This window comes from Staphylococcus sp. HMSC055A09, assembly GCF_001809655.1.
GTDB classification, from domain to species: Bacteria; Bacillota; Bacilli; order Staphylococcales; family Staphylococcaceae; genus Staphylococcus; species Staphylococcus capitis.
The window spans coordinates 57,672-115,342 of sequence record NZ_KV798360.1; the positions used below are offsets into that span (position 1 = coordinate 57,672).

Here is a 57,671-nt window from a genome sequence, read left to right on the forward strand (position 1 = left end):
TTTTACTTGCATCAGGGATTTTATTAGCAAGTTGCGGTGGTAGTGAGGGATTAGAAAAGAAAAAAGAACAAAAGACATTATCTTATACAACTGTTAAGGACATCGGAGATATGAATCCTCATGTCTACGGTGGTTCAATGTCAGCAGAAAGTATGATTTATGAACCTCTGGTACGTCATACGAAAGAGGGGATTAAACCATTATTAGCAAAGAAATGGGATATTTCTGAGGATGGTAAAACATACACTTTTCATCTTAGAGAAGATGTAACTTTTCATGATGGTACAAAATTTGATGCTGAGGCAGTAAAGAAAAATATCGATGCTGTACAACAAAATAAAAAGTTACATTCTTGGTTAAAAATTTCCACACTTATCGACAATGTGAAAGTTAAAGATAAATACACAGTGCAGCTTCACTTAAAAGAAGCATATCAACCAGCCTTAGCAGAGCTTGCTATGCCTCGTCCATATGTATTTGTGTCTCCTAAAGACTTTAAAAACGGCACAACAAAAGATGGCGTGAAATCATTTGATGGTACAGGTCCGTTTAAAATGGGTCAACATCACAAAGATGAGTCAGCAGAATTTAATAAAAATAATCAATATTGGGGCGAAAAAGCTAAATTAGATAAAGTCGAAGCGAAAGTTAAACCCGCTGGAGAAACAGCATTCTTATCTATGAAAAAAGGTGAAACTAACTTTGCGTTTACCGATGATAGAGGAACTGACAGCTTAGATAAAGATAGTTTGAATCAACTCAAGGACACAGGACAATACCAAATAAAACGAAGTCAGCCAATGAATACGAAAATGCTTGTGGTGAACTCAGGTAATAAAGATAGCGCCGTTAGTGATAAGACAGTAAGGGAAGCACTAGGATATATGGTAAATCGAGATAAAATATCTAAAGACATTCTAGATGGTCAAGAAAAACCGGCAACTCAGTTATTTGCGAAAAATGTGACGGACATTAACTTCAACATGCCAACACGTCAATTTAATACTAAAAAAGCAGAAGCGCTATTAGATGAAGCTGGTTGGAAATTGTTCAAAAACAAAAACCTTCGTCAAAAGAATGGTAAAGTTTTAACCTTATCAATGTATTACGATAAAGGATCCTCTAATCAAAAGGAGCAAGCGGAATACTTACAAGCAGAATTTAAAAAATTAGGAGTTAAATTAGATATTAACGGAGAAACGTCAGATAAAGTTGCTGAAAGACGTACATCTGGAGATTATGATTTAATGTTCAATCAAACTTGGGGATTATTATATGATCCACAAAGTACGCTTGCAGCACTTAAAACCAAAACAGGATATGAAAGTGCAACCTCTGGCATTAAGAATAAATCAAAATTATATAAAGATATCGATGAGGCATTCAAAATACAGAATTCAAAGGATCGTTCTAAAGCATATCAACACATTTTAAAACAAGTAGATGAAGAAGGTATCTTCATTCCGATATCTTACGGCAGGATGACTGTGGTAGCACCTAAGGACTTAGACAAAGTGTCGTTTACACAATCACAATATGAATTACCATTTAACGAAATGCAATATAAGTAAAGGAGCATCTCGATGGTCAAATTTATAATAAAACGTATTGCACTCATGTTCCCTTTATTGATTGTAGTGAGTTTTATGACATTCATGATGACATACCTGACTAAAGGTGATCCAGCTGTTACGATTTTACATGCTCAAGGCACACCAAACATTACACCTCAGTTAATTGCAGAGACGAGAGAGAAGTATGGATTCAATGAACCCATATTGATTCAATATATGAATTGGCTTATTGAAGCTATACAGTTTAAGTTTGGTTCGAGTTACATTACTAGAGAATCAGTTTCAGAGCGCATTGGGCCTGCCTTCTTCAATACTTTCAAATTAACGTTGATTTCAAGTATTTCAGTTATTATCACATCTATTTTACTAGGGGTTATAAGTGCTCTAACTAAAGGGAAACTGACAGATCGCATTATTCGCTCAATCGCATTTTTCTTAACAGCACTACCATCATATTGGATTGCGTCGATGTTAATTATTTATATATCTGTAAAATTAAATGTATTACCAACTTCAGGTTTAACAGGTCCAGAAAGCTATATTTTACCTGTTCTTGTCGTCACTATTACTTACGCAGGTATTTATTTCAGAAATGTGAGACGTGCAATGATTGAGCAACTGAACGAAGATTACGTGTTGTATTTAAGAGCAAGCGGCGTGCATACGTTGACGTTATTGTCACATGTTTTACGTAATGCTTTACAAGTTGCAGTGTCCATCTTCTGTATGTCAGTGCCAATGATTATGGGCGGTCTTGTTGTTATTGAAAATGTCTTTGCCTGGCCAGGTCTTGGACAATTAAGTATTAAAGCGATTGTCGAACATGACTTCCCAGTTATACAAGCGTATGTATTAATTGTCGCTGTTTTATTTATCATATTTAACACATTGGCAGACATTATCAATGCATACTTAAATCCCAAATTAAGGGAGGCAATATGATGATACTTAAAAGATTATTGCAAGATAAAGGTGCAGTAATAGCAATGACCATTATCTGTGTATATGTGGCATTAGGTTTACTAGCACCTATCGTCACATTTTATGAACCTAATCAAATTGATACGGTGAATAAATTCGCAAGTATAAGTTGGTCACATTGGTTAGGGACTGATCATTTAGGACGAGATGTACTTACACGAATAATTTATGCTATTAGACCGAGTTTATTATATGTTTTCATTGCCTTAATTATTTCCGTTGCGATAGGAGCAATATTAGGATTTATTTCTGGTTATTTCCCAGGTTATATAGATGGCATCATCATGCGGTTATGTGATGTCATGTTAGCTTTTCCAAGTTATGTGGTGACATTAGCATTAATTACATTGTGTGGTATGGGTGTAGAAAATATTATTTTAGCATTCATACTTACGCGGTGGGCATGGTTCTGTCGAGTCATTCGCACAAGCGTCATGCAATATACTGAATCAGATCATGTAAAGTTTGCTAAAACAATTGGTATGAATCATATGACGATCATTTGGAAACATATTTTGCCACTCACGCTAGCGGATATCGCTATTATTTCAAGTAGTTCAATGTGTTCAATGATATTGCAGATGTCGGGGTTTTCATTTTTAGGGTTAGGTGTCAAAGCGCCCACTGCTGAGTGGGGAATGATGTTAAATGAGGCACGTAAAGTGATGTTCACGCACCCTGAAATGATGATCACTACAGGAATCGTGATCGTTATTATCGTAATGGCATTTAACTTCTTATCGGATGCGTTACAAGTTGCAATCGACCCGCGCATTACTTCTAAAGAGAAACAACGTGCTTTAAAGAAAGGTGTGATGTCGTCATGACACTTTTATCGGTTGAACATCTTCAAATCATAGATAGTTGGACGAACATTAAATTGGTAGAAGATGTGCACTTTAGTGTAGCTCATGGTGAAACATTAGGGATGATTGGGGAAAGCGGTAGTGGCAAATCCATTTCATGTAAAGCTTTGACAGGTTTAAACCCTGAACGTCTTCATGTGACAGGTGATATTTATTTTGAAAATCAAAACCTCATGCACTTATCCAAAAGGGATTTACGTCATAAACGAGGAAAGGATATTGCGATGGTGATGCAACAGGGTACACGTGCATTTGACCCTTCCACTCCAGTTGGTAAACAAATGTTTGAAACGATGCGTATACATACAATGTTATCTCAATTGCAGATTAAACAAACACTAGTAGAATATATGACATTTATGAAGCTGAAAGAGCCAGAAAAGATTTTAACGTCATATCCGCATATGTTGTCAGTTGGTATGTTGCAGCGTTTGATGATCATTTTAGCATTAGCGTTAAAACCTAAATTGATTATTGCAGATGAACCAACTACAGCTTTAGACACGATTACGCAATACGATGTGCTCAAAGCATTTCAAGATATTAAACATCACTTTAATTGTGCAATGATTTTTATTTCACATGACTTATCAGTGATTCATCATATTGCAGATCGAGTCATAGTGATGAAAGATGGGCGCGTGATTGAATCAGGAGCTACAGACGCTATACTGAACCAACCTAAGGATGCATATACACAATATTTGATATCCGCTAAAAAGAAAATAAATGAGCATTTTGAACGTGTGATGAGAGGTGAAATACATGCTAAAAGTAACCAATGTTGAGAAGTCATATGGTAAGAAACCTTTATTTCGTTCTGATTCCCAATTAATTATTAAAGGTATCTCATTTGAATGCTCAGTGGGTGAGAGTATTGGTATTATTGGAGAAAGTGGAAGCGGTAAGTCTACCCTCAGTCGGATGATTTTAGGTATTGAAAAACCGGACAAAGGACTAGTTACGCTAAATGAGCAGCCTATATTCCGAAAGAAAGTAAGACGACATCAAATAAGTGCAGTATTTCAAAATTATACGTCTTCGTTGCATCCTTTCCAAAATGTACAAGAAATCATGTTTGAAGTGATGTGTCGTTGTCACCATAAGCGAAAAGATGAGTTAGAAGTAGAAGTGATTCGACTATTAGAAGAAGTAGGGCTATCAGCAGAATACTTAGATAAATATCCGCATATGTTATCTGGTGGAGAAGCTCAACGTGTGGCGATTGCACGTGCTATTAGTATAAATCCTCAATATATTTTATTTGATGAGGCCATTAGTTCATTAGACATGTCTATTCAAACTCAGATTTTAGACTTATTGAGACGATTAAGACGTACACGTCATTTGAGTTATATCTTTATCACACATGATATTCAAGCAGCAACTTATGTGTGTGATCGGTTAATCATTTTTAAGGGCGGTCAAATCGAAGAATGTATAGCGACGCACGATTTACATTTAAGTCGTCATCCTTATACGACAGCATTGATTCATAAACAATTGATATTCTAAGGAGTGAGACAATGAAAGGAGCCATGGCTTGGCCATTTCTAAGATTATACATACTGACATTAATGTTTTTCAGTGCAAATGCAATATTAAATGTATTTATTCCATTACGCGGGCATCATTGGGGTGCTTCTAATTCAGTTATCGGTATTGTGATGGGGGCTTATATGTTAACAGCAATGGTATTCCGTCCATGGGCAGGACAGATTATTGCGCGTGTAGGTCCCATTAAAGTATTGCGGATGATCTTATTAATTAATGCGTGTGCGTTAATATTATACGGTTTCACAGAGATAGAAGGATACTTTATAGCAAGAGTGATGCAAGGTGTATGTACAGCATTCTTCTCTATGTCCTTACAACTTGGTATTATCGATGCACTACCGGAAGAGCATCGTTCAGAAGGAGTATCCTTATATTCGTTATTCTCAACAATTCCTAATTTAATAGGACCGTTAATTGCTGTTGGTATATGGAATTATGGACATATGTCTATTTTTGCAATAGTGATGATAGGGATTGCAGCGATGACGACATTCTTCGGTTACCGAGTGACCTTTGTTGAATCAGAGCCCGACACAAGTGATAAGATTGAACCATTACAATTTAACGCTTTTACAGTATTTGCCCATTTCTTTAAAAATAAAGAACTTTTTAATAGTGGGTTAATTATGATGATTGTATCTATTGTCTTTGGGGCAGTAAGTACATTTGTGCCACTGTATACAATACAATACGAATTTGCAAATGCAGGAATATTTTTAACGATTCAAGCCATAGCAGTGGTACTAGCGCGGATGTATTTACGTAAATATATACCATCAGATGGACGCTGGCACCCATTATATATGGTGAGTGTACTGTTGTTACTCGCCATTGCGTCATTGATTGTGGCAATAGGACCTCATGTACATGTAGTTATCTTTTACCTAAGCGCTATATTCATTGGTGTTACACAAGCACTTGTTTATCCAACACTTACATCGTATTTAAGCTTTGTGTTGCCTAAATCTGGACGAAATATGTTACTTGGATTGTTTATTGCCTGTGCAGATTTAGGAGTTTCACTAGGTGGAAGTATAATGGGACCCATATCGGACTTAGTTGGATTAAGTTGGATGTATGTGATTTGTGGAATATTAGTCATGTGCATGATGTTGATGAGTATCATGAAAAGAGGTAATGTCATTTAACTAAGATGAAGTGAAATAATTTGAAATAATATATGAAAAGAACAACAATATATTAAATTTGATACATTCTTTTCTCTAAAGTAATGAGAAGATAAATTAAATCACAATTTACCGAAGAATAATTATCAAGCGCAAATTTGAAATGGGTGGATTTCAGGTTTGCGCTTTTTTAGGTCTATAAATAAAGTCATTATATTAAGTCTACCTATTAAAAAACATCTACCTTGGTTGCGTTAAAATCTCACAACGGGTAGATGTTTCTTATATATTACGATTGACTTTTACCTTTATTTCCATGGCATTGGAATATGTAAGTGTAATAAGTCGAATTTTTAATTAATGAGCCAATAATAGATGCTAAGATCAATCCAGTTACTGCAACTGCAGCAATCGTGATAATTGATTTAATAGGAGTATTGAATCCGAATAATACAATCGTACCAATTGCCATTAACAAACTTATTAGTCCTAGAATATTTGTAATTACCGTGCGTGGAGTGCTAGCCATATGCATAATGTTAATGAGTATGATGAAACACCGAAGTGTGAGTTGAAAATTCATAAATTCTAAATATTAATTTTTATCGTACTAAAGCATGCAGACCTCTGAATTTTGGTAATTAAATTTTCAAAGTTGGACTTTTATGAGTAAAAGTATTTATAATGAAACATACTATCTTAGTCATATTAATTGTTAAACGTGTATGAAAACATTGATTATAACAATTTTCAAAATAAAGGAATGAGGCGTAATGGCTAGAGTATCGAAAAAACAATACATTCTTGAATCCGCGGCCAGTATTATTAATGAGCAAGGTGCAGACTATTTAACTTTAGATGCTGTAGCAAAAAAAGCTGGTGTTAGTAAAGGTGGTTTACTTTATCATTTCAAAAGTAAAGAGGGACTCATTCAAGAGCTTGTGAATTATGCAAATAATCTTTACCAAGAAAAAGTTAATAAATATGTCAATTCTGATTCTGATGAGTCTGGACAATGGTTAAATGCATTTATAGAAGCGACACGTGAACATAGAACGGAAAATGCGCCTATTACATCAGGAATGCTTGCTGCCCAAGGTTCTAATAAACTATTATTATCACCTTTACGTGAGTCTTATCAAGATTGGCAAAATCATATTGAGAGTGATGGTTTAGACGAAGTGGATGCGACAATCATTAGGCTAGCTGTAGATGGTTTATGGTTGTCAGAAATATTTGGTATTAGTGCAATAGATGAAAAAATGAGAGAACAAGTCATTCAAAGATTAAAAGAACAAGTTCAAAAAAATAAAAAAATTTAAAATTTCTATAAGCATAGAGCTGAGTGGTGTTAGACGCATTACTCGGCTCTATTTTTTTATAGAGCTGTTGAAACTAAACCGACTGGTTGGTATAGTAACTACTGTCTTAAAACTAAAAATATAGAGGTGTTAAAGATGAATAAAGTTCTATTAACAGCAGCCATCACAGGTGCTGGCGATACAATTCAAAAAAATGAAAATGTTCCAGTTACACCACAAGAACTCGCTGATTCAGCAATTAAATGTGCCAGAGCAGGAGCTACAGTTGCTCATATTCATGTTAGAGATCCAGAAACTGGAGGCGTAAGCCATAATCCAGAACTTTACGCAGAAACAGTAAGACTTATAAGAGAAGCAGAAGAAGATATTATTATCAATATTACTTCTGGAGGTGGGGGTGACTTTATTCCAAGTCTAGAACATCCAGAAACAGGTGGAGAAGGCACTTGGATTCAAACCCCAGAAGAACGTCATAAACCCGTTGGAGATTTATTACCAGAGATGTGTACATTAGATTGTGGCAGTGTCAATATGGGTGATTCTGTTTATTTAAGCCCCGCATCTTGGTTACGTAAACAAGCTGAAATGGTTAAAAATGCTGGGGTTAAACCTGAACTAGAATGTTTTGATACAGGCCATGTCAGTTTCGCTAAACAAATGATTGAGGAAGGCCTTATCGATGGCGATCCAATGTTTCAATTCTGCTTAGGCATACCTTGGGGCGCTGAAAATGATCCAGAAACAATTGATTATTTAAAATCACGTATCCCTGATAATGCACATTGGTCAGCATTTGGTATTGGGAAAATGCAATTACCGACAGTGAGAGAAGTTGCTCAACGTGGCGGAAACATACGTGTGGGCTTAGAGGATAATATTTACATTTCTAAAGGTGTTAAAGCAACAAACGAAGCACTTGTCGAAGAAGCTAAAAAGATCTTAAAAGAACTAGATATCGAACCATTAACACCAGCAGAAGCTAGAGAAAAATTCAATCTCAGAACTCCTAAAGGAGGCCAATCATGAAAGTAGCAGTTGTAGGAACAGGTGTTATAGGAGGTGGTTGGATTACTCGAATGCTTGCCCACGGACATGAGGTCATCGCTACAGATCCAAGTGAAGGCGCATATGAGAGAATGTTGGCGCAAGTGAAACAGAATTGGCCATATGCTGAACAAATGGGGCTTGCCGACAACGCATCTCTAGAGAATTTGACATTTACCACAGATTTAAAAGAAGCTGTTAAAGAAGTTGAACACATACAAGAAAATGTACCTGAAGTTGAGGTAATTAAAGATACAGTTTTAAGAGAGATTGATTTTTATGCATCACCTTATGCAACAATTGGCTCAAGTACTTCAGGAATTATGCCTTCAGAATTACAGAAAAATTTATCACACCCAGAGCGCTTAGTCGTTGCACATCCATTCCATCCTGTGTATATCTTGCCACTTGTAGAAATTGTACCTGGTAAACAAACTTCAGAGGAAAATACTATAAAAGCTAAACAATTCTATGAAGGTATTGGAATGGACGTGTTACATGTACGCCATGAAATTGAAGGTCACATTGCCGACCGTCTAATGGAAGCATTATGGAGAGAAGCATTACACATTGTTAACGACGGTATAGCAACAACTGAAGAGGTAGATAAAGCTTTCACTCACGCAGCCGGTTTACGTTATGCACAATATGGCCCATTTATGACTTTCCACTTAGCTGGAGGCGAAGGTGGTATGCGTCATATGCTTAAACAGTTTGGTCCGGCGCTCAAAAAGCCATGGACGAAACTTGTTGCACCTGAGTTAACAGAAGATTTATACGACAAGGTAGTTACAGGAAGTGAAGCATCTTCACAAGGTTATACAATGTCAGAATTAGACCAAAAACGTAATGAATTCCTAATAAAAGTCAAAGCGTTGGCAGAACAATATTGGCCTGAAGGTTCAGATATACTTAAAAATTCGAGTCAGGAGGTACGTTAAACGTAATGAAGCAGTATCAATATGACACGAAAGTGATTCAAGAATGGGTGGATCATAATGGACATATGAATGATGCAGAATACAATCGCGTATTAAGTGATGCAACAGATGATTGGTTAGCACATCTAGGTTTAACTCTAGAGACCATTAAAACGTTGCATTATACTGTCTTCACTTTAGAGAATCATTTGACCTTTTTAAAAGAAATGAAACTTGATGAAGATATTAGTGTTAAAGTCCACCTTTACGATTATGACAGTAAACGACTCCATGTATTTATGGAAATGTTGAATTCTGAACAAGCGCTTACATCGACTTATGAAGTGATGTTAATGGGGATAGATACTGAAAACGGAAGACCTTCGCCATTCCCTGATTCAATAGCTCATAATATTGAGGCATATTACAAGAAAGATGAGATGACAACTCGACCTAAACAATTAGGTCATCAAATTGGTATTACAAGAAAATAGCATGCTTAGTGTTAAGCACGACGCACTTGATTAGTGCGGTGAGATTACAAGTTGAACTTGATACATTTAAGGACTTACTGTGCCTTGTTTTTACTTAGTTACCTTTGTATAACATCCACATTAAGTCCTTAATTTTTAAGCAAAATCATTAAAATAAACAGAAAGGAATGGACGTATGTTAAGTATTAAAAACTTATCAAAAGTCTATGCAGGTAAAAAAAGAGCTGTAGACAACATGAATATCGATATTGAAGAAGGAGATTTCGTTGCGTTTATAGGTACAAGCGGTAGTGGTAAGACAACGGCATTAAGAATGATTAACCGCATGATTGAATCAACAGAAGGTGAAATTACTATCAATGGCAAGAACATTCGTCAGATGAACGCAGTGGAATTACGTCGCAGTATTGGTTATGTCATTCAACAAATTGGACTCATGCCACATATGACTGTCAAAGACAATATTGTATTGGTACCCAAATTATTAAAATGGTCGCAAGAGAAAAAAGATCAAAAAGCGAAAGAACTAATTCGTTTAGTAGACTTACCTGAAGATTACTTAAATCGCTATCCTTCAGAATTATCAGGCGGACAACAACAACGTATCGGTGTAGTTAGAGCACTTGCTGCCGAACAGGATATCATTTTGATGGATGAGCCTTTCGGAGCACTTGATCCTATTACAAGAGATACATTACAAGATTTAGTAAAGAAACTTCAGAAACAGTTAGGTAAAACCTTTATAATTGTCACACATGATATGGATGAAGCGATTAAGCTTGCTGACAAAATTTGTATTATGTCTGAAGGTAAAGTCATTCAATATGATACACCTGATAACATCTTACGTCAGCCAGCGAATGATTTCGTCCGTGATTTCATAGGACAGAACCGTCTTATTCAAGATAGACCCAATATTCGTACAGTCGAAGATGCCATGATTAAACCAATTACTGTTCATGTGGATCGTTCTTTAGATGAGGCAGTTAATATCATGAGACAACGTCGTGTTGATACGATATTTGTTGTAGGTAATGATGAGCATCTATTGGGTTACTTAGATATTGAAGATATTAATCAAGGTCTACGTAAGAAAAATGAATTAATAGACACAATGCAAAGAGATATTTATAGCGTTCGAATTGATAGTAAGTTGCAAGATTCTGTTCGTACAATTTTAAAACGAAATGTAAGAAATGTTCCTGTAGTTAGTGATGACAATAAGACACTTGTAGGTTTAGTAACAAGAGCGAATCTTGTTGATATTGTCTATGACAGCATTTGGGGAGAAGACGGTAACGTGAGTTCCCAGGAGAATGATGGAATCATTGAACCTCATACATCAGGGGTTGATGAACGATGATTAAATACTTAACCGACAATGCAAGTGCACTATTTGAGAAAACGCTAGAGCATCTTTATATTTCAGTATTTGCTTTGTTAATAGCAATTATTATAGCTATTCCTTTAGGTATTTTACTGTCTAAAACTGATAAACTCTCGAAAATTTCGTTAACAATTGCTGGTATATTACAAACGATTCCAACTTTAGCAATCTTGGCACTTATGATTCCTTTATTTGGTGTCGGTAAAACACCAGCAATTATAGCTTTATTTCTATATGTTTTACTACCGATATTAAATAATACGATTATTGGCGTTCAAAATATCGATAGTAATGTTAAAGAAGCGGGACGTAGTATGGGGATGACAGGTATTCAACTAATGAAAGATGTTCAATTACCACTTGCATTACCAATGATATTGAGTGGTATTCGTTTATCTTCAGTATATGTAATTAGTTGGGCAACACTTGCAAGTTATGTTGGTGCTGGAGGACTAGGTGACTTTATTTTTAATGGTTTAAACTTATTTGAACCAGCGATGATTATAACTGCAACAATTCTCGTTACATTATTGGCACTTATCGTAGACTTCTGTTTATCAATGATTGAGAAATGGTTGGTCCCTTAAGGTTTAAGAATTACCGGATAATTAGAGAAGGAGGACACTATGAACAAGTATAAAAAGTATATAGTAGTTTTAGTATTATGTTTAACCGTGTTATCTGGATGTAATTTACCCGGTTTGAAAAATAGTAATTCAGATGACGACGTTAAAATTACAAGTTTAGGTACTAGTGAATCACAAATTATTTCACATATGATGAGATTACTTATTGAACATGACACACATGGTAAAATCAAACCTACTTTAATTAATAATTTAGGATCTAGCGTCATACAACATAATGCAGTGGCAAGTGGTCAAGCAAATATGTCAGGTACTCGTTATACCGGTACAGATTTAACAGGTGCACTTAATGAAAAGCCAATTAAAGATCCTAAAAAAGCAATGAAAGCTACACAAAAAGGCTTTGAAGAGAAATATCATCAAAAGTTCTTTAATTCATATGGGTTTGCTAATTCGTATTCTCTTATAGTGACAAAAGAGACAGCTAAAAAATACCATTTAAACACGGTCTCAGATTTGAAAAAACATGCCAAAGATCTACGTGTAGGTATGGACAGCTCTTGGAAAGATAGAAAAGGAGATGGCTACCCTGCATTCAAGAAGGAGTATGGCTTCGACTTTGGTACAGTAAGACCAATGCAAATTGGTTTAGTTTATGATGCATTGAATTCAGGAAAATTGGACGTTGCGGTGGGGTACTCAACAGATGGACGTATCGCAGCTTATGACTTAAAGGTATTAAAAGACGACAAAAAATTCTTCCCTCCATACGATGCAAGTCCACTCGCAACTGATCAACTATTGAAAGAACACCCAGAACTAAAACCGATATTAAAGAAAATGGAAGGCAAAATTTCAACTAAACAAATGCAAAAATTAAACTATCAAGCTGATGGTAAAGGTGAAGAGCCCGCTACAGTAGCTGAAAAATTCTTAAAGAAACATAATTATTTTGAAGATGATAATTCTAAGAAGAAAGGTGGTCAAAATAATGAAAGGTAATTTACTTCAACAGTTGGGACATTATTATCAAACGAACTTTGGCTACCTTTGGGAATTATTTGTTAATCACTTACTTATGTCAGTTTATGGTGTGATATTTGCTTCAATTGTTGGTATACCACTTGGAATACTTATTGCGCGTTTCGGTAAATTATCAACGCCAATAATGACACTTGCTAATATTATTCAAACGGTACCAGTAATCGCGATGTTAGCCATCTTAATGTTAAGTATGGGACTCGGTATGAATACAGTTATATTTACTGTGTTTTTATACGCACTTTTACCTATTATCAAGAATACTTATACCGGCATAAATGGTGTAGACGCGAACATTAAAGATGCTGGTAAAGGAATGGGAATGACACGTAATCAGGTACTTCGAATGATAGAATTGCCATTATCATTGTCTGTAATCATAGGTGGTATACGCATTGCACTTGTGGTTGCTATTGGTGTAGTGGCTATTGGTTCATTTATTGGTGCGCCTACATTAGGTGATATAGTTATTCGTGGTACAAACGCAACTGATGGTACATTATATATTCTTGCTGGTGCAATTCCGATTGTAATTATTGTCGTACTTATTGATGTAATTTTACGTTTGCTTGAGAAGAAGTTGGACCCTGCAAATTAATATTTCGGGAGGAACAAGATTATGGCACTTTTACAACTTAATTATTTATCTAAAACGATTGGAGCACACCATTCTCTAAATGTGATACTTCCAGAAGATGAGAGCTTTTTTGATACAAATCGAGAAGCCAAACCTTTAAAATCTATGCTAGTGCTACATGGACTATCAAGCGACGCCAACTCTTATATTAGATATACAAGTATTGAGCGATATGCAAATGATCATCAACTTGCAATTATCATGCCTAATGCAGATCATAGTTTCTATACTAATATGGTTTATGGCCATAGTTATTACGACTATATTTTGGAAGTGCATGACTATGTCCATCAAATTCTACCATTATCTAAGAAGAGAGAAGATAATTTTATAGCTGGTCATTCAATGGGAGGCTACGGTACGTCTAAATATGCTTTAACACAAAGCCAACGATTCTCTAAAGCAGCAATGTTATCTGCTGCATTCAATGTTTCATTACTTAGAGAGTATGAGTATTATGACTTTTGTCCAGAAGCCATTGTTGGTGAAAATGAGGACATCAAAGGTACACCTTTCGATCCTTATTACTTAGTTGATAAAGCTGTTACTAATAATGTAGACTTACCTGAATTATTAATCATGTGTGGCACTGAAGATGCATTATATCAAGATAACTTAGACTTTATTAGATATTTAAATGAAAAGGGTGTGAACTACCACTTTGAGAAAAGTTCAGGTGATCATGATTATGCCTATTGGGATAAGGCAATTAAACAAGTCATCGAGACCTTTACACGTGGATAGTACGTTTAGTGTGAAAAGTTAGATTGTAATCTTTAATGAAGAAAGTTCTAAGACATTTCAAAGTGAAGTGATCTTAGAGCTTTTATTATGAGAGTAATTATTCAATATTGAAGTGACCTGAAATGTTTAGTTTAGTATTTTAAATAGTTTACTTATATATCTATGTAATTTGCATAATAAAATAAAAAACATCTACCTTGGTTGCGTTAAAATCTCACAACGGGTAGATGTTTCTTATATATTACGATTGACTTTTACCTTTATTTCCATGGCATTGGAATATGTAAGTGTAATAAGTCGAATTTTTAATTAATGAGCCAATAATAGATGCTAAGATCAATCCAGTTACTGCAACTGCAGCAATCGTGATAATTGATTTAATTGGACTATTGAATCCGAATAGTACAATTGCACCTGCCATAGGTGTTGCCATACCAGTGACACCTATTTTTAATCCGCTGAATGCGATGATACAAGCGTTCACCATACCGATAATTGCATTCGTTCCGTATAAGACGGGAGCGTATTTTACGATTAAATCAATTTGTGTCAATGGTTCGATAAATACTGCAAATCGATTTGGTTTGTCGCCAATTTTTAGGATATTAAATAACGTAAAGTTAACAAATGATGCGCCAGTACATACAATTGCGCCAATTGCCATTGGTAAACCTGTTAGTCCTAAAATACTTGCAAGTACCATTGAACTTAATGGTGTCATACTTGTAACTGGGATGATGAGTCCTAAGATAATAGCTAAGGCATATGGACTGCTATCACCAACTGAGTTTACAGCTTTCGCAATTTGATTTAATACTGCAGTTACGCTAGGATTAATCAATGATGCTAAACCGTATACGAGCGCTGGAGCTATAAATATAACGACGATTAAGTCTAAGCCTTCTGGAACTTTCTTTTCAATAAATTTAATCACAAATGCTGTGAGGTATGCTGCGATAAATGCAGGTAGTAAGCTAAAGTCCTTTAATACTAACCCTACGATAACTGAGAATACAGGTGAAACACCTAAATTAATACATGCAAGGATACCCACTGCAATCCCGCCAAGACTTCCTGCAAGGTCACCAATCTCCTGTAGGAATTTAATATGGAAAATGCCTCCAATAGCGTAACTTAAGAAAGCCTGTGGTAGAAATGTTGCACAAGCAGCCCCTGACAGTGCTTGTAGACCTTCCTTACCATAAGGTGCAAACTTTAAGAACAATGTCATAATGATTAAAACTACGACTAATGTTCCTACTCCTAATAATATATTCATTTTTCTGACCCCTTTAGTATAAATCTAAATATGTTTCCCAAAACATTTCATAATTGTAACACAGTTAATAGAATTAAAATTAAATTACATTTAAGTATTAATACGAATTTAATATTTTTGAAAATTCGAAAGTGCAACAATAATGTAAAATTAGTTGTGCAGCATTTTAGAAAAATAAAAATTAACAGTATCTCAGGGAGAAAGATGTCATACTTTTTTCTGAAAATTGGCATTAATTTATAGAGAATTTCATGTATAATGGCTAATAACATAGACATAGGAGATATACATATTATGATGAAAAACAAACTCACGATTAAAGAAAATATTTTTATTGGATCGATGTTATTTGGCTTATTCTTTGGTGCCGGTAACTTAATCTTCCCAATTCATTTAGGGCAGACTGCCGGCGCTCATGTGTTTACTGCTAATTTAGGATTTTTAATCACAGCGATAGGATTACCATTTCTAGGTATTATTGCCATTGGTGTGTCTAAAACGAACGGGATTTTCGAAATTTCCTCAAGAGTAAGTAAAATATATGCGTATTTATTTACGATTGGTTTATATCTTGTGATTGGGCCATTTTTCGCATTACCAAGGTTAGCGACAACGTCATATGAAATTGCATTCTCGCCTTTTATTTCGCCAGTCCAAGCTAAATTTGTGCTACCAATATTTAGTATTTTATTCTTCTTGGTTGCATGGTTCTTTGCTAGAAAGCCTTCAAAAATTTTAGATTATATAGGTAAATTCTTAAATCCTGTATTTTTAGTTTTACTTGGTATTGTAGTGTTACTTGCGTTTATTCATCCTATGGGAGGCGTGAGTCATGCGCCAGTGAGTGCGCAGTATAAAGAAGGTGCTCTACTTAAAGGATTTATTGATGGTTACAATACTTTAGACGCTTTAGCATCTCTAGCATTCGGTATTATTATCGTTACAACAATTAAGAAACTAGGAGTCACTCATCCTAACACAATAGCTAAAGAGACATTTAAGTCAGGTACGATTAGTATCGTAGGTATGGGACTTATTTATAGCTTGCTAGCCATTATGGGTACGATGAGTTTAGGTAATTTTAAAGTTAGTGAAAATGGAGGCATCGCACTCGCACAAATCGCTCAACATTATCTAGGTGACTACGGTATCATAGTGCTTTCACTTATTATTGTTGTGGCATGTTTGAAAACAGCTATTGGTTTAATTACAGCATTTTCAGAAACATTTACTGAGCTCTTTCCTAAACAGAAATACATTATGTTCGCGACAGTAGTCAGTGTATTAGCATGTATATTTGCGAATGTTGGTTTAACCAAGACTATTATGTATTCAACACCAGTACTGATGTTTATCTATCCACTCGCAATTACATTAATTCTGCTGACTTTAGCAAGTCCATTATTCAATCATTCTAAAATTGTGTATCGATTTACAACATTCTTTACAATGATTGCTGCATTTATCGATGGCGTAAAAGCGAGTCCTGAATTCTTCGTGAAGACAAGTTTCGCTCGTTTTATTATTTCTTTAGGTGAAAAGTATTTACCATTCTTTACGATAGGAATGGGTTGGATTATTCCAGCATTGATTGGGTTCATTATCGGATTGATAGTGTTTAAAGTTCGAGGAAGTAAGCAACCACAATCATAATAAAGTTAATTAAATTGAAAAGCTATGTTCATCACACGAATGAAAGATGAACATAGCTTTTTTTCTACCATAATACAATATGGTGCTATTATGGAACTTCATTTTCCGAAATGAAATCTTTCTAAGAATAAATTAATACTTGTGCGATGAGTAGACCTCCACCGAAGACAAGCACGAAAGCGACCACAGGCCAGACGAACTTCAACCAATGGGAGTAGCGCATGTTAAGCATCTGCAAGGTTGCCATGACGAGCCCTGTTGGTGCAAGGAATAACATCGCATATTGTCCAAATTGATAAGTGGTAACAATAACGAATCTAGGTATGCCAACTGTATCGGCAAGTGGTGCGAATATTGGCATAGATAGTACGGCTAAACCAGATGATGACGGTACGATAAAACCTAGGAAGAAGAAAATGACTAATAGTACGATAATAAATAATGGGCCACTCATATGTTGCACGATGGAAGATGAGAAGTGCAAAATCGTGTCTGAGATTAACCCTTTATTTAACACTAAGTTGATACCGCGTGCTAGACCGATGATGAGTGACACTCCGACAAGACTTGATGCGCCATTAACAAATGCATCTACAGTACCTTTCTCTCCTAGACCATATCTGCCCATGCCTGCAATAAACATAATAATAATAGTAAATATTAGGAATGCAGATGCCATAACTGGGAACCACCAGCCTTGAGTCATAACGCCCCATACCATGATAGGGAAGGGTATAACGAACAAGGTGAGGATGATTTTCTTACGTAATGTAAATTCTGATGAACTGTTTTGATCCATCACTGACCATTGTTTCTCAAATTCAGCTTTGTCTTCATATGCGTATGACGCTTTAGGTTCTTGCTTAATTTTTTTGCAATACCAATAGAGATAACAAACAACGAATATCGTTCCGACGACACATGCACCTATTCTCCAGTACAACCCGTCTGTAAATGTGGTTCCTGCTGCGTTAGACGCGATGACTACTGAGAAAGGATTAATCGTTGAAAATGTACTACCAATAGAACTTGCTAAAAAGATGGCTCCCACAGACACGATGGAGTCATATCCTAGTGCGATGAAAATGGGAACGAGTACAGGATAAAAGGCGACAGCTTCTTCCTCGATGCCACAAAGCGTACCTCCAAGAACCATTAAAATAGCGACGAAAGCAATTAACATGAATTCATGACCTTTGGTCTTTTGAGTTAAAGCAAGTAAACCGGATTCGAACGAACCACTTGCCTGGACTACGCCGATAAGTCCACCTAATACAAGTATGAATACCATAATATCTACAGCTTCTATGGTACCTTTAACCATACTACTCGTTATTTGATCGAGCCCTGCAGGATGTTGTTTTAAACGCTCGTACGTATTTGGAATTGAAACAGGTTTATTAATCGCGCCAGATTTAAATTGTTCAATTTTAATTTTTACGCCCATCTTATCAAGCTCTTTTTGAGTTCCTGGGACTTTTTTAACATGATGATGTGGATTGACGATTTTTAATTCCTGTGAAGCGGGTTCGTACGATAATTTTGAATAGGCTCCTGCAGGAATAAGCCATGTTGCTATTACAGCAACAACAGTTAATAAGAATAGAATCATAAATGCCCCGGGCATCCGCAACTTGAATCGCTTTTTCTTTTTATCTGGTTTGATAGCATCTTCCAATTGAGTCATCTCCTTTATAATCTAATAACCGAGAATCATGAAGATTATGTTTATTTATCAAGAATAATTGATTAAACTTTCATTAAATAAGTGCACCCTGTTTCATTTGGGGAGTGGAGGGATGCAGGGTGCACCATTTTGTCAGTATTCATCATGAAAATTGCATATATAATAGTTAAATGATGTTAGTTTCTAGTACAACTTAAGATATTATTTTTTGATAAGTGTACCAATTTTACCTTCAAGTGCGTTGTCTAATTGATCTAGTGAAGTAATTAAAACGCTACCTTTAGGATTATTCTTAATAAATGAAATGGCCGATTCTATTTTGGGAAGCATGCTACCTTTAGCAAATTGATCCTCTTTAATATAAGCTTCCAATTCTTCAGGTGTTACCGTTTTGAGGGCTTTTTGATTGTCAGTGTTATAGTTAACGTAAACATAGTCAATAGCTGTCAAAATAATTAATTGATCACAGTTAATATCTGCGCCAAGGAGAGCACTTGTTTTGTCCTTGTCTATGACCGCATCAACGCCTTTAAAGCTATCGTGTTGTTCACGAATGACTGGTACGCCACCGCCTCCTGCTGCAATAACAAGTGTGCCATTCTCGATTAAAGTTTTGATACTTTCTAATTCAACAATGGACTTAGGTTGAGGTGAAGGGACCACACGTCTGTAGCCACGACCGGCGTCTTCAATGAAGCTATAATGTTTTTCTTTTTCAATACGTTCAGCAGTCTCTTTATCATAAAAGAGACCAATGGGTTTTGTAGGATGACTAAAGGCTTTATCATCTGGATCAACTTCAACTTGCGTCACTAGTGTAACCACTTGTTTGTCTATGCCCAACACATGTAATTCATTTTGCAAACTTTCTTGGAGTTGATAGCCTATATACGCTTGACTCATTGCACCACATTCTGCGAAAGGGAAGGCAGGACCTTGATCATGTTCAGCCGCGTAGTTTAATCCTAAATTGATGCTACCGACTTGAGGACCATTACCATGACTAATAACAATTTCATGCCCTTTAGTTATGAGTCCGACGAGTGATTTAGCAGTGTTTTTTACTAATTCGAGTTGTTCTTTTGGCGATTGACCTAACGCATTACCGCCTAATGCTACAACAATTTTTGCCACTTGAATAACCTCCTGTCTGTCTTAGAATTCACCTAAAGTAGCAACCATAACTGCTTTTATTGTGTGCATTCTATTTTCAGCTTCTTGGAATACTACAGACGCTTTACTTTCAAATACCTCATCTGTAACTTCCATTTCACTTATGCCGTATTGTTCATAAATCTGTTTGCCGATTTTAGTGTCAGTATTGTGGAATGAAGGTAGACAATGTTCAAAAATCACATTTGGATTGCCTGTTTTATCCATTAATTCTTTGTTTACACGGTATGGTTCTAATAATTTAAGACGCTCTTGCCATACCTCGTCCGGTTCACCCATAGATACCCATACATCTGTATAGATAACGTCAGAGTCTTTAACCCCTTTATCGATATCATCTGTAATAAGGATGTTGCCTCCATTCTCATCGGCGATACGTTTGCAACGGTTAAGTAATTCATCAGTAGGATTTAATTCTTGCGGACAAACAAGGTGGAAATTCATGCCCATGATAGCAGCGCCTTGCATTAATGCGTTTGCAACATTATTACGGCCATCACCGACATAAGTGAAGTTGATTTCGGAGTAGTCTTTCTTCAATACTTCTTTAGCAGTTAAGAAATCTGCAAGGACTTGCGTTGGGTGGTCTTCATCAGTTAAGCCATTCCATACTGGCACTCCTGAAAATTCAGCCAACGTTTCAACTGTACGTTGTGAGAAGCCTCGGTACTCAATACCATCGTACATGCCTCCTAGAACTCTTGCGGTATCTTTAGCAGTTTCTTTTTTACCCATTTGAGAGCCTGTAGGGCCTAAATACGTAACATTAGCTCCTTGATCATGAGCTGCGACTTCAAATGAACAACGTGTTCTTGTAGAGTCTTTTTCAAAAAGAAGAGCAATATTTTTATTTTTAAGCATAGGTTTTTCATTACCTATGTATTTGGCATGTTTCAAATCTTCAGCAAGATTTAATAGAAACTCCACCTCTTTCTGTGAAAAATCTAATAAAGTAAGAAAACTTCTGTTGCGTAAATTTTGCATTCTTTACAACTCCTTAAATTTGATTTCAAGGTCATTGTAAGCGTTAACTAATTAATATCAATAAAATTAAAAAGTTGTCATTTTTTATTAATAAATAATTGAAAAGTTTTTTAAAATTTTATGTAATTTATGAAAAATTTGAATAAAAGGAGTATGTTTGTGGTATATCTGTTTTTAGATTGACGAATTTTTAAAGAATATCATAATTATTTAAATATGATTTTCTTAATTTTAAAAAGTAAAAAAATCGTAGATAATAACATGAATTGTTAGCTTTTAAGTCATTAAAATTTAAGATAGACGTCAGTCTATTTAATAAGATTGTGACGCAAAATATTAATAAACTTTTAAAAACGTTTGGCACGTTTGGTTTTCTAGAAAAAGGGCATATGACACTATTGATAGAAAAAATACTTTAGAAAGATTCGGGCATATTAAATTTGAGGGGGAATTTCTCATGAAGATTTATAGGTTAGATTATCAACATCATAAAGATATTGTAGATGACAATGTGTTAACTGTATTTGTAGCGGCTAAAAATAAGAGTGAAGTAGAGGCATTTGCTAAAAAGTTAAGTTATTCTATTGAAACAATTACTAAATTAACGCATAAAGAATTTGAGGAACAAAAAGCTGAAATCGAGCATTATAAACTTGAACATGCTGATCAATATTTAGATTAAATTGTTTATGGGGGAGAAACGTTATGGCTAATAAGCAATTCGAAACATTAACGGAAATCGCAAATGGTTTATATGTAACACCTACATCAGAATTGCCATTTGATAAACGTTTCCGTTTTAAATCATTTTTACTTCAACGTTCAGAAGGTAATGTAATGATTTATCATTCTGGTAGAATTGATGAGGCTGCAAAGGATATACAAGAATTAGGTGGCGTTGATAAAGTATTAATGAATCATCAACATGAATCGTTAGGTGGAGAGACAAATTTTGATGCACCTTACTATATTCACGAAGATGATAAACAGGACGTTACCGATACCCTTCAAGTTACTGGTACATTTAAAGAACGGCAACATTTACATGAAGATTTAGAGGTGATACCTGTCCCTGGACACACACCTGGAACGACATTATATTTGTGGGATAATGGCGAGCATCGCTATTTATTCACTGGTGACTTCTTATGCTACGAAGGTGATGAATGGCGAACTGTAATACTTCCTTCAAGTGACAGAGAGGCTTCGATTAAGAGTCTTGAATTGATTCGGGATCTGGACTTTGACGCACTTGTACCATGGGTGTCAATTGAAGGTGATTCACCTGTGTTCTTTGTTGAAGATGACGAGGATAAAAAACAACGTGTACAAAAAATTATCGACCGTGTAAGTGACGGGGAAAATACTTAAAACATGATAGTAAATTGAAAGGTATATCTGGCTGAATGTTGGATGTACCTTTTTAAAATTAAAAATTTATAATGTTTCATTTCACTGCGATAGAGATATACAAATGTTGAGGTGAAGCAACTTGCAAAATTCTAAACATCAAAATCATAAAGTAAACTGGGGATTAATCAGTGCAGCCTATGCATTTCTTATTGTGATGATGGGGACGACATTACCTACACCACTCTATCCAATTTATAGTAAAGTATATGATTTATCACCATTAATGATTACAATCATTTACGCTGTCTATGCTGCTGGTGTGATTGGAGGATTACTCGTATTTGGTCAATTGTCAGACCGCATAGGACGCCGTTATGTACTTATTCCAGGAGTGATTTTATCTGCAATCAGTGCGCTAGTGTTCTTATTTGCTACCAATGTAGGTTTATTACTTGCTGGACGAGTGATTTCCGGACTGTCAGCGGGACTTTTTACAAGTACAGCAACGACAACGATTGTTAATTTAGCTGCTGATGATAAAAAGGGCAGAGCCTCTACAATTGCAAGTAGCGTGAATATGCTTGGTTTAGGCTTTGGTCCATTGCTATGTGGCATACTCGCACAATATCTTCCATATGCGATGCGTTTAATCTTTATCGTTGATTTTATTCTTATCATTCCGGCATTTATTGGAATATGGTTTATGCCAGAGCCTGTTAAGAATAAACAAAAATTTAAAATTGAAGTTCAAAAGTTGAGTGTACCGTCAGACATTCGCTCTACATTTATTTATGCTGTTATTCCTGTATTCGTAGGATTTTCAATGCTTGGTTTATTTACTGCGATTTCACCAAACTTTTTAGGAGACATATTGAACATTACAAATAAAGCAGTCATAGGTGTCATGGTATTCTTGATATTCTGTGCATCTACGCTAGGCCAATTATTGTTTAAAAGTAAATCTGATTATCACATATTGATGTTAGGTAGTGGCACATTAATTGTAGGCGTAATATTAGTAGGTTTATCTATTCAATTTGAATCATTCTTAATTTTATTTATTGGAGCTATCATTTCTGGATTTGGACAAGCATTCAGTTTCCGAGCTGGATTGTCCACAGTGAATGCCGTAGCACCTGAAGACAAACAAGCCGAAATTACATCCACTTTCTTTACCATTGCCTATATAGCTATTTCAATACCAGTTGTAGGTGTAGGGTTATTAGAACTAGGATTAGGCATCAAACTTGCAGGTATTGTGTTTAGTATCATAATCGTGATACTTGCGATACTTTCTTTAATTCTTCTACTAGCTAATAAGAAAAAATCAAATTCTTAAAGTAATTAGAATGGAAATCTCTATTTATTTAAGTAGAGATTTCCATTTTTATTTTTGACATTAAAGTATGGTTTAATGATAAGTTTCAAGTATCAAATTGGTAGGGGGGACTAAAAATGAAAATTAGTGAAGTTTCATCTATGTTGAAAATACCAAAGTCCATGATTAGATACTATGAAGAAAAAGAAATAATTAATATTCCTAGAGATGAAAATAATTATAGATATTTTGATGAGGAAACTATATCGTACTTGAAACTAATTATTGATTTAAAGCGATTGAATTTACAATTAAAAGATATAGCATATGTAATAAATCTTTTTAAAAAACCTGTTTCTAAGGACTGTAATAACAAAACGCTGAATTACCTAGATGATCTTATAAAACAAATCAAAATAGATATTAATCGTCAAAACACAATTTTAAATCGATTGGAATCAGTTAAAGATTTATCAAAAGATATGAATTATGAAAAAAATAAGAGTTTGATTTTAAATAAACTTTCAGGGGTGGAAGAAATTGATTAGTCTAATATATGGTGGAAATCAAAAAGGTGTTGGCTTTGATATCTATAATAAGTTAAAAGAGGAGCTTTGTAATAAAAAATTAGAAATTTTCAATTTACAGGAGATGGTTGGCGACATTCCTATTTTATCCGAAGGCTATAATTCAGAAATAAGCGAAGCTCAGTTTCGAAATACTGAAATAATAGATAATAGTAATATGTTGATTTTTATTTACCCTATCTATTGGTTGAATGTGCCTATGCTATTGAAAGGTTTTATTGATAGTACCTTTTGGCCTAATAAAGCATTTAGTTTTAATAATAAACAATACTTTAAAAGAGGATTATGGAAAGATAAAGATGCAATAGTTATATATACTATTGGAGGTTCAGAGTGGTTTCATAAGTTTAAAGGACATCTAGGTTATAAAGTTATTAAATATCCATTAAATCTCGTTGGAATTTACAATATTAAAAGATTTTATATAGATAATTTAAATAAATCGAATGCTCAAAGTATAAGTAATAAAGTTGAAAAAATCGTAAATCAAGTAACGAAGTTAGTTGATTAAAATTATTTTTCTTAGTAATAAATTGGGTGGTGTAGTTATGAATATTCAAGGTATTAATCATATATGTTTTTCAGTTAGTAATTTAGTTGAATCAATTAAATTTTATAGAGATGTTTTAAAAGGGGAATTATTAGTTAGTGGCAAAACTACTGCGTATTTTGATATTGGTGGTCTATGGGTTGCTTTAAATGAAGAGGTTAATGTACCTAGAACAGAAATTAAATATTCTTATACACATATTGCATTTTCAATTAATGAAAATGAGTTTGAAGAATGGTACAAATGGCTTCAAAAACATAATGTAAATATATTAGAAGGACGAAAGAGAAGTCATCAAGATAAAAAGTCAATTTACTTTACTGATCCAGATGGTCACAAATTAGAATTACACACTGGTACTTTAAACGATAGATTAGATTATTATAAAAAAGAAAAAACACATATGACTTTTTATTACTAGTCTCTAAAATACTATTTAACTTCATAATAAAAGGTTGAAAACATCGAGAGTTAAATAAAATTTAAATCGAATAAACAAATTGATTTTTAATATATGGGAAATTAGACGGTTCATAAAATGTAAATATATGCTAGATAGCTATGCCTATACACGTACGTATTGGCATGGCTTTTTTTATTTTAGTAAGCAAGGTTTCATTCATCAAAGTATTAATGTAAACTTATAAATATATAAAGTTTACATTAATAAGGGCATCACTTGCTGAACTTTAATTTTCAAAAATGAGGGGTTAATTATCATGAATTTAAACTTAGCTGAACGTGTTCTTTATCACGAAGGATTATCACAAGATGAATGTTTGAAGATATATGAAGATCCAAATATCGATACGTTTGAACTCTTGAATGAAGCGTACATCGTAAGAAAACATTACTATGGTAAAAAAGTGAAATTAAATATGATTCTTAATGCGAAAAGTGGAATTTGTTCTGAAGATTGTGGTTACTGCGGTCAATCGGTAAAGATGAAGGAAAAACAACGCTATGCATTGGTAGATCAAGATCAAATTAAAGCGGGAGCACAGGTTGCTACAGACAATCAAATTGGCACATATTGTATTGTCATGAGTGGACGAGGACCCACGAATCGAGAAGTAGATCATATTTGTGAAACGGTTGAAGATATTAAGAAAGTGCACCCACAATTAAAAATTTGTGCATGTCTAGGACTTACAAAAGAAGAACAAGCTGAAAAACTTAAAGGAGCGGGCGTAGATAGATATAACCATAATTTAAATACAAGTGAGCGATATCACGATGAAGTGGTGACTACGCATACATATGAAGATCGAGTGAATACAGTTGAAATGATGAAAGCTAATAACATTTCTCCATGTTCTGGTGTTATTTGTGGCATGGGTGAAACGAATGAGGATGTAATCAATATGGCATTTGCATTGAAAGAAATTGATGCAGACAGCATTCCGATTAATTTCTTACATCCGATTAAGGGAACAAAATTTGGAGGTCTAGACTTATTGTCGCCAATGAAATGTTTAAGAATCATAGCAATGTTCCGTTTAATCAATCCCACGAAAGAAATTAGAATTGCTGGTGGACGAGAAGTTAATCTGCGCTCACTACAAGCAATAGCCTTAAAAGCAGCTAATTCTATTTTTGTTGGAGACTACCTTATTACGGGTGGTCAACCTAACGAAGAGGATTACCACATGATTAAAGATTTAGGGTTTGAAATAGATAGTTAAAGCAGATATTTAGAATTGTATTATAGCTATAGACGGAGTGCATAAACGCTGTCTATGGCTTTTTTAAACAGTGGTTAGTAAATTTATTGAGGTGTAATATACGTTATTAGGGATATTGAACATGTGGGAGGGAGAACGATGGAGGATTATATACTATCTTTAAATCTATTAGATAATCGTTTAAATAAATTAGTTCATATTCATAATGATTTACATGATGAAGTAGACCAAACTTTAGATGAAAAAGAACCAAATAATATAACATACATTAAAAACGCGACTTTGATTTTAATAAAGCTTTATTTATATAAACTCTCTAAAAACAAAGCACGTTATGGTAAAGCAACATCTAAAAACAGCTTAATACATATGTTAAAGGATGAAGAAGCTTATTATGCATTTTATGAGTTTAATAGTGATTTAGAAATTGAAGAGCTTGCACTTACACCAAATTTAGAAAAAAAGGATGAAGAAGATGCATTGAGTTTGTTAAATATTAGAGGCAAACTAACACCTTTTATGAATGTAAGTGAAGATGTTTGGGAATTTGAGAAATTTAACGAAGATATAACTCTAGTTATAAGAAACATTATAAAAAATAATGATGGCATCCTGACAGAAATTCTAGAAGATAACTATAGAAAAGAAAAATTAGACGAGGTTATTAAACTTACATTTATAGACACATACCAAACAAGAAATATGAATAATAAAGCTAGCAATGTAGCTGAAAAATTAATATCTGATTCATAAAAATTTTGAAGAAGGCGAGTTTTTATATTTATAAAGACACGTTTCTAGATAAATTTTTAAGATGTTGGGACAAAGCTGTTAATAACTGCACTTCGAATTAATGTATTTTACATACAAATGTTTTACGTGAAACATGTTTAACTTTTATGAGGCGTAATGAGCGTTAATTATAAGTGATAGTTTTGGCAACTTTAGACCATTTAAATTTGTATTTGTAGCTATACTTGATAAAGCTAAATATAAAGAGGAGGCGACAAGAGAATTCAAAAATTATCTAAAAAAGCAATGAATAAATATCTAAATTACGTTATTATGAAAAATGATAATACATAAAATATAATAGTTTTAAATATTGGAGGATACTTAAGTTTATGGAATATTTACATAAATTTTTACCGATAATCATTTATGTTCTTATTATGGCAATTCATTATGCTTTATCTAGAACAGGTATAAAACTTTTAGGATTTGTAGTACCTGTGATTGTTACGGCTGGATTAATCTATACTTATAAGACCGGAGATTTACAATTAAATTTAGTTGGAACGATTATAATGATAGTTATTTCACTACTAATTTTATCTGTAGAATGGGAAGATGCTCAAAAACGTAATTAAGAGAAATAAATTTTGTGGTTTTTGATAAAAATAAGTTAGCTTTACATAAATAATTTTATTATAATAAAAAATAATTATACAAAATAAAAGTAACCCACCACACCATGACTAAACACCGAGAGGATTTACATTTTATGAAGAAAATAATAATACTCATCACAGTATTTTCACTATTTTTAGGCGCATGTAACACCGACAATTCTACAGAACATAAAAATGATAAAGCAGAAAATCCGACTAAAAAAGATAAAGACAACAAAACATCCCACAAAGAAGCTTCATCAAAAAATACTAATACTGATATCAAAGCTAAAGATAAAGTGGAGAATTTATCAGAAAAGATGAAATTAGCACTTATCTTTTGCGCTGATGATAAAGGGAAATACACATTAACTAAAAATAATATTTTGATAGGCTCTTTTAGAAATGATAAAGATGAATATCGAAAGATAGGACAATTTGTATTAGTTAACTATCCAAAATTCACCAACGCGCCTAAAGGTATGAAGTTTTATTCAATATACCCTAGTAATCATGAAGCCCAAGCAATAGTTGGTATTAGTGACAAAAAGATTATCCTAAGTGGATCTCAAATTCGTATCAAAGATTATCAACAGTTATTAGAGCATGGCAAAGAGTATAGTACCCAAAAGGTCTATGACAAAGTTAAAAATAATAGGGCGCTTCCAGAACTTGCGAATAAGATGCACGTGAGCAATCAATTACCTATCTCAAACGATGAATGGAAATACAATGGATTATCACCAAGAGAATTGTATGAACGTGGTGGAGTCATGGCTCATGGAAGTAGCCAAGTATATAAATTTATTTCTGAACTTGAAGGCGGTTCATTAGATAATGATAAATATCTATGGGATGTTGTTCATTGGCTAAAAGATGGAAACTGGAAAGTTAATTGTCGTAATAAAGATGGTGAAATTGTAGCTACTTATACAACTGTTAATGGCAAAGTAGCTAAGTTTGATGAAAATGGTAAAAGAATTAAATAATACAAGCTAAACTGGTTCTCAATATTAATAGAGAACCATTTTTTATATGTTGACCAAATAACAGTTAGGTATTTTAACTCAACTTTTAAGAATAATGATTCACTGTCGTATTTATTTTTGTTACATTATTCAATGGATATTTTTAGCATTCAACATTAAAAAGTTTGTTCACTTCATACACCATGCTCACTTCATAAGCTTCTTAGCAACGATGTTAACTCAATTTACAAATCTAAAAGCTATCAAGAAAATACTTTTTTTAAAATCAAATTAAACTGAAAATCAAATTATAAACTTAAATAGTTTGCTAGGCTAACCAAAAGTGATACAGTTTTTAATGGACTTATTTTTGAAAGGGGTAAGATGTCATGGCGAGTAATGAAATGACAACCGCCAAACGTAACACCATTGTGTTAGTGATGCTTATTAGCGCATTTGTGGCAATGTTAAACCAAACGATCTTAAATACTGCATTGCCCGCAATTATAAAAGGATTGAACATTACAGAAACAACTGCACAATGGTTGATCACAGGCTTTATGCTAGTGAACGGAATCATGATACCACTCACAGCATTTTTAATGGATAAATATACGACACGTAAACTTTATATCTTTTCTATGGCAGCGTTCCTCATTGGTTCAATTATAGCTGCTTTATCTCCAGGATTTGAAATCCTAATGGTTGCTCGTATTATACAAGCAATCGGTGCTGGAATATTACTTCCACTAATGCAATTTACAGTGTTTACACTATTCCCTGTAGAAAAACGCGGATTCGCAATGGGTCTCACAGGTATAGTGGCGCAAACAGCACCAGCGATTGGGCCAACACTTACAGGATTACTTATCGATTTCTTTAGTTGGAGAATGCCATTCTACATCGTTGCAGCAATCGCACTTATCGCATTCGCAATTGGGTTCTTCTTTGTTGAGAATAACGGTCAAACTAAAGAAACAGTACTCGATAAAATATCAGTCGTTTATTCAACATTTGGTTTCGGCTTAATTCTATTCGCATTTAGTAGTGTAAGTACATTTGGAATCGCATCGATCCCAGTCATCACTACATTTATTCTAGGTTTAATCGTGATTGCAATTTTTACATTCCGTCAATTAAAAATCGACCATCCATTATTAAACTTAAGCGTATTTAAAAGCAAAGTATTTACATTATCTGCTATAGCTTCAATGCTTGTCTTTATAGGTATTGTTGGACCTGCTCTACTTATTCCTATGTACGTTCAAACTGGATTAGGTCTCTCAGCATTACTTTCAGGTTTAGTGATACTACCAGGTGCAGTGTTCAATGCATTTATTTCAGTTTATACTGGTAAGATTTTTGATAAATATGGCATCAAGGTACTTGTTATTCCTGGATTTACAGTATTAATCATAATGACGATATTACATGCATTCTTAACTACAGAAACGCCATTCTGGTATGTTGTAGTGATTTACGCAATACGTATGATTTCTGTAGGTTTACTTATTATGCCACTTAATACAGTAGGTCTTAATGCGCTTAAACCAGAAGAAATTTCACACGGCACAGCAATTATGAACTCTCTACGTATCATTGCAGGTGCGATGGGAACTGCTATCAGTATTACAATATTATCAATTGTAGCTAAGAATTATACGGCTACGCATCATACGATGTCTAAAGTGAAATTAGCACGAGAATCAACAGTTCAAGGTGTCGATGCAGCATTTATCTTCACCACAGTATTAATTGTGATTGGCTTTATACTTGCGTTATTTATTAAAGAGAATCGCAACGCCAAAGATACAGATTCTTCCTCTGAAAAATAAAACTCACAATTAAATAGCACAAAGAAAGATGGTCATTTCCTAGGTAATAGGAAATGACCATCTTTCTTTTTATATATGTAATTAAGCATCTTTTTGTCGTGCGCGTTCTTCTCTATGTCTTTGACGTCTTTGTTCTTCTTTCGAAAGGTGATTTGGGTATTTCTCAGGGTGTTTATAACCATCGATTGCACCTAAAAACATGCCTTTAACAAAACTTGTAATCCCTTTACCAATACCGAAAACAAATCGAATCATACCATAAATCGCAAAAATCCATAGCAATATATAGCCCATATTGAAACTCCTTTTTTATTTTACAATAACATAAAAAGACAATTTCGATGAAATTTATAAAAAACTTTGCTGGTAAATTTTTTAATACATAAAATATCGTAGCTACTAGTCTAAAAAAATTTAGGGGTAAGACTGCGCACCGTATGCATTAATTCCATTCTTATCGTGCTTTTTTAAAAATATCCTCAAGTGATATTCACGTTTTTTATAAAAAGTTAAAATGCAGTTGCCTATTGTATAAAATGTTACATCACACTATGATGTTGTTAATAGTTTTAAATAAAAAAAGAGATAGAAAAAAATTACATGTCGATATTTAATTAATTTAATGTAATATAAATATAACTAATACATTATTTGATATTTTAATAAAGTGAAGGGAGTTATACATATGATTAAAGATCAAGTAGCTATTATTACTGGCTCAGCGAGTGGTATTGGTTTAGAAATTGCTAAATCCTTTATTGAACAAGGCGCCAAAGTTGTCTTCTCAGACATTAATGAAGAAGGCCTTAATAACGTCTTCCACCAATTTCAGCGACAAGGCTATGACTGTCGGGCTATCAAAGCGGACGTCTCTAATGAGGAAGATGTGAAGCATCTTATCGCTGAGACGAGACATCAATATGGTCGTATAGATATTGTTATTAATAATGCTGGTTTACAGAATGTAGCTAATATAGAAGACTTTCCAACTGAAAAGTTTAAACAGATGATAGATATCATGCTTGTTGGTGCCTTTTTAATGACAAAGCATGTTCTTCCTATTATGAAGGCGCAACACTATGGCAGAATCTTAAATATGTCATCTATTAATGGTGTCATCGGTTTCGCAGGAAAATCAGCTTATAATAGCGCTAAACATGGAATTATTGGTTTAACAAAAGTAACAGCTTTAGAAACAGCTGAGGACGGTATCACAGTGAATGCGATTTGTCCTGGATATATCGACACACCACTTGTTAGAGGACAGATGGAAGACTTAGCACAAATGCGAAATGTAGACGTAGCGCAAGTGATGGATGAAGTGTTGTTCCCATTAATTCCTCAAAAACGATTAATCGATATTCAAGAAATTGCCGATTATGCCATATTTTTAGCAAGTAAATCGACGAAAAGTGTGACAGGACAAGCTATTATTATAGATGGTGGTTATACAGTCCAGTAATAGTATGACCTCTTAATTAAAAATAAAATACTGTTAAGCTAAGAAAAGTATCTACAATTTAATACTTATCAAGCTTAAGGGGGAGAAAAGATAGAATGAGAAAAATGAGCATCACCTTAAAAGTAAGATTAATATGTAGTTTCTTTGAAAATTTAATTGTTATGGCATTTTTGCCTTTTATAGCTTTATACCTAACGGATATGGTCAATCAGGCCTTTTCAGGTATATTTCTTTTTATTTTAGTTTTAATCAATTTTCCAATTTCGATGATTTCGGGGCATATTATTGAGCGTTATCCTAAAAAACGCACAATGCTTATATATCAAATTATTGAGTGTATAAGTTTGCTTGCAATGGCATTTTCAGTCTCTAATCAGACATTGCTTATCATCATATTTTGCATAGCTTATACGGTTTTTAGTATTTCGTCTGGTATGATTGCACCGCTTATAGAAACGATGATCATGGACGCGATTACGCCAGAAGTTGAACATTACATATATAAAGTAAGTTATTGGCTTACTAACGTAGCCGTTGCTTGTGGTGCATTTTTAGGAGGAGCCATGTATCACGCGAATAAATCGGCGTTGTTTTTGATCGCTTTTGTGATTTTCGTACTTGTATTCGTGGCTTTATATATTTGGATTCCTAATGATAACGCCAAACCGTTGAATAAAGAGGGACAAACTTTTAATAATGTATTAAGTTTGAAAGGCTTTTTACGTAATTATCAGCTTGTGCTAAAAGATAAATTATTTATGTATTTAATTATCGGCTCAAGTATTCTTTTAATGGGTGAATTATCCACGTCATCTTATGTTTCAATTAGACTTAAAAAGGAATTCGAAACTTTATCAATGTTTCATGTCTCAATTGATGGAGTTAAAATGTATTCAATTTTAATTATGACTAATACGCTAGTTGTAATAGCTTTAACGTATTTTGTATCTAAATATATCTTGAAAATGAATAATCAAAAAGCGTTATTTGTAGGTCTCATCATGTATGTAGTAGGTTATTCAGGCATTACCTATTTAAATGATTTTACTTTACTTATGATAGTTATGGTTATAGCCACGTTAGGTGAGATGATTTACTCTCCGATTACTGAAGAACATAGATATAAGATGATTCCTGCACAGAAGAGAGGCACATATTCTGCAATACGTGCATTAAGTTTTAACTTTGCGCAATTAATTGCAAGACTGGGTATTATTTTAGGCGTATTGATGAACGCCCTAGGTATGACGATTTATATGGCGCTGATTCTTACTTTAGGAAGTATATTGCTCTATCGTGCGGTGTACCAATTTAATTTAAAGGCTAATAATGAAAATCATTAATTGTGAATTTTATAACCTACTAAATTGCTCGTGATTAAAAATAAAATATATTTATTAAGATTTTGTAAAAAATTCACTTTAGTAATTGTTTTCAAACCTTTGAATGTACTAATATATAGCTTATCTAGAGAATATATGTAAGTTATTTGTTAGTGAGTATTATAAAGTATGAGTACGAAAGAAGGACTTGAATGACTATTGAAACATTGCATTTTCAACACTATTTTTATCAAAAATATTTACAATCAACTTCAACTACAAAGAGGGTGACGTACTGGGTTCGATTAGATCAAGATATCGAGCGTCATCGATTGATGTATGCACTGCTAGATGTAGTACAACATCAGCCACAGTTGAGGGCGACATTCAAGCATTGTAACGACCAATTGCGCATCAATGTGCGAGAATTTTTCCCATTTATACAGATTAAAGAAGTGAATCAATGTTCTAAAAAAGTTGATATCACGACTTACCTCAACCAAGAGTTGAATTCCTACTATTTCAATCAATTACCTCTATTTAATTTTACAATTTATCAATTTTTAGATGAAACGTTCTTACTTTTAGATTTCCATTCCATGATTTTCAATGATAGCCAGTTAGATGATTTCTTTAAACAACTAAATATCGCGTATAGCTATGGTCTATTTCATGAACATACTGTATCGGATTTTTATCACATGATTAAAGAAATGAATGTAGCGACTGATGCTTCAAATGAGGACAATCAACAACATTTAAATCACTTTGAAATGGCTCATGCCGATCAAGATTGTGAATCATACATGCCTATAAAACGAAATTCAGAACAACCACAAGTTGAACATACAAGTGTAGATCTTGAATCATTTGATATGACTCGTCTAGTTACAAGCACTTATTTAGCGAATTACTTTTTGAGTCAGTCCAATCAAGTGACGTTGGGAATTCATTTTCCAATGGAATATGACAAAACTGACGATATGATGTTACTTAACACACTTGTAGCACCACTGAGTTTAAATATAGACACTACGCTTTCTGCAGACGTAATTATGAATGAATGGGAATTAGCGATAGATGATATGAAAGCCAACGGGACAGGTTTCTTAAGTGAACCTAATGCAAGTGATATGGAATTCGAAACAATCATACATGCAACGCAATTTAACGAGTACTTTGAGTTAAATCACACCGAACATAAAGTTCATCGATTGCATAGTGATAGTTCTTTATTAGCTGACATAGAAATATATCCACGTCCTCACCAAGGCTTTGATATTGTATACAATACAAATGCCTATGATGAGCTAACGATTCAAACATTAGTTAGTTTAATTAGAAGTATTAATATGCAATTAACACATAATCCTTCAAAGATAATTAAAGATATAGAATTATGTAATGAAAATGATTTTGAAATCTATCAAAACATCAACCATTCAACAAGTTCATCACTTTATCAAACGGTAATGGAACGTTTTGAATATCAAGTAGAACAGTATCCAAATCAAATAGCATTGCAATATGAACAACAATCCATGACATATGCGGAATTGAACTACCATGTGAATCGTTTGGCACAATATTTGCGACACACTTATCATGTACAACCCAATGATATTATCGCGCTCTTGGCAGAACGAAGTATCGAAATGGTTATAGGTATGTTAGGTATTTTAAAGGCAGGCGCTGGATACTTACCGATTGATCCAGATTATCCTGAAGATAGAACAACCTTTATTATTGAAGATGCACAGCCTAAAGCAATCGTGACATATCAAGCGACAATACAGTCTGACGTTCCTCAAATTGAACTAGACACATTTGATTGGAATGGCGACGAAGCGGAAACTGACAACCCAAGTCATATCAATACTGATGAGGATACTGCATACATCATTTATACTTCAGGTACAACAGGTAAGCCTAAAGGGACAGTGGTTCCTCATAGAGGGATTGATCGTTTAGTTCATGAACCTAATTATGTTGAATTAAATGATCAAACGGTTATTTTATTATCGGGAACTGTAGCGTTTGATGCTGCCACATTTGAAATTTATGGTGCGCTATTAAACGGTGGATGTTTAGTATTAACGTCGAAAGATACTTTACTTAACCCTGTTCAATTAGGTCAAACAATTGTGAATCAACAAGTCAACACGATGTGGTTAACGTCATCCCTTTTCAATCAAATTGCAAGTGAACGTATCGAGGCGCTAGAACCCTTAACGTATCTATTAATTGGTGGTGAGGTGCTAAATGCGAAATGGGTGAATCTATTAAACTCACGTCAACGCCATCCTCAAATCATTAACGGTTATGGTCCAACAGAGAATACGACATTCACGACGACTTATGCGATACCTGATGAGATGCCAAATCGAATTCCTATTGGTCAACCAATCAATGGAACAACGGTTTACGTGATGCAAGGTGAGCACTTATGTGGTGTAGGTGTGCCTGGGGAATTATGCATAGGAGGCGCTGGTCTGGCGAAGGGATATTTAAATCAACCAGAGCTCACTGCTGAAAGGTTTATCACCTCTCCCTTTGAAAATGAGCGCCTATACCGCAGTGGGGATTTAGTACGTCTTCAAGAAGACGGTCATATTGATTATCTCAGTCGTATCGATAAGCAAGTTAAAATTCGTGGCTTTAGAATTGAACTATCAGAAATTGAAAAAGCAATTGAAGCGATTAGAGATATTAATAAAGCAGTCGTTATTGTGCGTGAAGAGGAGCAAGACAAGCAAATTGTGGCATATTATGAAGCGCAACAATCTCAATCGACGAGTCACTTGAAAGAAGTGTTAAGTGAAACATTGCCACAATATATGATTCCAGTTCATTTCATGAAAATAGATAAAATACCTATCACTATCAATGGTAAATTAGACAAGCGAGCTTTACCGGATATTGATAGAGTTGATTTATCAAACTATGTGGCGCCACGTAACGAAGGTGAACGTATTATATGTCAAATCTTTGAAGATATCTTACATGTCGACCAAGTAGGTATTAAAGATAATTTCTTTGAACTTGGTGGGCACTCATTGCGTGCAACGTTAGTTGTGAATCGTATCGAATCCCAACTTAAGAAACGTTTAAAAGTCGGAGATATTATGAAATTACCGACTGTTGAACAATTAAGTCAACACATTATGGAAATGCAAAATGAAGACTATGAAGTCATACCTAAAGCGCAAAGAGCTGAGCAATACGAATTAAGTGCTGTTCAAAAAAGTATGTACTTATTGTGGAGTGTCAATCCTGAAGACACTGTTTATAATATTCCGTTCTTATGGCGATTGTCTTCTGAATTAAACGTAGAGCAATTGAAGCGAGCGTTGAACCAACTTATTGCTCGTCACGAAATTTTAAGGACTCAATATATAGTGGATGGCAATGAAGTGAAACAAAGAGTAGCAGACAATGTTGCTGCTGATTTTAAAGAAGTGACGACACGACTTACAGATGAACAACAAATTATTCAGGCCTTTATGCAACCGTTTAATTTAGAGCAACCTAGTCAAATGCGTGTAAGATATATCCATGGTCCACATGAGGATTATCTGTTTATGGATACGCATCACAGTATCAATGACGGTATGAGTAATACGATTTTATTAGCAGATTTAAATGCTTTATATCAAGAAAAATCACTTCCTAATCTATCACTGCAATATAAAGATTATAGTGAATGGATGGCTCATCGAGATTTATCTATTCAACGTCGCTATTGGTTACAACAATTTGAAGATGGTGTTCCTGTATTAAATATGCCAACAGATTATCCAAGACCTAGTATTAAGACGACACATGGTCAAATGTTGACGTTCCATTTTGATAAGAACTTAAAATCACAGTTGCAAAATTATGTGGAGAAACATCAAATGACTGATTTCATGTTCTTTGCAAGTGCAATAATGGTATTGCTTCATAAATATACACGCCAAGATGACATTGTCATAGGGAGCGTTATAAGTGCCCGCACTCATCGTGACACTGAAAATATGCTTGGTATGTTTGCGAATACACTACTTTACCGTGGCCATCCAACGAACGATAAAACATGGGAACAATTGATGTCTGAAGTGAAAGAAACAAGTCTCGGTGCGTATGAACATCAAGAGTATCCATTTGAAAGTCTTGTTAACGATTTGATGGATGAACGAGATGCTTCGCGTAATCCATTATTCGACGTAATGCTTGTATTACAAAACAACGAAACAAACCATGCTAACTTTGGACATAGTCAACTGACGCACATTCCACCTCAAACGACAACAGCTAAATTTGACTTGTCGTTTATCATTGAGGAAGATCGAGACGACTATGTGGTTAATATTGAATATAATACAGATTTATATGCGGAAGAGACGATTCATAATCTTGCTTACCAGCTTGAAAATATCATCCAACATGTGACATCTACTCAAGCTTTAAAAATTCAAGATATTCAAGAATCTCCGGATATGCTGGAATGGGTTGAAACAAATGTTAATCATCATACCCTATATTTCCCGGAAAATAATTCCCTACAGCAATTATTCAATCATGTAGTTAATGAGAAGAAAGATGAGATTGCACTGAAAATGAACGGGCAATCAATGACGTATGATGAATTAAATCATTATGCAAATCGTATAGCCAATGAGCTTATGAAAAATGGAGTGACATATGGAGAGCGAGTTGCATTATTAATAGATAGAAGCTTTGAAATGATTGCGAGTATGATTGCATCATGGAAGATAGGTGCGTCGTATGTTCCAATTGATATCACGCATCCTGATAAACGTATTGAGTTAATGATTGAAGATGCTCAAGTGTCAGCCATTTTAACTTATGGTAAGGAGTTTGATTCTAACCTATTAACGATTGCATTAGAGTCTATTGATAAAGAATCGCCCGTTGAAAAGTCATTTTCAGAATATGAGGGTAGTCTAGAAGATGAACTTTATAGCATTTACACATCTGGAACAACTGGCATGCCAAAAGGTGTGGCGGTAAGACAACGTAATGTTTTAAACTTGGTAAATGCTTGGACAGAGAGACTTGAATTATCGGAAGATGAAACGTTTATTCAATATGCGAATTACGTCTTCGATGCATCTGCGATGGATATCTATTGCAGTCTGTTAAATGGTTATACACTTGTGATTGCAAACAATGAAGAACGTACTGATACAGAGCAGCTACAACGACTGATTGAAAGAGAACGTATTACGGTTGCATCTATACCACTTCAAGTTTGTAACGTCATGGAAGATTTCTATATACCTAAGTTAATTACTGGTGGTGCAACAAGTACTCCAACGTTTGTGCGTCATATTTCAGAGCATTGCGATACGTACTTTAATGCGTATGGACCTTCTGAATCCACAGTGATTGCTTCAAACTGGTCATACACTAAAGGTGAGCCTATTCCATCAACAATACCTATAGGACAACCTTTAGCTAACATTCAAGTATACATTTTATCGGGTATGCAATTGTGTGGTGTAGGTGTTTCAGGAGAATTGTGTATCGCAGGTGAAAGTTTAACGGCTGGTTATTTAAATAGACCTGAACTTACTGCTGAATCTTTCATAGATAATCCATTTGGTGAAGGCAAATTATATCGCAGTGGTGACCTTGCAAGATATACACATGATGGTCAAATTGAATTTATGGGGCGAATAGATAATCAAGTTAAAGTCAATGGTTACCGTATCGAACTTGGAGAAATCGAAAACATTATCAATTTAGTAGAGGGCGTTTCTGATAGCGTAGTTATCGTTGATCAACAAGGAGAACATGAAGTTCTACATGCCTATTATGTAGGCGATAAAGACATTAAGTCAGACATCGTAAGACAGTTAAATCAATACTTACCTAAGTACATGATTCCAAAAACTGTCACAGCAATTGATGTTATTCCGTTAACACGTAATGATAAAGTAGATGAATCAAAATTACCTCGTCCACAAATTCAAAGAAATGGATATGTAGAACCTAGAAATGATATGGAACGCCAATTCGCTTCAATATTTGCTGACGTGTTAGAGCTTCCGACGATAGGCATAGACGATGACTTCTTCGAAATAGGTGGTACGTCACTAGATGCGATGGTTGCGGTATCTAAGCTTAAATCTCATGATATAAATCTCACTATGCAAGATATATATCAATATAAATCAATAAGACATTTGGCAGAAGTCTTTGAAGGCGGAAAAGAGCTAGTGGAAGTTGAACTTCCAGATCACTTGTCTCAACTTCAAGCATTAGTCAAACGTCGTTACCAATTGAATGTAAGTAATGAGACTCAAAACTCACTTGGAAGAGTTCTCCTTACTGGAGGTACTGGTTTCTTAGGTGCATATCTAATTAATGAGTTACAAGACCAAGCTACTAAAGTGACATGCTTAGTAAGAGGTCAAGTTATCAAAGATGCACGTGCTAAAGTTGAAGCGAATTTACTTAGCTACTTCGAGGCAGATAAAGTTGAAGAACTCATGGATAAGGTAGAGGTAGTTCTAGGAGACTTAGCAAACTTAGATGCATTTAACGTTGAAGATACAATTGATACAATCATTCATGCTGGGGCGCGTACAGATCATTTCGGAGATGATGAAAACTTTATTCACGTAAACGTACAGAGTACCGAAGCTTTATTAGCTCTAGCACAGCAACATCAAGCGAAATTTATATACATTTCGACAATTAGTGTTGGAGCAGTCTTTGATGTCCACACCGAGGATAAGGCTTTTTCTGAAAAAGATGTTTATAAACAACAATTATTTACATCACCTTATACAAAAAGTAAATTCTATAGTGAAATCAAAGTTTTAGAAGCGGTTAATGATGGTTTAGATGCTCAAATTATGAGACTAGGGAATTTAACAAGTGCTTATTCTGGCGCGTTAAACATGACAAATCTTACGACAAACCGTTTTTCAATTATGATGCATGAATTATTAAAAATATCATCTATTGGAGAATATTTCGGTAAAACATCTGTAGACTTATCATTTATTGATATTACCGCACGTCATGTTGTGAAGATTGCTGCATCCCAAGCGCAATCAATTATTTATCATATTTATTCTCCTCATACGAGAACTATGCAAAGCGTATTAGAGAATGCAAAACAAACTCAGATGAATATCATTAGTGACGAGGAATTTGAACAAATGTTGCTTAATAATGGTATGCATGAGGTTATCGGTTTAAGTAGCGGAGATACAACCCAAGTTCCCGCACAAATCGAATCTGAGATGACCCAACATGTTATAGCACAGTTAGGTGACGGATGGCCTCATGTCACTTCTCAATGGTTACGTGCTTGGAGAGATTTACTCATTGAAAAATTTAAAGAATCTGAGGAACATGAATGACACTATTTTTAACGAAAATAAATGATGACATAACAAATATTGAACATCGTTTATTTCAATCATATCGACAATTAAAGAAACCTGAACGTTCAAAATATCGTTTTAAAAAAGATCGTGTCATGCATCAAATAGGAGATATGTTGATTCAGTACTGTATCGAGCAATGTTATGGTCTGAACATAAATCAGTGGAAGTATCATGTTACAAAGAATGGTAAGATTGAGATTCAAAGTAGGAAACATATTAATGTGAATCTTTCATACAGTTTTCCGTATATTGTATGCGCTATTGATCAACATCCAGTAGGCGTCGATATTGAAGAAATTAAAGATTTGAATTATTTAAACTTGGCTACACAATTTTCCGTAAATGAATTTAACCAAGTACGACAATTAAAAGATTTTTATACAATTTGGACGAAAAAAGAAAGTTATACGAAATTGATAGGAGAAGGGTTACTCAAAGGCTTAGATGTTTATGACGTAACACAGCCCTTATACTATCAAGATGACAAGGTGTTCTTTCAAGAATATATATGCCAAGATAGAATGATTCATTTGTGTTCAAATCATAGTCGTAAACATGAGATAGTTAAAAAATCACTAGATTGTTTACTTTAATCACTAGTAATTGAAAAGAAAAGTCATCCATACTTCTTTATTCCACTTAATACTTATACATTAACGTGCAACTGTACGTCTAAATTATAAATCATAGAATTTTATCAAAGACACTTTCTATTTGAGGTAATAGGAAGTGTCTTTTTGTATGTCTTTAACAAGATGTAAAAGTAACTTCATGCTAGCTTAATGTTCGTATTTTATGATAAGGGTGCCTTTAGGTGTTTGTAAGGTATTTTTAATAGAAAGGAGTATGAAGATGATAAAAGCATGGTTGAGTAAAATATTTGAGTTAATTCCACGCGCTATCGTAAATATTTTCGTTTAAAGCAAGCTTCTAAACTAAAAAATTAAAACTGAGGTGCTAAAAAATGAAAAACAGAAAGAACTCTTACAGTATTCGCAAATTAAGTGTTGGTGCGTCTTCAATCATTGTCGCATCGATGTTATTTATTGGGGGCGGCGCTGCACACGCGGCAGAACAGGATGTACAAGGGAATTCTGAAAGTCATACAGCACAATCACACGGGGCAGATAATGAAAATTTAAGTGAGCCACAAACGAATGATCAAAAAGATAGCCAAACAGTAGAAACTAAGAATGATACTTCATCAGCTATACATAAAGATGAAACACAAAACCAAGCGCAAACAAACACTGCGAACCATCCATCAAACAATGATAATCAATCTAATGAAGACCTAACGACAGATCAATCTACTTCGGAACAGACAGATAAAGATCAATCAAAAGAACAACCAGTTGATAATCAAACTACAGAAGATAAACAATCAAAACAAGATATTAATCAATCAAACTTACAAAAGCAATCACCTGAAAATAATGATGGACAAGAAAGTAAAACTCAACAAGATACAGTCAATAAGCAGGAAAGTGCAGCTGTAACGACACCTGCAAAAGAAAATCAAGATAATAAGCAGCAAAATTTAGATGAAACTGCTAATAAAACAACACAAGAGTCAAGTTCAGAAGTAGCAAAGGTTCGTAATAATGAGGAAACTGCAAAATCTGAAGATACTCAATCAGATAATGAAAAAGAGCAAACAACCTCTGAGGACGTGAAAGATCAAGCATCTTCATATGAAAATACATTAGAGTCTTCTCAAAATAATAAAGCTGATGCAACAACACCTAATAACGACAAAGATAAAACAAATAAAACTCAACCAGAGCAACGTAATCATAAAGTATCAACTTCAACTCAAAATAAAGAATTAAATCGTGAAACAACACAGCAATCTAAAGATAATGAACAACAAAGCGATGTTGCAGAAAAAGAAGCTCCAGTAGAAGCTTTAAATAATGATCAACAGTCAAATTCATCTCAAAAAGATGCAAAAGATAAACAACTTAAAGTAAATGATTTAAAGAATGATAAAGCGACAGACCATTCTTCACCTAGTGACAAAGATGATCAATCTAAAAAAGGATTAAATACGTTAACACGCAATGCGATTGCTACACCTAAAAAGAAATCAGCACAACAATCTGAAACAAAAGTTAAAAAGCAAGGCGATAAATCCTTCCCACAAATTCAATATAAAAACCATGATCCAATCATACTTGTTCATGGCTTCAACGGATATACTGCAGATAATGGTCCAGTACTAGGTCATAACTACTGGGGCGGTAAACGAATTAAACTTACACAAGAGTTAAGAGCTAAAGGTTACAACGTTAGTGAAGCGAGCGTGAGTGCATTCGGCAGTAACTATGATAGAGCCGTGGAATTATATTACTATATTAAAGGCGGTACAGTTGATTACGGTGCTGCACATGCTGCTAAATACGGTCATGATCGTTATGGTAAAACATATGCTGGGGCGTATCGCGATTGGAAGCCTGGTCAAAAAATTCATTTAATTGGTCATAGTATGGGTGGACAAACTGTTCGTTTACTAGAAGAAATGCTTCGAAAAGGTAATCCTGAAGAAGTTAAATATCAAAAGAAACACGGTGGCGACATTTCTCCTTTATATAAAGGTGGCCAAGATAACATGGTTTCTTCAATCACGACATTAGCAGCACCACACAATGGTACTCATGCAGCTGATATCGGCAACGAACCATTTATTCGCCAACTTGCATATGATTACGCTAAATTCCAAGGTAGTAAACATTCAAAAGTTGACGTAGGTTTAAAACAATGGGGTCTTGCTCAAAGAGACGATGAAACGAATGCTGAATATCTAAAACGTGTTAAGAATACTAGTAAGATATGGAAAACGAAAGATAATGCATTCTATGATTTAAGTCGTGAAGGTACAAGTAAGTTAAATCACCATACGTCACTCAATCCAAATATTGTATATAAAACATACAGTGGGGAATCAACAAGACCAGCATTGAATGGTAGACAAAAAGCTGATATTAATATGGGTATGTCCTATATCGTTACAGGCAATGTGATTGGTAAAGTTCCTGAGAAAGAATGGAGAGTGAATGATGGCTTAGTTTCAGTTGTTTCAGCACAACATCCATTTAACCAAGCATACACACCTGCAACGAAAGATATTAAAAAAGGTGTATGGCAAGTAATGCCTGTAAAACATGAATGGGATCACGGTGATTTCGTTGGATCAGATGGTACAGAAGCACGTATTTCAGTAGATGATTTAAGAGCATTCTGGGACAGCATTGCTGAAGAAATTGTTCAAAATGAAAAAGTAACAGATAAATAACGTTTCAATATATGCACGTCGTTGATATAGAGGACCTTTATCTTCGGCGTGTTTTTTTATGTAAGAAGCTATATGAAGATCGCAATCAAACAACACGATATATTGTGTCTAATTATATTTAATATCTAAAAGACTAAATAAACTAGTCGTAATTAAATTTTAATAAATTATAAATTGAAACGCTTTCATTTTAGGCGTATAATTGCTTTAGTTTTTAAAAAAGGGATGATTTACATGAAAGTGAATAAGTATTTAATATTCATATTGGGAGCATTGGGAGGTTTATTATACGGTTATGACAACGGTGTAATCTCTGGTGCATTACTTTTTATACATAAAGATATACCTCTAAACAGTACGACAGAAGGGATTGTCGTATCATCCATGTTAATTGGTGCTATTATCGGGGCAGGAAGTAGTGGTCCATTAGCCGATAAACTAGGACGTCGTCGTCTTGTAATGTTAATTGCTGTCGTCTTCATTATTGGTGCATTAACACTTGCATTCTCTACAAATCTTGCACTTCTAATTGTGGGACGATTGATTATTGGTTTAGCAGTCGGTGGTTCTATGTCTACAGTACCAGTGTATCTAACTGAAATGGCCCCTACAGAATATCGTGGCTCACTCGGTTCATTAAACCAATTAATGATTACTATTGGTATTTTAGCAGCATATCTTGTGAACTATGCATTCGCTAATATTGAAGGTTGGCGTTGGATGCTTGGTTTAGCAGTTGTACCATCAGTGATTCTACTTATTGGAATTTACTTTATGCCTGAAAGTCCAAGATGGTTACTTGAAAATAGAAGCGAAGAAGCGGCTCGTAAAGTTATGAAGATTACTTATGACGATAGCGAAATTGAAAAAGAGCTTAAAGAAATGAAAGAAATCTCAGCTATTGCTGAATCATCATGGTCAGTAATAAAATCGCCTTGGTTAGGTAGAACACTTATTGTAGGTTGTATCTTTGCGATATTCCAACAATTTATCGGTATTAATGCGGTTATCTTCTATTCTTCATCTATCTTCGCTAAGGCTGGTTTAGGTGAAGCGGCATCTATTTTAGGTTCAGTTGGTATAGGTATAATTAATGTTCTTGTTACAATTGCAGCATTATTTGTAGTTGATAAAATTGACCGTAAGAAATTATTAGTCATTGGTAATATTGGGATGATTGCATCACTTATCATCATGGCAGTATTGATTTGGACAATAGGTATAGCATCGTCAGCGTGGATTATTATCTTATGTTTATCTCTATTTATCGTTTTCTTCGGTATTTCATGGGGACCTGTGTTATGGGTCATGTTACCAGAGCTTTTCCCTATGCGCGCTCGTGGTGCAGCAACTGGTATCTCAGCATTAGTGCTTAATATTGGTACATTAATTGTGTCATTACTATTCCCAATTTTAAGTGATGCGTTAAGTACCGAATGGGTCTTCTTAATCTTCGCTGTAATTGGTATACTTGCAATGCTATTTGTTATTAAATTCTTACCTGAAACACGTGGACGTAGTCTTGAAGAAATTGAACATGATTTACGCGAACGTACAGGCGCTAAAACACATTAAAACATCTAAATTACACTCCGTTTTCAATTTATGATTGAGAACTTGGAGTGTTTTTTTAATTTTAAGTATGCGCGCATAGTTTAATTATTATTAATGAAAAGAACGTTTAATAGTTTTCATGTTCAGGGTAAAAAATGAAAGTTGGAAATATATTGAATGGAGGTGTCTATCTTGAAAAGTGCTCAAGCGCTAGAACGCACTTTAAAGTCATTAGATGGGCAAAAATATGGTGCCTATAAACGTACGAAAGGTGTGTATGAATTCGATCAATTTAGACTTGCTATAGACCATGTACAAGTCGATCCGTTTGCACCACCTTCTAAAATGAGATGTATCGTAGCTAGGGATGAGGCAGGCATACCTGATCAATTATTAGATGACAAATATAAACGTATTGCTGTGAGTGATTTCTTAACGCGAGCAGTGCACAATAAGGTGAGAGAGCTAACAAAAAAGGATAAAAAATCTGGGAAGATACAAATCGATCGCTGTGGACAAGAGATGTTAGAGCGCACCTCTGTGGTGATTAATGATACTGACATTGAAGCGCGTATCGAAGTGGGATTACCTGCAGCAGGTCGTAAAATTCTTGGTAAAGCAGCTGCACATACAATTATCGATACCTTACCAGAAATTGTTGATCAAGCATTACACTATCAACATCTTGACCATTCTAAACTTCAAGATCAAGTCAATCTCATTAAAGATCAGATGTATATTCGAGAAGAATTAGACAAACGCAACCTTGTTTCGTTTGTTGCTAACGGCGCAATCTTACCTCGACAAAGTGGAGTATCTGACCGTCCTATGCACCACGCTATTCAGTTTCAAAGTCCAGAAAAATTTGAGATTCAATTAGACTTGCCTAGTGGAAAATCTATTAAAGGTATGGGCATACCTAAAGGAATTACTTTAATCGTAGGTGGCGGTTATCATGGTAAATCCACATTACTCGAAGCACTTGAGCGTGGTGTATATAATCACATTGACGGAGATGGTAGAGAGTATGTCATCACACAACATGATGCGATGAAGATTCGTGCTGAAGATGGCAGAAGTATTGAGAAAGTCAATATTCAACCATTTATCGATCACTTGCCAGGTAAGAAAGATACTACGGAATTCTCAACAGAAAATGCAAGTGGCAGTACGTCTCAAGCAGCAAATGTGATGGAGGCTTTAGAAGCTCAGACATCGCTTTTACTTATCGATGAAGATACATCTGCGACGAATTTTATGATTCGAGACGGACGTATGCAAAAGTTGATTGCTCCTGAGAAAGAACCGATTACACCATTTTCAAATAAAGTTAAACCATTATACGAGGATTACGATGTCTCAACAATTCTTATTGTTGGTGGCTCAGGAGATTACTTTGATGTGGCTGACCAAGTATTAATGATGGATGAATATCATTTGAAAGATGTGACAGTTGAGGCAAAAGACATCGCACAATCTACAGGATATGAAAGACTTGATATGTCCAACAGTGAATTTGGTAGCATTCCGTCTAGAGTCCCTCTTAAATCTAGCTTCAATAAGAAAGGCAAAGATGGTCGTTTTAAAGCTAAAGGGCTTCATGCAGTTACTTATGGTAAAGAACCTATCCAAATCTCTGGTTTAGAGCAACTTGTCGATGATAGCCAGACTAATAGTTTAGCAGTGATGTTAGATTATCTTAACAACGAATTACTCAATGATAATGATACATTGATTGAAGCAACAGATCGTTTATATCAACGTATTGAAGCAGAAGGTTTAGAAGTTATTTCACATCATCAAGGTCACCCAGGTAATTTAGCCTTACCACGTAAACAAGAGTTGATAGGTACAATTAATAGATATAGAGGATTACACATTCGTAGCGATAAAACTGAATAGAGATAATGATTAAGCGTATTGTTAAATCTCACTTTGTTGAGTAAATTAACAATACGCTTTTTATGGTCCATTATGTATGCTATTTATCGCTCGGTTTTTCGCATCGTTGATTTCACTATTATCTTAAATTAGAAATAAAATTGCGAGTAAAAATTCGAGGAGTATAAAACCTAAAAAAAGGTTACCCATATCCTAAATGAGTAACCTTGATTTCAAAATATTATAAGTTATGTTTATCGATACCTTCAGCAGCTCTAATACCACTAAAGATACAACCACCTAAGAAGGTACCTTCAAGTGCACGATAACCGTGAAGACCACCGCCACCAAAGCCAGATGCTTCACCAGCAGCATATAATCCTTGTATAGGTTCACGTTGTTGGTTGATAGCACGTCCATCTAAATCGGTTTGAATACCACCTAGTGTTTTACGACTAATAATGTTAAGTTTTACTGCAATTAATTTACCACTTTGATTACTTAGGAAAGGTTTAGGTTTTGCAGTTCGTACAATTTTATCTCCTAAAAACTGTCGTGCATTATGAATAAATGCTACTTGAGGGTCTTTACTAAATGAATTGGTAATTTGCAAATCACGTGATTTAATTTCAGCTTTAATATCTTCGTATTTTAAAAGATCATCATCTACGAGTTCATTCATTTTCTTAACGAGCGTGCCTAAATCATCGGCAACCACAAAGTCTTCACCTTTTTCCATAAATGCATTCACTGGTGAAGTCGCTTGTTTGCTTAATCGCTCTTTAATTAACAACTGAATGTCTTTGTTAGTTAAATCTGGATTTTGTTCTGAACCTGATAACACAAACTCTTTTTTAATGATATCTTCAGTCAAAATAAACCATGAATAGTCATATCCTGTTTTCATAATAGTTTCCAACGTGTGTAAAGTATCAAAACCAGGATAATCTGGTGCAGACATACGATGTCCTTCAGCATCAAACCACATTGATGAAGGACCAGGAATGATACGAATCCCATGTTGAGTCCAAATTGGACTATGGTTTTTAACGCCTTCTGTATAATGCCACATACGATCTTTATTAACGATGTTGACGCCTGCATTTTCAGAAATACCAATCAAACGTCCATCAGTAGAGTCTGGCACACCTTGAATCATATGTTCAGGGGCTTGGCCTAGACGTTTAGGCCAATACTTCTTAATTAATTCGATATTTGCCCCAATACCGCCTGATGTAATAACAAGATGTTCGACATCATATGAAAATGTATCAATCACTTGTCGAGAGGAAGGGGTGCCACGTTCAACATCACTATCTTCGAGAATATTCCCAGAGATATGGCGTACTTGATTATCTTCAATGTCGATAGATGTGACTTGATGTCTAGGTAAGAAAGTGACGCGACCTTCTTGCTCTTGTTGAAGGACATAATTACTAAATGGTTCTACAAGTCCAGGGCCTGTTCCCCATGTAATATGGAAACGAGGAACTGAATTACCGTGACCCGATGCTGAAGCGCCACCACGTTCAGCCCAACCTAGAATTGGAGTTAATTTAACGCCCATACGATTTAAGTAGTCTTCCTTTTCATATGTTGCGAATTTAACATAAGCTTTTGCCCATTGTTCAGCCCAATAGTCCTCTCCATCAAGACGGTCAAACTGTGCTGAGCCTAACCAGTCATTGAGTGCTAATTCATAAGAATCTTTGACACCATAACGACGTTGCACTTTTGAATTGACTAAGAATAAGCCTCCGAATGACCAGTATGCTTGGCCACCAATAGCTTGTCTAGGTTCTTGGTCGATTAAAGTCACATGGTATACCTTCTTAAGAAGTTCCGTTGCAGCTACGAGACCACTTAAACCGGCACCGATGATATGTACAGTTTTAGTCATGAATATACTCCTTTATAAATTTTCAATTTTTATATGTAATATGCACAAGTTAACACATATTTTATCATTAAGTTCCCTTGACGTATAACCTTTATATGAAAATGAACACCACTATTGTGAACTTCATTTTCAAATGAATAAAATAATCCATGTTTATTTCTACAAAAGAAGCAACAATGTATAATAAGAATTAACCAACTAAAGACATCAATGGAGGTGCAAGAATGACACAAATCAACGGAATAGACGAGTGGGTTGAAGTTACAGAATATTTTCGATACATCGAGGACATGATTGAGCGTAATTTCAAACAAAACTATGGTGTTAGTTTAAGAGAGTTCTATGTACTTCATGAATTATATAAAGCGAAAGACAAAAAGTATAAAATTAATGATTTAATAAAAGAAGTGAAATTGAGTCAGAGTGCGATGTCGCGTCTCATAGATCGACTGCGATCTCCGAAGAAAGCATTAATATGTAAGGATATAAGTGATGAAGATCAACGTGCGACGTATATTTATCTTACAGGCAAAGGCAATTCTATTGTTCAACAACTCATGAAAGATTATAGAAAGTTAATTAGCAAAGTCGATATCGAAAGTATTGAACGACAAATACAAAGAGCTAAACGTGCTAATTTATCTTAAGTCATAATAGCGTTAATTATTAAACAAAAGGTGCGACTGTAAATGACATTTAAGTCTGTTCAATTGATGGAAGATTTAGTGAGAAATTTAAATATAAACTTTGAAATATATGCTAATGAAAAATGGAATAAAGAATATGAAGCACTTGATTTGAGTATTAATCATATAAAATGTAAAAGCAGATTAGCTAAGAAAACGAATAAAAAACAGGGATATTTCGTAACATTATGGACTAAAGATTCGATGTCAGTTAATCAACCATTTGAGTATGCTAATTTTCCTGAGAAATTAATAGTAAATGTGATTGATAAGGACAAACTTGGCCAATTTATCTTTCCAAAAGATGAATTATTAAAACGAGAGATATTAAGTAATCATTTTAAGAAAGGTAAAATGGCCTTTAGAGTTTATCCTAGTTGGGTTACACACTTAAATTCTACTGCCCTAAAAACGCAAGCATGGCAGAGTAAATATTTTATAGACTTAACGGAAAACATTGATAAACAGACTATATTAAGGTTATATGGGGAGATATGAATTTAAAATGACTGCTTTTTATCTATTAATATATTTGTTAGTTGGACTAATAAACCAATACCACAAATAAAAATAGATAGATAAACTAGCATGTTTATATTGTGAGTGATAAATAATAATGAACCACATAAAGCTGATCCAATACTACTTCCCAAGTAATTAACTGAGCTATTTAATGCTACTGCAGTCTCACCATAACTTTTATAATTTTTAATAAGTATATGTTGTTGAGGAGCCTGTGTAGCCCAACCCATAGCGCCCCAAAGTAAAAAAGGGAGGCAGCTCGCGATAGGTGTGTGGATTGAGATAGGTAGAAGTATGAAGCTAAATAAAAGAAGTATCATTATACTTAGCACAATTAGGTTAGTAAACTTAAACATATCTATAATAAACCCGATACTAAAGCTTCCTATCAAGCCTCCAATACCCCACAACATCAAATAAGTAGTAAGAGAATAGATACTTTGATAATGTTCAACAATTTTACTTAAATAGGTATATAAACCTAAACTAGCGATTGCTGCACACACTGTAACTGTCATTATTCGAATAATATGAGGATGTATAAATAGCTTAAATCTTTCTTTGATACTTGGTGGAGTCGGGGCAAATATTGCTCTAAAGTGAATAGCTATAAGTACACACGTTAGGGTACTTATTAAGACAATAAATAATAAAGTGACTCTCCAAGAGCTTAAATTTGATATTTGGATACCTAAAGGTACCCCGATGACAGTACCTATACTCATGCCTCCAACCACAGTCGCAAGAGCTTTCCCTCTATTTTTATTCTCTACTAATTGACTGCCTGTACTAACTGCCATTGGAGAAAAGATGCCTGCACCTAATCCAGCAATTGCTCTTGCCAAGAGATAAATAGGTAAATTAACTGCCAAAGATGTCATGATGTTCGCAAAAATAAAGATGATTAGAGCGAATATAAGTGTTTGCTTAACATTAATTTTAGCTAAAAAGATAGAAAATAATGGCGCAGAAATTGCAAATACAAGTGTAAATATTGTTACACCTTGTCCGATTGCAGTACTTGATTGATTTAAACTTCTACTCATTTCAGGGATTAAGCCTGCGACGATATAAGTATCCATACCTAATGAAAACATTCCCAAGGCTAATATTAGTATTTTCTTCATAATAACCTCCTGTGCAAAACTAAATAGTTTTTAATAATGTAAATTAAGGTTAGTATTTAAATATAAAACTTGGAATAATAAAAGAGTTTCATGGTGTATTAACTAAAAGTTTCAAGGGGATTAATATGGAGACAGATTATATTAGAGATATATTGGAAGTGGCTAAATATAATAGCTTTAACAAAGCATCAGAGGTAATGAATATCAGCACGCCTGCAATACGAAAAAGAGTTACTTCAGTCGAAAATGAATTAAATCAACAAATATTCATAAGAAACAGAAAAGGTGTGTTCTTAACTAAAGAAGGTCAATCAATACTAGAGAAACTAAATAAAATTTATGAAGAAGTTGAAAAAGTAAAAATTAGTAACTCACAGATAAACAAAAGAGACATAAAAGTAGGATTACTTCCGAGTATTAACCCACATAATATTAAAAAAATTGAAGAAACTGAGGATTTGAATTTTCAATATATAATTAATGATAATACAGCTAGCTTGATAGAATCATTAAAAATTAAAGAAATAGATGTAGCTATTGGCGATATCGGTAACATGTCGATAAAGAACTTTTATGCTCAAAAGTTTTATGAAGAAGATTACTTCATAGTCTATTCTGAAAGACGAGAAAAGTTGAATAATTCTTTGTTAAATCTTGGTAATGAAAGAATTTACATTCAAACACCACCATGTGACACACTGCATTTTTTAAACAAAGTTTTAAAAATTAAAGAAGATCTATTAGTTTACAACGATTATTTTGAGACAATTTTAGCCAATGTCTCTGCAAATAAAGGTATAACTCTTTTACCAGAATCATACTTGGATAAGGTAAGTGATAACCTTAATTATATAAAGCTTGAAGAATACGTACGTGAAATAGGTCTCATATCATCTAGTGAATCGTTAAACGCGTATGTAAATGAGATATTAAGCAATTAGTTTATACAAAGATTTCAGCGTAAAAGCAAACATTATACAAAAGTTTTAATGAAAATTATATCTATGATAAATGCCTTATTCGGTAAAGTGTAATCTTTCTTTCGCTCAAATTATTCCTTATACTAGATGTGTAATTATGAAAAGGGGTGGAGGATATGGATGTTAGATTTCCTATAGGAGAATTAGAGTTACCGAACAAAGTAACTTTAGTTGATGTGAAACAATGGATGAGTGAAGTAGAAACATATATTGATCAACTAAAAAATGTTGTTGATGACCTATCAGATGAGCAACTAACTAAAAAATATCGAGAAGGTAGTTGGACAGTCAGACAACTTGTACATCATATTGCAGACTCTCAAATGCAATTATTTAGCCGCTTAAAGTTAGCTTTAACTGAGGAACACCCATCAGCACCTGAGTTTGACCAAAATCAGTGGGTGGATTTAGCAGACTCAAGTTTACCTATCGAAATTTCTATACAATTACTAGATGCCCTAAATCAACGTGTTGTTGCTATTGGTGAAAACGTATCAAACTCGGACCTTGAAAGGAAAGTTAATTTAGAGGGAACAGATGACTTAACCGTAGCATTCTTATTGGCTAAATTATCATGGCATGAGCGTCATCATCTAGAACACATTAAAATTGCACTTTCAAATTAAGACAGAGGGTTGTCTAATAATATAACGAGAGTCAAAAGGATGGGACAATATTGTCTTATCCTTATTACAATGATGTATTAATATTACTCTTGTTTAGACGCACTTTGAACAAACCTTTCATCTATGAAAGAAACTAACTGCAAAATGTAAGATTAGGTAAATGCACGAAATTTTTCAGCCTCCTATCATAAAGATAAGGAGGTTATGTTATGGATAAGAAGCGTATAGTTGAGTTAGATATTATTCGAGGCATAGCGATTTCAGTCGTTCTTTTTGCAAATGTTTCAGAAGTATTGCCCATTTTCGAAGATGAAAAGAAACCTCATTTTACAAGTCTAGATTATATGATTAAACAATTTTTCTCACTATTTATAGATGGACGTTTTATTATGTTGTTTACTTTATTATTTGGTATCGGAATGGGCATATTTATGAATAATGCGCGTAAAAAATCACTTTCACCGTTAAAGCTGATGTTTAGACGTTTACTCTTTCTATTTGTTGTAGGTATCTTTGGTATGATTTTATCATTACCATACGCAGAATATGCAATATGTGGCGCTGTCATCATGTGGTTATTCTTGTTACCTCAAGCACGCTATAATTTATGGATTTCAATTCTTACACTATTAAGCATCAATATCATGACATTTGTAGATACGAATTCCAACTTATATTTAATTGATGCAATGGCAGTGATGCTATTTGGGATGTACATGTCACAAAGTGGTATGATTTATAGATTTAAGCACCATCGTAAGTTTTTCTTAAATACATTCCTTATTTGCTTAGCAGCTATTATTGTTTTAATCGGAATAAAGTATATTGGTTCTAATTTATCATGGATGAATATAGAAGACTTAGTCACACCATTCCAAACGCTCATTTACTTCATAATACTATTATTCATTACTGATAAAGAGAGTGTTCAACGTCTTTTAGTACCTTTTGAAAAGTTAGGTAAAACAGCGTTTACGAATTTTATGGCTCAAATGTTATTACTATATTTCTTTATAAGATTTGTGTTCCCATATAATCATCCAACACCAATTCAATCAATCTGTATTGCGCTACCTATCCTCATAATAAGTATGTTAGTGACACATTGGTGGCTTAAACGTTATCGTCAAGGCCCTCTTGAAGCGTTGTGGCGTAAATGGACCTATAAAAATGTACCTAAGAAAGTAAAAAGTCGCTAAAAAAACTAATTCATACAGTCCCTATGAAGAATAGTGTTTCATAAACCTTTCAATGTGTAATAGGTTAATTAATAAGAGAATTAAGGGGGAATAAAAATGACTGAAGAAAAAGGTTGCGTGAAGTGTGGTCATACGGAAATAGAAGAAGGAACACTATCTGCTACAGGATCAGGTTTATCGAAAATGTTTGATGTTCAGCACAATAACTTTAAAACAATCACATGTACGAATTGTGGTTATACCGAGTTTTACAAAGAAAGTGCTAACCGTGCAAGTGACTTCATAGACTTATTCTTTGGGGGATAATCATTTTTTTGAATCCAAATCTCATGCGTTATTAATTAAAATTCATTTTTTACCAAATATCTTTAAACAGATTTGTATCATTCATAGTAAAGAATTAGTAAACTAAATAAGCATACTATAAAATGAGCTGAAATAACGCTCATTTTTTATTTTACATAAAGTGAGGGGGCTTCTAATGACATCTGAGTATAAAAAGGGAATATTTTTTGCGTTAGGTGCTTACGTTTTATGGGGGATACTCCCTATTTATTGGGAACTTATAGATCATATTGGTGCATTTGAAATTCTTGCTTTTAGAATTATTTTCTCAATGATATTTATGATTCTTCTGCTTGTAGTAGGGCGCAAACAACGAGAGGCGTTCCTTAGAGATGTGAATCAATTATTTACACATCCTGTACAACTTGTAGCAATTATTGTAGCGGGATATGTAATCACGATAAATTGGGGAACTTTTATTTGGGCAGTAACAAATGGGCATGTACTTCAATCAAGTTTAGGTTATTATATTAATCCACTTGTCAGTATCGTGCTAGCGCTCATTTTCTTAAAAGAGAGATTTAACAAATTTGAATGGTTAGCCATCATCTTTGCATTAATCGGTGTACTCTATATGACTATTAAAATAGGGGAATTTCCATTCGTATCTATCATGCTCGCCTTATCATTTGGTTTGTATGGACTCCTTAAAAAGATTGTACATATCGATGCGATTAGCAGTATAGCGATAGAATGTATTGTCACTGCGCCAGCGGGAATAATTTATGTTATCTACTTATGGCAACAACATCACATGACGTTTGGATTTAATATGTCGTCATTTTGGCTTGTCTTCTCAGGGGCAGTAACAGCAATCCCACTAATATTGTTCTCAGCAGGAGCGAAACGTATACCATTATCACTTACAGGTTTTATTCAGTATGTAGGACCAACAATTATGTTTATTCTCGGCATTTTCGTCTTTAAAGAAAAGTTTGATGTCCATCAATTAATTACATTTATATTTATATTTATATGGATTGGAATTATTCTATATAGTATTTCGCAATATATGAATATTAAGAGAAATCCAATTGCGAAATAAACGCTTCGTTAAAAAGTATATTAAATAAGAAAAGAATCGCTCATTTGAGCGATTCTTTTTTATCATGTTCAAAAATTACATCATTCCAATTAATTTCATCCATAATGAACCTAATCCAATCCAAATAATAAAGTAAACGATACCGAGTACAAGGTTCATAAGCCACCAACGTTTCTGTGATACATAGCCAGAAGCATAAAGAATTGGTGCTGGACCACTACTATAGTGCGTAGTTGAGGCTAGTAAATTACCGAAGAAACCTAACATCAATGCACTGAATAACGGTGGCGCACCAGCTGCTACTGCAACGCCAAGTAACGCGGCATACATGGCACTGACATGTGCAGTTGCACTCGCAAATAAATAGTGTGAGTAGAAGAAAAATAGAATGAGTAAAACTAACACGATTGGCCAACTAAAGCCACCTAAACTATGTGCGATGAGTTTACTTAACCAAGGAATAAATCCTAATTTATTTAATTGATCTGCCATTAATACGAGTACCGAGAACCAAACAAGTGTATTCCAGGCACCTGTTTCATTTAATATATCTTTCCAATTTAATACGCCTGTAAGTAAGAGAAGAGATAACGCGATAAAGGCTGTTAACGTCGCATCAATATTGATAAAGCTACCAGTTATCCAAAGTATTAACGCTACGATAAAAATCCCAATCATAAATTTCTCAGCTAATGAAATTTTGCCCATTTCTTCTAATTGATCAGTAGCCCACTTTTTAGCGTTAGGTGTTTCTTTAACAGTTGGAGGGTACATTTTATAAATAATGAATGGGACAACTATTAGTGAAATAAGACCAGGAACGATAGCTGCAACAAACCAATTCATCCAGGTAATATGAACATGAGCGGTCTTCTCAGCTAAACTTTGAGCGATAGGGTTACCTGCCATTGCAGTTAAGAACATAGCTGCCGTAATAAGGTTACCTTGGAACTCTGTAAATATTAAAAATGCACCCATCTTTCTCTCAGTGCCGTCTTTAGGTGTTGAACCAAATGATTCTGAGAGAGATTTAATGATAGGGAACATTATTCCACCTGCACGAGCAGTGTTACTAGGTGTTGCTGGTGCTAAAATTAAATCTACACCTACAAGGGAATAAGCAAGACCTAGCGTCTTCTTACCAAATAATTTTACGAATTGAAGCGCAATACGTCGGCCGAGTCCTGTTTTAACAAACCCTCTTGAAATGAAAAAGGCCATAGCGATAAGCCAGATACTACTATTACCAAAACCTTCAACAGCTGATTTTGTATCCATGATGCCAACGAGTACCATAATCGTAAAGCCAATGATAGATACAGCACCGATTGTCATAGGTTGCGTGATACATGCGATAATTGTAGCCACAAAAATTGCAAACATATACCAAGCTTGGTCATTTAAAGCATCAGGTTTAAAAGGGGTGAGTGCCCAAATAATCAATCCTACAACAATTGGAAGTATGAATTTACGATATTTAACCGTATTCTCCATCGTCACTTTCCTTCTTTCTATCTCAAATTAAACTTTTTACATTTCAATCATAGTCTTCTGTAAATGAGATGTACAGACCTAAA

At 34.3% G+C, this 57,671-nt stretch carries 49 protein-coding genes and 1 pseudogene (1 of these 50 only partly in view); 41 read left to right on the top strand and 9 right to left on the bottom strand.

What is annotated here, in order from left to right:
- The 6 genes in view from nikA to HMPREF2642_RS02465 are tightly spaced (at most 12 nt apart) and all read left to right on the top strand, a layout consistent with a single transcriptional unit that may run on beyond the window.
- A protein-coding gene (nikA, locus tag HMPREF2642_RS02440) for a staphylopine-dependent metal ABC transporter substrate-binding lipoprotein (protein WP_070597634.1) crosses the window boundary here: on the top strand, window positions 1-1,571 show its 3' portion. The gene continues 28 nt to the left of window position 1, outside the view; the window shows 1,571 of its 1,599 coding nt (coding positions 29-1,599); its start codon lies off the left edge, out of view; its stop codon occupies window positions 1,569-1,571.
- 12 nt (window positions 1,572-1,583) lie between these two features.
- On the top strand, window positions 1,584-2,516 hold the full coding sequence (opp1B, locus tag HMPREF2642_RS02445) for a nickel/cobalt ABC transporter permease (RefSeq protein ID WP_049326492.1): 933 nt from the start codon (window positions 1,584-1,586) through the stop codon (window positions 2,514-2,516).
- Window positions 2,513-3,382 (top strand): staphylopine uptake ABC transporter permease subunit CntC, encoded by an 870-nt coding sequence (gene opp1C / locus HMPREF2642_RS02450; protein WP_037550738.1) that lies wholly within the window; start codon window positions 2,513-2,515, stop codon window positions 3,380-3,382. Before opp1B ends, opp1C begins: the two co-directional genes overlap by 4 nt.
- Window positions 3,379-4,209, top strand: a complete 831-nt coding sequence (locus tag HMPREF2642_RS02455) for a staphylopine uptake ABC transporter ATP-binding protein CntD (RefSeq protein ID WP_070597635.1) — start codon at window positions 3,379-3,381, stop codon at window positions 4,207-4,209. The genes opp1C and HMPREF2642_RS02455 overlap by 4 nt, the downstream gene beginning before the upstream one ends.
- Window positions 4,187-4,936 (top strand): ABC transporter ATP-binding protein, encoded by a 750-nt coding sequence (locus HMPREF2642_RS02460; RefSeq protein ID WP_030061420.1) that lies wholly within the window; start codon window positions 4,187-4,189, stop codon window positions 4,934-4,936. Before HMPREF2642_RS02455 ends, HMPREF2642_RS02460 begins: the two co-directional genes overlap by 23 nt.
- 11 nt (window positions 4,937-4,947) lie before the next feature.
- Window positions 4,948-6,126, top strand: a complete 1,179-nt coding sequence (locus HMPREF2642_RS02465) for a staphylopine family metallophore export MFS transporter CntE (protein ID WP_030061422.1) — start codon at window positions 4,948-4,950, stop codon at window positions 6,124-6,126.
- Between the two features lie 268 nt (window positions 6,127-6,394).
- Here HMPREF2642_RS02465 and HMPREF2642_RS02470 read toward each other — a convergent pair whose 3' ends face one another.
- Window positions 6,395-6,634 (bottom strand): hypothetical protein, encoded by a 240-nt coding sequence (locus HMPREF2642_RS02470; protein ID WP_227959558.1) that lies wholly within the window; start codon window positions 6,632-6,634, stop codon window positions 6,395-6,397.
- Between the two features lie 244 nt (window positions 6,635-6,878).
- On the opposite strand from HMPREF2642_RS02470, the gene HMPREF2642_RS02475 reads away from it, so the two are divergent.
- The 9 genes from HMPREF2642_RS02475 (at window position 6,879) to HMPREF2642_RS02515 (ending at window position 14,281) form a co-directional block, all read left to right on the top strand.
- Window positions 6,879-7,427, top strand: coding sequence for a TetR/AcrR family transcriptional regulator (locus HMPREF2642_RS02475; RefSeq protein ID WP_002454293.1), 549 nt, complete (start codon window positions 6,879-6,881; stop codon window positions 7,425-7,427).
- 135 nt (window positions 7,428-7,562) lie between these two features.
- Window positions 7,563-8,453, top strand: a complete 891-nt coding sequence (locus HMPREF2642_RS02480; RefSeq protein WP_030056870.1) for a beta-keto acid cleavage family enzyme — start codon at window positions 7,563-7,565, stop codon at window positions 8,451-8,453.
- Complete coding sequence (locus HMPREF2642_RS02485) at window positions 8,450-9,412, top strand: 3-hydroxyacyl-CoA dehydrogenase NAD-binding domain-containing protein (protein WP_070597637.1); 963 nt, start codon at window positions 8,450-8,452, stop codon at window positions 9,410-9,412. Before HMPREF2642_RS02480 ends, HMPREF2642_RS02485 begins: the two co-directional genes overlap by 4 nt.
- A gap of 5 nt (window positions 9,413-9,417) precedes the next feature.
- Window positions 9,418-9,885, top strand: coding sequence for a thioesterase family protein (locus tag HMPREF2642_RS02490; protein ID WP_030056865.1), 468 nt, complete (start codon window positions 9,418-9,420; stop codon window positions 9,883-9,885).
- A gap of 175 nt (window positions 9,886-10,060) precedes the next feature.
- Window positions 10,061-11,248, top strand: a complete 1,188-nt coding sequence (locus tag HMPREF2642_RS02495; RefSeq protein ID WP_030056863.1) for a betaine/proline/choline family ABC transporter ATP-binding protein — start codon at window positions 10,061-10,063, stop codon at window positions 11,246-11,248.
- On the top strand, window positions 11,245-11,859 hold the full coding sequence (locus tag HMPREF2642_RS02500) for an ABC transporter permease (protein WP_070597638.1): 615 nt from the start codon (window positions 11,245-11,247) through the stop codon (window positions 11,857-11,859). The genes HMPREF2642_RS02495 and HMPREF2642_RS02500 overlap by 4 nt, the downstream gene beginning before the upstream one ends.
- Before the next feature lie 39 nt (window positions 11,860-11,898).
- Window positions 11,899-12,861 carry an osmoprotectant ABC transporter substrate-binding protein gene (locus tag HMPREF2642_RS02505; protein WP_023350901.1) on the top strand — a complete coding sequence of 321 codons (963 nt, stop codon included), beginning with the start codon at window positions 11,899-11,901 and terminating at the stop codon, window positions 12,859-12,861.
- On the top strand, window positions 12,851-13,498 hold the full coding sequence (locus HMPREF2642_RS02510) for an ABC transporter permease (RefSeq protein WP_002454286.1): 648 nt from the start codon (window positions 12,851-12,853) through the stop codon (window positions 13,496-13,498). Before HMPREF2642_RS02505 ends, HMPREF2642_RS02510 begins: the two co-directional genes overlap by 11 nt.
- 21 nt (window positions 13,499-13,519) lie before the next feature.
- Window positions 13,520-14,281, top strand: coding sequence for an alpha/beta hydrolase (locus tag HMPREF2642_RS02515; RefSeq protein WP_023350903.1), 762 nt, complete (start codon window positions 13,520-13,522; stop codon window positions 14,279-14,281).
- 260 nt (window positions 14,282-14,541) lie between these two features.
- Here the strand turns inward: HMPREF2642_RS02515 and HMPREF2642_RS02520 are convergent.
- Window positions 14,542-15,560, bottom strand: a pseudogene (locus HMPREF2642_RS02520) (PTS sugar transporter subunit IIC).
- Window positions 15,561-15,854: 294 nt separating this feature from the next.
- On the opposite strand from HMPREF2642_RS02520, the gene brnQ reads away from it, so the two are divergent.
- Window positions 15,855-17,213, top strand: coding sequence for a branched-chain amino acid transport system II carrier protein (gene brnQ / locus HMPREF2642_RS02525; protein ID WP_070597639.1), 1,359 nt, complete (start codon window positions 15,855-15,857; stop codon window positions 17,211-17,213).
- A 121-nt stretch (window positions 17,214-17,334) separates the two neighbouring features.
- Here the strand turns inward: brnQ and HMPREF2642_RS02530 are convergent, their stop codons facing one another.
- The 3 genes from HMPREF2642_RS02530 to argF form a co-directional block, all read right to left on the bottom strand.
- Entirely contained in the window at window positions 17,335-18,900 is a 1,566-nt protein-coding gene (locus HMPREF2642_RS02530; RefSeq protein ID WP_002454282.1) for a YfcC family protein, read from the bottom strand.
- 201 nt (window positions 18,901-19,101) lie between these two features.
- Entirely contained in the window at window positions 19,102-20,034 is a 933-nt protein-coding gene (arcC, locus tag HMPREF2642_RS02535; RefSeq protein WP_030063354.1) for a carbamate kinase, read from the bottom strand.
- 21 nt (window positions 20,035-20,055) lie between these two features.
- Complete coding sequence (argF, locus tag HMPREF2642_RS02540; protein WP_002469853.1) at window positions 20,056-21,057, bottom strand: ornithine carbamoyltransferase; 1,002 nt, start codon at window positions 21,055-21,057, stop codon at window positions 20,056-20,058.
- A 457-nt stretch (window positions 21,058-21,514) separates the two neighbouring features.
- On the opposite strand from argF, the gene HMPREF2642_RS02545 reads away from it, so the two are divergent.
- The 11 genes from HMPREF2642_RS02545 to HMPREF2642_RS02595 all read left to right on the top strand — a co-directional run bounded on the left by HMPREF2642_RS02545 (window position 21,515) and on the right by HMPREF2642_RS02595 (window position 30,744).
- Complete coding sequence (locus HMPREF2642_RS02545; protein WP_002435040.1) at window positions 21,515-21,739, top strand: hypothetical protein; 225 nt, start codon at window positions 21,515-21,517, stop codon at window positions 21,737-21,739.
- A 23-nt stretch (window positions 21,740-21,762) separates the two neighbouring features.
- Window positions 21,763-22,428 carry an MBL fold metallo-hydrolase gene (locus tag HMPREF2642_RS02550; RefSeq protein ID WP_030063359.1) on the top strand — a complete coding sequence of 222 codons (666 nt, stop codon included), beginning with the start codon at window positions 21,763-21,765 and terminating at the stop codon, window positions 22,426-22,428.
- 121 nt (window positions 22,429-22,549) lie between these two features.
- Window positions 22,550-23,749 carry an MFS transporter gene (locus HMPREF2642_RS02555; RefSeq protein WP_064212292.1) on the top strand — a complete coding sequence of 400 codons (1,200 nt, stop codon included), beginning with the start codon at window positions 22,550-22,552 and terminating at the stop codon, window positions 23,747-23,749.
- 116 nt (window positions 23,750-23,865) lie between these two features.
- Window positions 23,866-24,276 carry a MerR family transcriptional regulator gene (locus HMPREF2642_RS02560; RefSeq protein ID WP_002434957.1) on the top strand — a complete coding sequence of 137 codons (411 nt, stop codon included), beginning with the start codon at window positions 23,866-23,868 and terminating at the stop codon, window positions 24,274-24,276.
- Window positions 24,269-24,826: an NAD(P)H-dependent oxidoreductase gene (locus HMPREF2642_RS02565; RefSeq protein WP_030063535.1), complete on the top strand. Its 558-nt coding sequence runs from the start codon at window positions 24,269-24,271 to the stop codon at window positions 24,824-24,826. Before HMPREF2642_RS02560 ends, HMPREF2642_RS02565 begins: the two co-directional genes overlap by 8 nt.
- A 37-nt stretch (window positions 24,827-24,863) precedes the next feature.
- Window positions 24,864-25,286 (top strand): FosB/FosD family fosfomycin resistance bacillithiol transferase, encoded by a 423-nt coding sequence (gene fosB, locus HMPREF2642_RS02570; RefSeq protein ID WP_002454275.1) that lies wholly within the window; start codon window positions 24,864-24,866, stop codon window positions 25,284-25,286.
- Between the two features lie 298 nt (window positions 25,287-25,584).
- Window positions 25,585-26,550, top strand: a complete 966-nt coding sequence (gene bioB, locus HMPREF2642_RS02575; protein ID WP_030063538.1) for a biotin synthase BioB — start codon at window positions 25,585-25,587, stop codon at window positions 26,548-26,550.
- A 138-nt stretch (window positions 26,551-26,688) separates the two neighbouring features.
- The gene (locus HMPREF2642_RS02580) at window positions 26,689-27,303 is read left to right on the top strand and encodes a hypothetical protein (protein WP_070597640.1); all 615 of its coding nucleotides are present in this window, start codon (window positions 26,689-26,691) and stop codon (window positions 27,301-27,303) included.
- A gap of 371 nt (window positions 27,304-27,674) precedes the next feature.
- A complete protein-coding gene (locus HMPREF2642_RS02585) occupies window positions 27,675-27,920 on the top strand; it encodes a hypothetical protein (protein WP_002434939.1) in 246 nt (81 codons plus the stop codon).
- Between the two features lie 134 nt (window positions 27,921-28,054).
- Entirely contained in the window at window positions 28,055-28,930 is an 876-nt protein-coding gene (locus tag HMPREF2642_RS02590) for a hypothetical protein (RefSeq protein ID WP_049326425.1), read from the top strand.
- 368 nt (window positions 28,931-29,298) lie between these two features.
- Window positions 29,299-30,744: an MDR family MFS transporter gene (locus tag HMPREF2642_RS02595; RefSeq protein ID WP_030058818.1), complete on the top strand. Its 1,446-nt coding sequence runs from the start codon at window positions 29,299-29,301 to the stop codon at window positions 30,742-30,744.
- Between the two features lie 81 nt (window positions 30,745-30,825).
- Here HMPREF2642_RS02595 and HMPREF2642_RS02600 read toward each other — a convergent pair whose 3' ends face one another.
- Window positions 30,826-31,038, bottom strand: coding sequence for a hypothetical protein (locus HMPREF2642_RS02600; RefSeq protein WP_002454270.1), 213 nt, complete (start codon window positions 31,036-31,038; stop codon window positions 30,826-30,828).
- Between the two features lie 391 nt (window positions 31,039-31,429).
- Here HMPREF2642_RS02600 and HMPREF2642_RS02605 point away from each other — a divergent pair, with 391 nt between their 5' ends.
- The 7 genes from HMPREF2642_RS02605 to HMPREF2642_RS02635 all read left to right on the top strand — a co-directional run bounded on the left by HMPREF2642_RS02605 (window position 31,430) and on the right by HMPREF2642_RS02635 (window position 47,685).
- Window positions 31,430-32,206, top strand: a complete 777-nt coding sequence (locus HMPREF2642_RS02605; RefSeq protein ID WP_030058821.1) for a 3-hydroxybutyrate dehydrogenase — start codon at window positions 31,430-31,432, stop codon at window positions 32,204-32,206.
- Window positions 32,207-32,301: 95 nt separating this feature from the next.
- Window positions 32,302-33,549: an MDR family MFS transporter gene (locus HMPREF2642_RS02610; RefSeq protein ID WP_030058823.1), complete on the top strand. Its 1,248-nt coding sequence runs from the start codon at window positions 32,302-32,304 to the stop codon at window positions 33,547-33,549.
- A 191-nt stretch (window positions 33,550-33,740) separates the two neighbouring features.
- On the top strand, window positions 33,741-40,907 hold the full coding sequence (gene ausA, locus HMPREF2642_RS02615; protein WP_070474273.1) for an aureusimine non-ribosomal peptide synthetase AusA: 7,167 nt from the start codon (window positions 33,741-33,743) through the stop codon (window positions 40,905-40,907).
- Window positions 40,904-41,527, top strand: coding sequence for an aureusimine biosynthesis 4'-phosphopantetheinyl transferase AusB (gene ausB / locus HMPREF2642_RS02620; RefSeq protein WP_030058827.1), 624 nt, complete (start codon window positions 40,904-40,906; stop codon window positions 41,525-41,527). The genes ausA and ausB overlap by 4 nt, the downstream gene beginning before the upstream one ends.
- A gap of 371 nt (window positions 41,528-41,898) precedes the next feature.
- Window positions 41,899-44,229 carry a YSIRK-targeted triacylglycerol lipase gene (lip, locus tag HMPREF2642_RS02625; protein WP_030058830.1) on the top strand — a complete coding sequence of 777 codons (2,331 nt, stop codon included), beginning with the start codon at window positions 41,899-41,901 and terminating at the stop codon, window positions 44,227-44,229.
- Between the two features lie 234 nt (window positions 44,230-44,463).
- The gene (locus HMPREF2642_RS02630) at window positions 44,464-45,804 is read left to right on the top strand and encodes a glucose transporter GlcP (RefSeq protein WP_002434924.1); all 1,341 of its coding nucleotides are present in this window, start codon (window positions 44,464-44,466) and stop codon (window positions 45,802-45,804) included.
- Window positions 45,805-45,975: 171 nt separating this feature from the next.
- Window positions 45,976-47,685, top strand: coding sequence for an ABC-ATPase domain-containing protein (locus HMPREF2642_RS02635; protein WP_030058832.1), 1,710 nt, complete (start codon window positions 45,976-45,978; stop codon window positions 47,683-47,685).
- Between the two features lie 220 nt (window positions 47,686-47,905).
- Here HMPREF2642_RS02635 and HMPREF2642_RS02640 read toward each other — a convergent pair whose 3' ends face one another.
- On the bottom strand, window positions 47,906-49,564 hold the full coding sequence (locus HMPREF2642_RS02640; RefSeq protein WP_070597641.1) for an FAD-binding dehydrogenase: 1,659 nt from the start codon (window positions 49,562-49,564) through the stop codon (window positions 47,906-47,908).
- A gap of 224 nt (window positions 49,565-49,788) precedes the next feature.
- On the opposite strand from HMPREF2642_RS02640, the gene HMPREF2642_RS02645 reads away from it, so the two are divergent.
- Window positions 49,789-50,211: a MarR family winged helix-turn-helix transcriptional regulator gene (locus HMPREF2642_RS02645; RefSeq protein ID WP_030058836.1), complete on the top strand. Its 423-nt coding sequence runs from the start codon at window positions 49,789-49,791 to the stop codon at window positions 50,209-50,211.
- 42 nt (window positions 50,212-50,253) lie between these two features.
- Complete coding sequence (locus HMPREF2642_RS02650) at window positions 50,254-50,748, top strand: MepB family protein (protein WP_030058838.1); 495 nt, start codon at window positions 50,254-50,256, stop codon at window positions 50,746-50,748.
- Between the two features lie 2 nt (window positions 50,749-50,750).
- On the opposite strand, the gene HMPREF2642_RS02655 is transcribed toward HMPREF2642_RS02650, so the two are convergent.
- Window positions 50,751-51,899, bottom strand: coding sequence for an MFS transporter (locus tag HMPREF2642_RS02655; protein WP_030058840.1), 1,149 nt, complete (start codon window positions 51,897-51,899; stop codon window positions 50,751-50,753).
- Window positions 51,900-52,024: 125 nt separating this feature from the next.
- On the opposite strand from HMPREF2642_RS02655, the gene HMPREF2642_RS02660 reads away from it, so the two are divergent.
- The 5 genes from HMPREF2642_RS02660 to rarD all read left to right on the top strand — a co-directional run bounded on the left by HMPREF2642_RS02660 (window position 52,025) and on the right by rarD (window position 56,094).
- Window positions 52,025-52,840 (top strand): LysR family transcriptional regulator, encoded by an 816-nt coding sequence (locus tag HMPREF2642_RS02660; RefSeq protein WP_030058841.1) that lies wholly within the window; start codon window positions 52,025-52,027, stop codon window positions 52,838-52,840.
- Window positions 52,841-52,995: 155 nt separating this feature from the next.
- The gene (locus tag HMPREF2642_RS02665; RefSeq protein WP_030058842.1) at window positions 52,996-53,505 is read left to right on the top strand and encodes a YfiT family bacillithiol transferase; all 510 of its coding nucleotides are present in this window, start codon (window positions 52,996-52,998) and stop codon (window positions 53,503-53,505) included.
- 209 nt (window positions 53,506-53,714) lie between these two features.
- Window positions 53,715-54,704: a DUF418 domain-containing protein gene (locus HMPREF2642_RS02670; protein ID WP_030058843.1), complete on the top strand. Its 990-nt coding sequence runs from the start codon at window positions 53,715-53,717 to the stop codon at window positions 54,702-54,704.
- Between the two features lie 96 nt (window positions 54,705-54,800).
- Window positions 54,801-55,010, top strand: coding sequence for a zinc ribbon domain-containing protein (locus tag HMPREF2642_RS02675; RefSeq protein WP_002434976.1), 210 nt, complete (start codon window positions 54,801-54,803; stop codon window positions 55,008-55,010).
- A gap of 175 nt (window positions 55,011-55,185) precedes the next feature.
- Window positions 55,186-56,094 (top strand): EamA family transporter RarD, encoded by a 909-nt coding sequence (gene rarD, locus HMPREF2642_RS02680; protein WP_070597642.1) that lies wholly within the window; start codon window positions 55,186-55,188, stop codon window positions 56,092-56,094.
- A 75-nt stretch (window positions 56,095-56,169) separates the two neighbouring features.
- Here the strand turns inward: rarD and HMPREF2642_RS02685 are convergent, their stop codons facing one another.
- Window positions 56,170-57,588, bottom strand: a complete 1,419-nt coding sequence (locus HMPREF2642_RS02685) for an anion permease (RefSeq protein WP_030058848.1) — start codon at window positions 57,586-57,588, stop codon at window positions 56,170-56,172.
- Window positions 57,589-57,671 lie beyond the last annotated feature (83 nt).

Excerpts from the sequence above, each read along its gene's own strand:
- HMPREF2642_RS02480 (WP_030056870.1), top strand. The coding sequence starts at position 7,563 with ATGAATAAAGTTCTATTAACAGCAGCCATCACAGGTGCTGGCGATACA.
- HMPREF2642_RS02660 (WP_030058841.1), top strand. The coding sequence starts at position 52,025 with ATGGAGACAGATTATATTAGAGATATATTGGAAGTGGCTAAATATAAT.
- HMPREF2642_RS02645 (WP_030058836.1), top strand. The coding sequence starts at position 49,789 with ATGACACAAATCAACGGAATAGACGAGTGGGTTGAAGTTACAGAATAT.
- HMPREF2642_RS02675 (WP_002434976.1), top strand. The coding sequence starts at position 54,801 with ATGACTGAAGAAAAAGGTTGCGTGAAGTGTGGTCATACGGAAATAGAA.
- HMPREF2642_RS02600 (WP_002454270.1), bottom strand. The coding sequence starts at position 31,038 with ATGGGCTATATATTGCTATGGATTTTTGCGATTTATGGTATGATTCGA.
- HMPREF2642_RS02455 (WP_070597635.1), top strand. The coding sequence starts at position 3,379 with ATGACACTTTTATCGGTTGAACATCTTCAAATCATAGATAGTTGGACG.
- HMPREF2642_RS02460 (WP_030061420.1), top strand. The coding sequence starts at position 4,187 with ATGCTAAAAGTAACCAATGTTGAGAAGTCATATGGTAAGAAACCTTTA.
- HMPREF2642_RS02610 (WP_030058823.1), top strand. The coding sequence starts at position 32,302 with ATGAGAAAAATGAGCATCACCTTAAAAGTAAGATTAATATGTAGTTTC.
- HMPREF2642_RS02605 (WP_030058821.1), top strand. The coding sequence starts at position 31,430 with ATGATTAAAGATCAAGTAGCTATTATTACTGGCTCAGCGAGTGGTATT.
- fosB (WP_002454275.1), top strand. The coding sequence starts at position 24,864 with ATGAATATTCAAGGTATTAATCATATATGTTTTTCAGTTAGTAATTTA.
- HMPREF2642_RS02655 (WP_030058840.1), bottom strand. The coding sequence starts at position 51,899 with ATGAAGAAAATACTAATATTAGCCTTGGGAATGTTTTCATTAGGTATG.
- opp1B (WP_049326492.1), top strand. The coding sequence starts at position 1,584 with ATGGTCAAATTTATAATAAAACGTATTGCACTCATGTTCCCTTTATTG.
- HMPREF2642_RS02530 (WP_002454282.1), bottom strand. The coding sequence starts at position 18,900 with ATGACTCAATTGGAAGATGCTATCAAACCAGATAAAAAGAAAAAGCGA.
- HMPREF2642_RS02665 (WP_030058842.1), top strand. The coding sequence starts at position 52,996 with ATGGATGTTAGATTTCCTATAGGAGAATTAGAGTTACCGAACAAAGTA.
- ausA (WP_070474273.1), top strand. The coding sequence starts at position 33,741 with ATGACTATTGAAACATTGCATTTTCAACACTATTTTTATCAAAAATAT.
- HMPREF2642_RS02585 (WP_002434939.1), top strand. The coding sequence starts at position 27,675 with ATGGAATATTTACATAAATTTTTACCGATAATCATTTATGTTCTTATT.
- HMPREF2642_RS02470 (WP_227959558.1), bottom strand. The coding sequence starts at position 6,634 with ATGGCTAGCACTCCACGCACGGTAATTACAAATATTCTAGGACTAATA.
- HMPREF2642_RS02490 (WP_030056865.1), top strand. The coding sequence starts at position 9,418 with ATGAAGCAGTATCAATATGACACGAAAGTGATTCAAGAATGGGTGGAT.
- HMPREF2642_RS02670 (WP_030058843.1), top strand. The coding sequence starts at position 53,715 with ATGGATAAGAAGCGTATAGTTGAGTTAGATATTATTCGAGGCATAGCG.
- HMPREF2642_RS02515 (WP_023350903.1), top strand. The coding sequence starts at position 13,520 with ATGGCACTTTTACAACTTAATTATTTATCTAAAACGATTGGAGCACAC.
- HMPREF2642_RS02550 (WP_030063359.1), top strand. The coding sequence starts at position 21,763 with ATGGCTAATAAGCAATTCGAAACATTAACGGAAATCGCAAATGGTTTA.
- HMPREF2642_RS02580 (WP_070597640.1), top strand. The coding sequence starts at position 26,689 with ATGGAGGATTATATACTATCTTTAAATCTATTAGATAATCGTTTAAAT.
- HMPREF2642_RS02500 (WP_070597638.1), top strand. The coding sequence starts at position 11,245 with ATGATTAAATACTTAACCGACAATGCAAGTGCACTATTTGAGAAAACG.
- HMPREF2642_RS02595 (WP_030058818.1), top strand. The coding sequence starts at position 29,299 with ATGGCGAGTAATGAAATGACAACCGCCAAACGTAACACCATTGTGTTA.
- HMPREF2642_RS02475 (WP_002454293.1), top strand. The coding sequence starts at position 6,879 with ATGGCTAGAGTATCGAAAAAACAATACATTCTTGAATCCGCGGCCAGT.
- opp1C (WP_037550738.1), top strand. The coding sequence starts at position 2,513 with ATGATGATACTTAAAAGATTATTGCAAGATAAAGGTGCAGTAATAGCA.
- HMPREF2642_RS02685 (WP_030058848.1), bottom strand. The coding sequence starts at position 57,588 with ATGGAGAATACGGTTAAATATCGTAAATTCATACTTCCAATTGTTGTA.
- rarD (WP_070597642.1), top strand. The coding sequence starts at position 55,186 with ATGACATCTGAGTATAAAAAGGGAATATTTTTTGCGTTAGGTGCTTAC.
- HMPREF2642_RS02495 (WP_030056863.1), top strand. The coding sequence starts at position 10,061 with ATGTTAAGTATTAAAAACTTATCAAAAGTCTATGCAGGTAAAAAAAGA.
- ausB (WP_030058827.1), top strand. The coding sequence starts at position 40,904 with ATGACACTATTTTTAACGAAAATAAATGATGACATAACAAATATTGAA.
- argF (WP_002469853.1), bottom strand. The coding sequence starts at position 21,057 with ATGCAAAATTTACGCAACAGAAGTTTTCTTACTTTATTAGATTTTTCA.
- HMPREF2642_RS02510 (WP_002454286.1), top strand. The coding sequence starts at position 12,851 with ATGAAAGGTAATTTACTTCAACAGTTGGGACATTATTATCAAACGAAC.
- HMPREF2642_RS02650 (WP_030058838.1), top strand. The coding sequence starts at position 50,254 with ATGACATTTAAGTCTGTTCAATTGATGGAAGATTTAGTGAGAAATTTA.
- bioB (WP_030063538.1), top strand. The coding sequence starts at position 25,585 with ATGAATTTAAACTTAGCTGAACGTGTTCTTTATCACGAAGGATTATCA.
- HMPREF2642_RS02630 (WP_002434924.1), top strand. The coding sequence starts at position 44,464 with ATGAAAGTGAATAAGTATTTAATATTCATATTGGGAGCATTGGGAGGT.
- HMPREF2642_RS02590 (WP_049326425.1), top strand. The coding sequence starts at position 28,055 with ATGAAGAAAATAATAATACTCATCACAGTATTTTCACTATTTTTAGGC.
- HMPREF2642_RS02545 (WP_002435040.1), top strand. The coding sequence starts at position 21,515 with ATGAAGATTTATAGGTTAGATTATCAACATCATAAAGATATTGTAGAT.
- HMPREF2642_RS02465 (WP_030061422.1), top strand. The coding sequence starts at position 4,948 with ATGAAAGGAGCCATGGCTTGGCCATTTCTAAGATTATACATACTGACA.
- HMPREF2642_RS02560 (WP_002434957.1), top strand. The coding sequence starts at position 23,866 with ATGAAAATTAGTGAAGTTTCATCTATGTTGAAAATACCAAAGTCCATG.
- HMPREF2642_RS02505 (WP_023350901.1), top strand. The coding sequence starts at position 11,899 with ATGAACAAGTATAAAAAGTATATAGTAGTTTTAGTATTATGTTTAACC.
- HMPREF2642_RS02640 (WP_070597641.1), bottom strand. The coding sequence starts at position 49,564 with ATGACTAAAACTGTACATATCATCGGTGCCGGTTTAAGTGGTCTCGTA.
- brnQ (WP_070597639.1), top strand. The coding sequence starts at position 15,855 with ATGATGAAAAACAAACTCACGATTAAAGAAAATATTTTTATTGGATCG.
- HMPREF2642_RS02485 (WP_070597637.1), top strand. The coding sequence starts at position 8,450 with ATGAAAGTAGCAGTTGTAGGAACAGGTGTTATAGGAGGTGGTTGGATT.
- lip (WP_030058830.1), top strand. The coding sequence starts at position 41,899 with ATGAAAAACAGAAAGAACTCTTACAGTATTCGCAAATTAAGTGTTGGT.